This window comes from Pseudomonas sp. KH_040, assembly GCF_057839305.1.
Genome location: NZ_CM174487.1, coordinates 1600826 through 1656297, shown reverse-complemented (window position 1 = coordinate 1656297; position 55472 = coordinate 1600826). Strand labels below are relative to the sequence as shown.

The window sequence follows — 55472 nt, the reverse complement described above, 5'->3', positions numbered from 1 at the left end:
TGATGCTCGGGTCGCCGGCATGGAAACCGCAAGCCACGTTGGCACAATCGATGAAGGGCATGACCTCGGCATCCAGACCCATGGTCCAGCTGCCGAAGCTCTCGCCAATGTCGCAATTCAATAGCAGGCGGCTCACGGTGAACACTCCTGTAGGTGCTTGTCTTTTTATCTGTAGGACTGTGCTAAGCAGGTTATCAGTTACTGCGCATCGAGTTGCTTGCCACGGGTTTCCGGCAGGCTCAATGCCGCGATAATCACCACGCCGTAAGACACCGCCGCAAACGCGCCAATGCCGACACTCAACGGCACCTTCTGGCTAAGCAAGCCGATCAGCAGCGGAAACAAAGCCGCCAGTGCCCGACCGATGTTGTAGCAAAAGCCCTGCCCCGAACCGCGAATTCGCGTAGGAAACAATTCAGTCAGAAACGCGCCCATGCCGCTGAAAATCCCTGAAGCAAAGAAGCCCAACGGGAAGCCCAGCCACAGCATCACGCCATTGCTGACCGGCAGTTGCGTGTAGAGCAGAACGATGGTGAACGAGCCGACCGCGAACAGGATGAAGTTCTTTTTCCGCCCGAGCAGGTCTGTCAGATAAGCGCTGATCACGTAACCGACGTAGGAGCCGACAATCACCATCGCCAGATAACCGCCCGTACCGAGCACGCTCAAACCGCGTTCGTTTTTCAGAAAGGTCGGCAGCCAGGAAGTGATCGCGTAGTAACCACCGAGGGCGCCAGTGGTCAGCAGTGAAGCGCGGAACGTGGTGAAGAGCATGCCCGGCGCGAAGATCTCGTAGAACTTCGATTGATTCTCCGGCGTTTGTTGGGCTTTAGCCTCGCGATATATCTCCGGGTCCTTGACCAGACGACGGACGAAAATCACGAAAATCGCCGGCACAATGCCGAGGATGAACAGCGCGCGCCAGGCATCTTCCGGTGGCAACACGGAAAACAGCAACGCATACAGAATCGCCGTCAGTCCCCAGCCCAGCGCCCAACCGGATTGCACCATGCCCACCGCTTTGCCGCGATCCTTGGCGCGGATCACCTCGCCGATCAGTACCGCGCCAGCCGTCCATTCGCCGCCGAAACCGAAGCCCATCAAGGTCCGGGCGATCAGCAGTTGTTCGTAGTTCTGCGCGAAGCCGCAGAGGAAGGTGAAGAAGGCGAACCACAACACCGTGAGTTGCAGGGTGCGCACGCGACCGATGCGGTCTGAGAGAATCCCAGCGACCCAGCCGCCGATGGCCGAAGCGATCAACGTGCTGGTGTGGATCAGCCCCGCTTCGCCGGTGGTGATGCCCCACATCGCAATCAGCGTCGGCACGACGAAGCTGAGCATTTGCGTGTCCATGCCGTCCAGACCGTAGCCGATCTTGCAGCTCCAGAACGTACGGCGCTCCTGCTGATTGATGTTGCGATACCAGTCGAACGGCCCGGGGCGCGCCGTTGCCGTGGATGCTTCTAGGGTGTCGGGAGCACGCATGGCTTATCTCCGCAGGTTTTTTATTGGTCTTGTTCGTAGCCCCGACGACGCCTATCGTGGGGACCGGATGCGTCGATTTTTCGTCGCGCGGCCCTGCTGCGTCCAACGAATAAAACCCCGCCTTAGCCATAAGAAAAATTTGTCACCCGAGCCTTGCCCATGAACCTGAAGTTTCTCGAGACCTTTGTCTGGGTCGCCCGACTGAAGAGTTTTCGCCTGACCGCCGACAAGCTGTTCACCACCCAGGCGTCGATTTCCAGCCGCATTGCGGTACTGGAAGGCGAGCTGGGGGTGAAGCTGTTTTTGCGCGATTCACGCGGTGTCAGCCTGACGCCCGAAGGGTTGAAAGTGCTGGAGTACGCCGAGCAGATGCTCGACACCATGTCGGCGCTGAAACAGTCGATCGAGACCCGCTCAAGCAAAGTCGGCCGCGTGCGCATCGGCGTGATGGACACGGTGATTCACACCTGGCTCAGCCCGTTGGTGGCACAGATGACGGACCTGTATCCACGGGTGGAAATCGAGCTGGTGGCGGATACTTCGTTGAACCTCTGCGATCAGTTGCAAAAAGGCTTTCTCGATATCGTTCTGCAAACCGATCTGATCCGCCATGAAAGCGTGCGCAGTCTGGAGCTGGCCAGCCATCCGCTCGGCTGGATCGTCGCCAGCAATTCGATCTATAACCGCGACTATGCCGACCTTGCCGAACTGGCGCAGGAACGGATCATCACCTACTCGAAAAACTCCCGACCGCATCAGGATCTGTTGGCTTTGATGCAAGCCAGTGGCGTACTCGCGCCACGCTTGAATTGCGTGAACTCGGTGTCGGCGATTACCCGCTTGTTACGCGATGGATTTGGGATTGGTGTGCTGCCGCCGGTGCTGGTTGCGGAGGAGCTGGCGCGGGGCGAATTGACCTTGCTCAACATCGATCAACGGCCACCGAATCTGCAGGTGGTGGTGTCGGGCGGGTGGGGGTTGAGTGGGTCGAGGAGATTGTGACGTTGTGTCAGCAGGTGCTGGAGGGGTATGCGATCAAGATGGGCACTGACTATATCGCCCTGACACCGTGATCATTCCCACGCTCCGCGTGGGAATGCAGCCCGGGACGCTCCGCGTCCCTCGAAAGCCGAACGCGGAGCGTCCGTTGAGGCGTTCCCACGCAGAGCGTGGGAACGATCATCAGAGACCGCGCACGTCGCGGTCTTCGATCGGCCGGCTCTGGCGCAGACGCCGGCCACCGAGTACGACCCAGTCGATCAAGCGGAACAGGCATTCAATGCCGAACGACAGCAGCAACGCGCCGCTCATGCCCCAGATCATCGCTTCCGGCGTCAGCAGGATCTGATAGCTGTAACCGTTCCAGGTTTCCTTGCGGATATCCGGATCCGCGGCCAACACCACTTGCAGGAAGCGGATGTACCACGGCCCTTGCATCGCCTGGAACTGCTTGTCCAGCGCGATCTGGCGGCTGAGCAAGGTGCTCAGGCTGTCAGCATCGCTGCGAAATACCGGGTCTTCACTGGCGCGATAATGCGCGACCAGCGCCTGCATATCACCCTTGAAGAACTGCTCGGCGGTGCCCTGAAAACCGCGCAAGCCAGTCTGCGCTTCGATCAGATGCGCCTCGACACGTTTCGCGTAATCGTTGATGAAGCCTGGCACCTGGACACCGATCAACAGGCCCGCCGCAAACAACACCAGCCGTACATAACTGAGCAACATGGGGTGCAATCCTTATTCGGTCTTGCCCTGACTGACGCATTCGCCGCGTCGCCACAGGCTCCATTGGCCCGGTTCGTAGCGGGTCCAGGTTTCGTTTTCGGTCAAAGGTTCGGTGGCAATCACCGTGACCACGTCGTTGGGCGTGGTTTCCGCCTGGAAATCGACGATAACGTCGACATCCTTCAGGCGCGCCGGGCCGAACGGGGCGCGACGGGTGATCTGTGCGAGTTTGGTCGAGCAATAGCAGAACAGCCAGTCGCCGTCGCTGAGCAGGCAGTTGAACACGCCTTTGCTGCGATATTCAGCGCAGGCGGCGACCAGATCGGGCAGCAGCTCTTCTATATCGACCGGTTCCGGGAATGCTGCACGCACGCGGTTGAGCAAATCGCAGAACGCCGCTTCGCTGTCGGTATCGCCGACCGGGCGGTAGAAACTTTTGATCGGGGTGAAATCGGCGAGCTGGCCGTTATGCGCGAAACACCAGTTGCGCCCCCACAGTTCGCGGACGAACGGGTGGGTGTTGGACAGGCAGACCTTGCCGACGTTGGCCTGGCGGATGTGGCCGATGACCACTTCGCTTTTGATTGGATAGCGCTGCACCAGATTGGCGACTTCCGATTCGCAACTCGCCGCCGGGTCCTGAAACAGACGCAAACCCCGGCCCTCATAGAAGGCAATGCCCCAGCCGTCGCGGTGCGGGCCGGTGCGACCGCCACGCTGCATCAGGCCGGTGAAGCTGAACACGATATCGGTCGGCACGTTGGCACTCATGCCCAGTAATTCACACATGTGCGGACTCTCGGGTTACAGGCGCGGCTCGACCCGCATGCGCTGCGGGTTGTTCGGCAAGGGTGGACGACCGTAGCGGTCATCACCGGCGCCGCCAAACGGTTGATCGTCATCGCGGTCATCGGCGCGGGCGGCAGCTTTCGCGGCTTCGGCCTGCTCGCGGCGCGCACGCGAAGCACGCTCGATCGGCAAGCGGATCAGCACGAAAATCAGGTAGATGCCGAACGCGATCATGCTGTACATGAACAGATCGGAGATCGCCCGCCAGGCGTTGTTGCCGACCTTGAAGGCCAGGTCCAGCGCGGTGATGGCAATGGACGGCGCAACCTTGGCTTTCACCGGGTCGATGATGGTCGGGCTGAACAGCAACACCGCCATCAGCACACGCAGCGGTTCGCGCAACCAGCGCCACATCCAGGTGGTCAGGCGCATCCATACCAACAGGCAGCCCACAGCGGCAAAGGCGTAGAGGCCCCAGGCGATCAGATAGTCGTTCTCGGTCATGGTGTCCATGGCAAGGCAGGCAAAGAGGCGCTTATAGTAACGACTTTTCGCCCGTGCGGCTTGTCCCAATAGACATGCGACCTGTGGGAGCGAGCCTGCTCGCGATGACGGACAGCCTGACAACATTGATGTTGAATGTGCCGGCCTTATCGGGAGCAGGCTCACTCCTACAGGGCCTGCGACGGTTTCAAAAGCTGCGAAAACCCCATTCCGTAATTTGTCCGAGAGCCTTCCATGCCCCAATCCGCCAACGTCATCAGTGCTCCGATTGCCCACAAGGCGCCCGGTGCCGACCCGTATGCCTGGCTGCAGGAACGCGACACCGACGCGGTGCTCGATTACCTCAAGGCCGAAAACGCCTGGCAAGAGGCGCAAACCGCCGATCAGGCCGAACTGCGTGAAACCCTGTTCGAAGAGATCAAGAGCCGAATCCTCGAAACCGACCTGTCCCTGCCCTCACCTTGGGGCCCGTATCTGTATTACACGCGCACTACAGCGGGCGACGAATACGCCCGGCACTACCGTTGCCCGCGACCGGCGGACGATAGCCTGACCCTCGATGAAAACCGCGAACAACTGCTGCTCGACCCGAATGTGCTGGCCAACGGCGGGTTCTTCTCACTCGGTGCGTTCAGCATCAGCCCCGATCACCAGCGTCTGGCCTACAGTGTCGACGCCTCGGGCGATGAGATTTACACGCTGTTCGTCAAGGAACTGGCCAACGACAAAGTCAGCGAACTGGAATTCGAAGACTGCGACGGCAGCATGACTTGGGCCAACGACAGCCTGACCCTGTTTTTCGGCGTGCTCGACGACACCCATCGTCCACACAAGTTGTTCCGCTATCGCCTCGATGGCACTGCTGCCGAAGAAGTTTTCCACGAGGCAGACGGGCGTTTCTTCCTGCATTGCTACCGTTCCAGCTCTGAGCAGCAACTGCTGCTCTCGCTGGGCAGCAAGACCACCAGTGAAGTCTGGGCGCTGGATGCCAATCAACCGCACCTGCCGTTTACTTGCCTGGCCCCGCGTGTCGAAGACCATGAATACGATGTCGATCACGGCCTGCTCGATGGCGTGTGGACGTGGTTTATCCGCACCAACCGCGACGGCATCAACTATGCCTTGTATCAGGCCCCGGACACCGGCATCGCGCCGACCGAAGCCGAGTGGCAAAACCTGATCCCCCACAGCGATACGGTGATGCTCGATGGCGTCAGCCTCAACACCGAGGCCATGACCCTGAGCCTGCGCGAGGGTGGCCTGCCGATCATCGAAGTTCACCCACACGGTCTGACGCCTTATCGCGTGCAATTGCCGGACGCGGCCTACAGCCTCTATGTGCAAAATAGCCTGGAGTTCGAGAGCGACCGTATTCGTCTGCGCTACGAGGCGTTGAACCGCCCGGCACAAGTTCGCCAACTGATCCTAGCCAACGGCGAACAAACGGTGTTGAAAGAAACCCCGGTGCTCGGCCCGTTCGACGCCGATGCCTACGTTAGCCAACGCCTGTGGGCGACGGCGCCGGACGGTACGCAAGTGCCGATCAGCCTGGTGATGAAGCGCGAAATGGTCGGCAAAGCGGTGCCGCTTTATCTCTATGGCTATGGCGCTTACGGTTCGAGCCTTGATCCGTGGTTCTCCCATGCGCGCCTGAGCCTTCTGGATCGTGGCATGGCCTTCGCCATCGCCCACGTGCGTGGCGGCGGCGAGTTGGGCGAAGCCTGGTATCGCGCCGGCAAGCAGGAGCACAAGCACAACACCTTCAGCGACTTCATTGCCTGCGCCGAGTTTCTGATCCTCAACGGCATTACCACAGCGGACAAATTGGCAATCAGTGGCGGCAGCGCGGGTGGTTTGCTCATCGGTGCCGTGCTCAACCAGCGTCCGGATCTGTTCGGCGTGGCGATTGCTGAAGTGCCGTTCGTCGACGTGCTCAATACCATGCTCGACCCGGAACTGCCGCTGACCGTCACTGAGTACGACGAGTGGGGCAATCCCGAAGAGCCGGAAGTCTACGAGCGGATCAAGGCTTACGCGCCCTACGAAAACGTCAGCGCGCAGGATTATCCGGCGACGCTGGTAATCGCCGGCTACAACGACAGTCGCGTGCAGTACTGGGAAGCGGCCAAGTGGGTGGCGAAACTGCGCGCGACCAAGACCGACGACAACGTCCTGCTGCTGAAGACTGAACTGGGCGCCGGGCACGGCGGGATGAGCGGGCGCTATCAGGGATTACGTGACGTAGCACTCGAATACGCATTTGTTTTCAAGGTTTTGGGCCTGGCCTGAGGAACTCCGACGGTCACTTGGGTCTTAATTGCAGACCCAAGAGGCCGATACCCCACAGATCCCTGTAGGAGCTGCCGAAGGCTGCGATCTTTTGATTTTGATTTTTTCAAAGGCAAGATCAACAGATCGCAGCCTTCGGCAGCTCCTACCAGGGACGTGTGAAGCCTGAAACAGTGAAAACAAAAAGACCGTGACGACATGTCAGAACCGACCTTCCTGAACAACGAAATCCGCGACTGGCTGATGGACTGCGGCCTGTTCGATCAATTGCAGCTGGCCGACTTTGCGGCCGCTTCCGGCTACTTCAGCATCAGCACCGTGGCTGAGGGCGAGGCGATTTTCCGTGAGGGCGATGCCGGCAGTTTCATGTGCATCATTCACACCGGTCAGGTCGCCGTGCAGAAAACCGGGCCCGATGGCCAGGTCATCACCATGGCCACCCTGCGCAGCGGTAGGGCGTTCGGTGAAATGGCCGTGCTCGATGGAGAGCGACGTTCGGCCACCTGCATTGCCGCGAGCAACTGCCAGTTGCTGAACCTCGGCAAGGATTCGCTGGAAAAAATGCTCAACGACGCGCCGAAAATCGCCGCGAAGATCATCCGCGCCCTCGCCGTTTCCCTGTCGAAACGCCTGCGCATGGCCGACGGCCAACTGGCGGCGCAACAGGTTTAACCGCCGGGAGATTTTGCCTTGGTGCCGCTCGGTTCAATGCCCGGCACCGGTTGATCCTTGCTCGGCGGGCTGGGCATTTCGATCGGCACCAGCGGCGGGCTGCCACTGCCGGCGCCCGACTTGGGAATGGTGATCGGCGTGATCTGCGGATACGGCGTCGGTGTCGCGGTACCGGGCGAGCCGGGTTGCGGCGCCGGGCTGACCGGAATGGTCTGTTGCGCCTGCACTGCAGTAATCGAGAGCGCGGCCAGGGCAATGACCGTTAGAATGGTGCGCTTCATCAAGGGCTCCGTTTGGCCTCTAGTCTGCGCTCAGGCTACTCCCAACGGGCCTGCTTGCCTTCCCCCTTGTAGAGATTTCCATGAAACGTTTCGTTCTGCTCGACACCACCCCGATCCCTGAAAGCGGCGGTGCCCTGTGCCTGTTCGAGTATGGCGAGGATTTTGTCATCAAGATCCAGGGCGGCGACGGCGGGCAATTGATGAACACGCGCATGCACGGCTCTGAAGATGCCTTGGCCGAGATCCCTTGCCGCAAGGTCGCCGGGCGTCCGGATTCGCGGGTACTGATCGGCGGTCTGGGCATGGGTTTCACCCTCGCCTCCGCGCTCAAGCATCTGGGTAAAACAGCCGAAGTGGTGGTCGCGGAACTGGTCCCCGGCGTGGTCGAGTGGAACCGTGGCCCGCTCGGGGAAAAGTCCGGTCGTCCGCTGCTCGATCCGCGCACGGTGATCCGCCAGGAAGACGTGGCCAAGGTGCTGCAAAGCGAGCCGAACGGCTTCGACGCGATCATGCTCGACGTCGACAACGGCCCCGAAGGCCTGACGCAGAAGGCCAACAGTTGGCTGTACTCCGCCGCTGGTCTGAATGCCTGCGCCAAAGCCTTGCGCCCCAAAGGCGTGCTCGCCGTATGGTCGGCCAGCGCCGACCGGCTGTTTTCCGACAAATTGAAGAAGGCCGGTTTCAAGGCCGAAGAAGTCCAGGTCTTCGCCCACGGCAACAAGGGCACGCGCCACACGATCTGGATTGCCGAGAAGCTCAAGGGCTGAGCTAAACTCTGCCCATAACCGTCATTAGTCTTTTACAAAGGTGAACCCATGAGTTCGTCCACCCCAACCAATACGTCGAAGCTGGATCGCATCCTCGCCGACAACCAGCGCGACAAGGAAATGGGCTACCGCGACAAAGCCCTGAAGATGTACCCGCACGTCTGTGGCCGCTGCACCCGTGAATTTTCCGGCAAGCGCCTGAGCGAACTGACCGTGCACCACCGCGACCACAACCACGACAACAACCCGCAGGACGGCTCGAACTGGGAGCTGCTCTGCCTGTACTGCCACGACAACGAACACTCGCGCTATACCGACCAGCAGTATTTCAGCGAAGGCTCGCTGAGCACGCCGAAGATTGCCAAGGCAACGCACAACCCGTTTGCCGCGTTGGCCGGGTTGATGAAGAAAGAAGACTGATCTTCATTGCCTGAACTGGCCTCATCGCTGGCAAGCCAGCTCCCACAATGATTTTGATCGCTCACAAATTTTGTGAACACCCGAGATCCCTGTGGGAGCTGGCTTGCCAGCGATAGGGCCAGAGCAGAAACCGCAGATCTCGAATCTGCCCGCCCTCTCCCAATCCCCGTATAATTGCGCTCTTTTTCCCGAAGGCACCCCGCTCGTGGCAGACAAACGGTACAGCTGCATTGGTTTGTATAACCCCAAATCACCGGAGAACGTCGGTTCGGTGATGCGCGCCGCAGGCTGCTATGGCGTGGCGTCGGTGTTCTACACCGGCAAGCGTTATGAACGCGCCGCCGACTTCGTCACTGACACCAAACGCGTGCACTACGACATCCCGCTGATCGGCATCGACGATCTGAAAAAGATTCTCCCGCTCAACTGCGTGCCCGTCGCCGTGGAACTGGTCGAGGGCGCCCGCCCGCTGCCGGAATACACTCACCCGGATCGCGCCCTGTACATCTTCGGCCCCGAAGACGGCTCGCTGGATAAAGAGATTCGCGACTGGTGCGAAGACGTCGTGTACATCCCGACCACCGGCTGCATGAACCTCGCCGCGACGGTCAACGTCGTGCTCTATGACCGCATGGCCAAGGGCTTGAACACCCGCTCCGGGCCAAAATTCCGCTAAAACATCGCACATTCGATGGAACGAGCTGACCGCTCCGGCAGTCAGCTTGTTTATCCATTACTCATTGCCTGGAGAAAGATCATGACCGAGCTCAAACGCGTCGAACGTATCGAATCCACCCCGTTCCAGAGCCGTTCCGAGCAGAACGTCGAAGGCTGGGAGCGCATCGGCTCGCTGGCTGGCGGCGTGATCATGGTCGGCAAAGGCCTGCGCCGCGGCGGGGTGTTCGGCTTGATTCAGGTGGCGATTGGCGGCGTGGCGATGGCGCGTGGGATTACCGGGCACAGTTCGGTGAAGAGCCTGATCGAGAAGAGTCGTCAGGACATGAACAATGTGCGGGCGAAGATCGAGCGGGCTGGGGAAGAGTTGAGCAAGCTGAAGGCGAATGCCGAGGCGGCGACCAGCACCGCCACGGTGACCGGCAATGATTCGGTGAAGTCGCCGAAAGCCGGGGTTTGATCCGAGATTTGCGGTGGGGCTGACGGCCTCATCGCTGGCAAGCCAGCTCCCACAGGTTCTGTGGAGACCACAGAATTTTTGCCCAGCCCCAAATCGGCTTATTGGTTGTGCACTGATTTTGTGCCCATCCCAAAACACTGTGGGAGCTGGCTTGCCAGCGATAGCGGTGTCACTGAAGCAACGCGGTATCAAGGACTTTGGAGGACTCGCCAAGCACGCTCTCCGCCAGTTGCACAAACTCCTTGGTACTCACCGTCCCCAAATGCATCGCCCCACGCAACACATCATCCAGCGAACGCTTGTTGCGCGTCTTCAAGCGAATCTCGCGATCCAGCTCCTGCAATACCACCACCGCCTTCGAAACCTGTGCCGGGCTGATCTGCTCGCCGCGCAAGGTCGTGACTTTCTGGCTGTCCCTGGCCAGTTTCGCCTGCAAACTTTGATAACGCTCATCGCTCATGCCACCGGCGCGGCGCACCAGTTCAATGGCGTAATACTCGGCAAAACCCTCGCTGATCCAGTCGCTGCGCTGCTCGTCGTTGATCCGCCCGAACACCTGCGCCAGCTCACGCACCAGCGCGCTGCTGCCGCTTTCGCTGACCAGCGGCAACCGTGTGTTCACGTAGATGGATTCATGCGCACCGAGGCTGCCGCGCCACATCGGGTCGTTGGCGCCGACGATCAACAGTTTGGTCGGATGGCGCGGATAGACCGCCTGCACCTGCGGCCAGACGAACGTCAGCAACGTCATCACGTCCATCCTGCGCATGCCCTGCCCTTGCGGCGAGGCCACGGTGACTTCGGTTTCGCCCAAACGTGTGCGGCGGCTGCCGAGTTGGCCGGCGAGCATCCAGCCGGTCGGGCGGTCGAACAGGCGTGAGGGGTTGTCGATGCGGAATTTGTTTTTGCCGATGCGCGGCCAAGCGGTTTCGATGCTCTTCCAACCGTCGGGCAATTCGAATTGCAGACGCGCGACCAGTTCGGTGCCGTCCTGTTGATCGAGTTTGGCTGGCGGTACCAGTTCGTCGCCACGCATCAACGCCCAAGTCGGGGTCATGCGCGTGTCGAAACTACCGTTCTTGCGGCCGTGGCTGATGCGCACGCGGTAGCTCAGGCTGGACTTTTCGCTGGCGGGACGCCAGACCCCGCGCGCCTGTTTACCCGGGCTCAGCAGCCACTGGCCGTCAGCCTTGAAGTCGCTGTAATGGCTGCCGTCGCCAAGATCGAAATCGAGACTGCGCACCGCCTCACCTTTGGCCAGGGTCAGACGCACCTCGGCCTGATCACTTTGTGGCAACAGGCGCACGTGATAATCCAGATCGACTTTCTTCACCGCCCAGACCGGCGCACTCAGTGCCAGCAGCGCGATCATCAACGCCCGCTGCAATCCGACAGCCATACACACTCCCTGGTAAAGCTTGCGTGCGCAGGGATCAGCCTGCGCGGAAAATCAGGTGATCTTCCCAGTCATCCTCCGGCACGCTGCCTTCAGCGAGCATGCGCCCGGATTGGGAGATCCGTTCATGGTGCACCGCGTCGCGGTCACCGCACACCAAGTGGTGCCACAGCGGCAGATCCTTGCCTTCGCTGACCAGTCGATAACCACAGGTCGGCGGCAGCCATTTGAATTCTTCAGCCTGGCCCGGGGTGAGCTGGATGCAATCCGGGACAAATTTGATGCGATTCGGGTAATCGCTGCACTGGCAGGTTTTCAGGTCCAGCAGTTTGCAGGCGATGCGTGTGTAATAAACGCTGTTGTCCTCTTCATCCTCGAGTTTCTGCAGGCAGCACAGACCACAGCCGTCGCACAGCGATTCCCATTCCTGGTGATTCAGCTGATCGAGGGTTTTGCGTTTCCAGAACGGTTCGACTTCGGCGGCCATGGCTCAAGCATCAACATCAGGTGGTGAAAAGGCCGCCAGTCTAGTGCTCAAGGCCTTGCGGGCCAAGCGTTGGCGACTGCCGGTTATGCGGGACTTGTCAGTTTTTGTGGCGGCGCGTAGCTTTGCCAGTCGCAAGGAGCCTTGCCCGCAAGCCATTAACGCTCGACCGCGTTGCATTGTGGTGAACCCTCAGGCTCGGAAAACCCCATCGTTCAGCGCAACTGATCCCGCCGGGTTTTCATTCAAATCCCTGACTCAAACGTAGCAAGGAATCTCTCGATGAGTGCCAACCCTCGCGTTGCCGATTACGCCATTCACCCACAATTCACCGACCGCTGGTCGCCGCGCGCCTTTACCGGCGAAGCGATTCCAGAAGAAACCCTGCTGAGCTTCTTCGAAGCGGCACGCTGGGCGCCCTCGGCGTACAACTCGCAACCTTGGCGCTTTCTGTACGCGCGTCGCGATACGCCAAACTGGGAGCGTTATCTGGGCCTGTTGAATGAGTTCAACCGTAGCTGGGCGCAGCATGCGTCGGCGCTGGTGATCGTGATTTCGAAAACCACGTTCACTGCACCGGGCGCCAGCGAAGAAACTCCAGCGTTGTGGCACACCTTCGACACCGGTTCGGCGTGGGGTCATCTGGCGCTGCAAGCGAGCCTCAGCGGCTGGCACACCCACGGCATGGCCGGGTTCGATCAGGAGCTGACGCGCAAGGAGCTGAACATTCCTGAAGGTTATGCACTGCACGCAGCGGTGGCCGTTGGCAAACTCGGTGACAAGGCAACGCTGGCTGAATACCTGCAGGCCCGTGAAGAGCCGAGCCCGCGTCGCCCGCTGAGCGAACTGGCGGCGGAAGGCGACTTCACCCTCTAAGCCACAGCGCAAATGATCGTTCCCACGCTCCGCGTGGGAACGACTCAAGGGACGCTCCGCGTTCCAATGGGACGCAGAGCGTCCCCGGCTGCATTCCCACGCGGAGCGTGGGAACGATCTGAAGCAAGGAGATCAGTAGCCGCGGTTGAAATCCACTTCCCCGCGCAACGCCTCACCCGCCTGATACGCCTTCAGGTTCTCGACAAACAGCTGCACCATCAACGCCGGTGACGTCGGTGCCGAGCTGTGCCCGGTCAGCAGCAAGCCCCACGCCGTCCAGAACGGATGCCGTTGCGGCAGTGGCTCCTGACGGCAAACGTCGATCACCGCCCCCGCCAGATGCCCTTCCTTCAACGCTTCCACCAGATCGGCATCGACCACCGCAACCCCGCGCCCGGCATTGATAAACAACCCGGTCGGTTTGAATTGCTTGAACAGCGCCGCGTCGTAGATATCGTGGGTGTGCTCGGTATTCGGCAGCAGATTGACCACGTAATCCACCTCGCCCACCAGCCGTGGCAGATCGGCCATCGAGCCGACTTCGACAAACGGCGCCTGCTCGCGGGCAGTGCTGGCGATGCCGTATAACTCGATGCCGAACGGCAGCAGGAACTGCGCCACGCTCTGGCCGATGTCACCGGTGCCGACGATCAGCACTTTGCGTCCGACCAGGCTCTGGCCGCTGCGATTGTCCCACTTGCGTTCGACCTGGCTGACCAGGCGCGCCAGCACTTCGCGCTCATGGCCGAGGATATAGGTCAGCACGTACTCGGCCATCACCTGACCGAAAATCCCCACTGCACGGGTCAAGCGGTAATCACGGCGCAAACCGTCCGCGAGTAACGGCGTAATGCCGGCCCAGGTCGATTGCAGCCACTGTGGCTGGTGCCCTTGGCGCAGCAGGGTCGCCAATAGATCCGGTTGCCCAAGCCACACCGGGCAATCGGCCGCCTGCCGGGCCAGCTCGGCGGAGTCGCCGCTGGTCAGTACTTCAAGCTCGGGCGCTGCCTGACGCAGCAGCCGGGCGTATATCGCGTGGTCGTGTTCAGCAATCAGAACGCGCATCTTCAAACCTTTCGCAAACCGTGCAAACGGCCGCCGGATTCGGGCGGCCATCGCGGTAAAAACAGTTCCAGGGTAAACCGAGACTCAGAACAGAGCCTCGCAGATCAGACCGGGTCGTTGCGTCGCAACAACTCTTCGGGCAAGTGCTCGATGTACTCGTCCTCGGCCGGCGGCATCTGCAGGTGGTAGCCCTGCTTGTCGAGGTTCTCCAGGACCACGACGATGTCTTCGCTCGCCAGTTTGCGCTCGGGCGACAGCACCAGATCGAAGGAATGCTTCGGCTTGCCGAACGCCAGCATCAGCGCTTCCGGCACACGCTCAAGCGCATCGCTCTTGAGCACGTAAAGGTACATGCCGCTGCGCTTGGAGCTTTGGTAGATGGAACAAATACGTTTCAAGGCTGTTCTCCGGCGGTGGCCAGGCTGTCGAGCAGCTTCTGACCCATGAGTTCGCGGCGCCAGCCACGCAACGACTCAGGCAATTGGTAAGGACCCTCGGGATAACCGCTTTTGACCAGGGCTTCGAGGGTTTTCTTGCGCAGCATCAGTTCCGGGGCAATGCCCAGACGCTCGGCCTCCGCCTGACCCAATGCGCGCAGTTGTTTGATCAACGCAGCGGCTTCGATCGGCAACGGCTCCGGTACAGCCGGCGGCCATTGATCAGGCCCCACACTGCCAGAGCGCTTGATCAGATCAAGCAGAAATTGGCCGTCCTGACGCACGGTACGCGGGTGCATGTCTTCGATCTTGCCCAGGGCGGCGAGGTTGTCCGGTTGCGTGCGGGCCAGCGGCCACAGCGAATGCTCGCGGACAATGCGGTTGCGCGGCAGATCGCGGGCGCGGGCTTCTTTTTCACGCCAGGCGCACAGTTCACGCAGTACGGCCAGTTGCGCACGCGAGAGTTTCCACGCCAGTTTGGCCTCGCGATAAACCTCGTAAGGATCGGTTTCGCGGCGCAGGTTGGCGACCAGTTCGGCACCGTCCTCCAGCACCCAAGCGAATTTGTCGTCAGACAGTTTCGGCCGCAGCTGTACGAAAACCTCCGCCAAGTGCACGGCGTCTTCGGCGGCGTAGCTGATTTGCGTGTCGGACAACGGACGCTGCAACCAATCGGAGCGAGTCTCGCCCTTCGGCAGTTCGATGCCGAGCACTTCCTGCACCAGCCGCGAATAGCCCATCGAGAAACCGAGGTTCAGGTAAGCCGCGGCCAGTTGTGTGTCGAACATCGGCGCCGGCAGGCTGCCGGTCAGGCGCAACAGCACTTCGAGGTCTTCGCTGCACGCATGCAGGACTTTGAGCACTGCCGGGTTTTCCAGCAGAGCGGCCAGCGGTTGCCAGGCATTGATGGTCAGCGGATCAATCAGGTAGGCGCGTTTGCCGTCGCCGACCTGCAACAGACCGGCAATCGGGTAGAAGGTGTCGACCCGCATGAATTCGGTGTCGAGGGCAACGAACGGCAGCTGCTGCCACTCGGCGCAAAACTGCGCGAGGCTTTCGTTGTCGCGAATCCAGTGAATATCGATGGCCACACGGCTCTCCCTTGAAGAATGGCGCGCAGTATATATCGCCACCGGCGATTTACGCGCCTGTGAAGGGCAAGAGCTGTAACGAAATGTCCTGCCAGAGAGCAAGAATAGTCTGACAGTGGAAACAGACAGGCCCGACGCGTCAGCACGACGGAGCCGATTGGACTCATTCCTTGGCGAGCACGCCGTCGATCACCGCGCCACGGCAACCGGCAAACATGTCCAGATCCGGCTGATAGACCTTGCTCTTGACCTCCAGCAGACCCAGCATCGAGTGGAACAGGTTGTCCTGGCTCAGCGGTTTGTCGCGGCTCATCTGCAGGCAATGGGTGTCGACCGAATAAGCCTTCTGATAGTTATCGGAGAACCACGCCAGCATCGCGACATGCTTTTGTTGCTCCGGCGCCAGCATGTAAGGCGTGCCGTGCAGGAACAGGTTGTATTCACCAAGCGACTCACCGTGGTCCGACAGGTACAACATGGCGGTATCGACTTTGTCCTGATTGCTGCGCAATACATCGATCAGGCTCGACAGCACATGGTCGGTATACACCAGCGTGTTGTCGTAACCGTTGACGATACTTTCGCGGCTGCAGTTATTCAGCGCGTTACTTTCACATACCGGGGTGAAGTGCTCGTATTCCTTCGGATAACGCTTGAAGTATTCCGGGCCATGGCTGCCCATTTGATGCAGAACCAGAACGGTGTCCTTGTCGAGATGATCGATAAAACTCTGCAGGCCTTGCAGGAGGATTTCGTCGCGGCACTCGCTGTTGGCGCACAGCGCCGGGTCTTTCAGGTTGCTGACATCTTGCAGGGTGACGCGATCGCAAGTGCCTTTGCAGCCGGACTGGTTGTCACGCCAGATCACGTCGATACCGGCACGCTTGAGCACGTCGAGCAGACCTTCTTCATTCTTCGCCTTGCTGGCGTCGTAATCCTTGCGACCCATGTTGGAGAACATGCACGGCACCGAAACAGCCGTTTCCGTGCCGCAGGAATGTACATCGGTGAAGGCAATCAACCCGGCTTCCTTATCGAGTTGCGGCGTTGTATCGCGGTTGTAGCCAAGAATGCCGAAGTTCTCCGCACGGGCGCTCTCACCCACAACCAGCACGGTCAGGGATTTGCGCGGCTGGAGTTTCAGATCGGGATTACGCTGGGCGTCTTCGCCGATCTTGGCGAACGGTTGCTGCGCCGAAACCACTTGCTCACGCAGGTAACCAGCCGAAGCGCCAATGTAATTGCTGGGCACCAACATCAGGCGAATTTCGTGATGATTGCGAAACAATGAAGACAAGCCCTGATAGTTGGCCAGGGCTACGCCGCCAATTACCGCGACCGAGGCGACACTGACAATAACTTTACTGAGCAACTCACGGTGCCAGCGACGATAATTAATCGGTAACTTCCACAAAAAAAATGAAGGCAAGACACCGAGCAACAAAATATAAGCAAACAACTTTAACGAGAGCAGATCTCGCACTTCCGTTGCATTGGTTTCGGCAAAGTTACGAAACATGCCGGCATCGATCATGACGCCATATTGACTCATGAAATAAGCCACGCCGGCGCTGACCAGGAATATCAGCGTCAACAGCGGTTTGAGCAGCGGACGAAAGGCCAGAAACGTCAGCACAATGTTGAATGCCGCGAGGATCATTACCCCGAACGCCACGCGCATGGCGATGCCCTTGCCATCGGCGCCGGTAATCTCGAACAGGTGTTGCCAAAGGACAACATTGCAGCCGATTAAAAGAAAGGCACTGGCAATCAACGTCACCCATTCCGGGCGCACGGCTTTTAACTTCAACATAGAAAGGGCGATTCCTGAAAAGAAGAGCCTCGGTCCATGAAAGAAATTTCAATTGTGAAAATTTCATTAACTAAGGCACGAGAAACTTTAAGCAGGCAAGCATCAATTTTTTGTGAAAAAGACGCCAACGAATAGTTGGCTTTTGGCAATGCGCTTAAACTTGCGAAGTATTTGAGAATGGTTCAGCTTTTATTCAGCAGACAATGCGGCCCCTGTAGGAGCTGCCGCAGGCTGCGATCTTTTGATCTTGATCTTTAAAGCCAGATCAAAAGATCGCAGCCTCGTTGCACTCGACAGCTCCTACAGGGATCGGTATTTGATTTTTAAAAAGGGCTGTGGATTTTCTGGTTTGCTCGGCACAAGCGGTTCCGCGCCTAATCGTCGGCCCCGCTCAAAGGTCTGATGATGGAAAACGTCCGCGCCACTGCTCGCCCCGCTGTCTGGCTGATGCTCGCGATCATGCTCGTCGCCCTCAATCTACGTCCGTCGATGGCGGCGGTCGGCCCGTTACTGTCGGCCATTCGCGCTGACATCCCGCTGAGTTTCAGCGTCGCGTCACTGCTGACCATGCTGCCGGTGATGGCCATGGGGCTGGCGATGTTTTTCGGCATTGGCATCAGTCAGCGGCTGGGCGAGCAATGGACGGTTTTCCTGTCACTGCTGATCATTGGCCTGGCGACGCTGTCGCGGCTGTTTATCGAATCGGCAGCCGAACTGATCGTCAGCGCCGTGTTCGCCGGCCTCGGCATCGCGCTGATTCAGGCATTGATGCCGGCGCTGATCAAATCGCGCTTCGCCGACAACGTCGCTCTGTGCATGGGCTTGTATGTCACGTCGATCATGGGCGGCGCCGCCATTGCGGCCTCGTTCGCACCGCTGGTGATGGTGCAGACCGGGAGCTGGCGCAGCGGTTTGGCCATCTGGGCGATTCTGGCATTGCTCGCGTTGCTGTTCTGGTGGTCGCAACGCAGCCAACTGTCATCCACGGTGATGGCGGCAACCAGGAAAGATTCGTTGTTTGCCCATTCCCGCGCCTGGTTACTGGCCATCTTCTTTGGTTTGGGGACGGCGTCCTATACCTGCGTGCTGGCCTGGCTCGCGCCGTACTACGTGGAAAAAGGCTGGAGCGAACAAGACGCCGGGCTGTTGTTAGGTTTTCTGACGGCCATGGAGGTGATTTCCGGCCTGGTGGTGCCCGCGATCGCCAATCGCAGCCGGGATCGGCGGGTGATGCTGATGGCGTTACTGATGCTGATCATCGCCGGGTTTTGCGGCCTGATCCTCAGCCCGCAACAGCTCAGCCTGCTGTGGCCCTGCCTGTTAGGGCTGGGCATTGGCGGTTTGTTTCCGATGAGCCTGATCGTCTCGCTCGATCACCTCGACAACCCGCAACGTGCCGGTGGGCTGACCGCATTCGTGCAGGGCATCGGTTACTTGATCGCCGGCCTTTCGCCGCTGCTGGCCGGAATGATCCGCGATTGGCTCGGGAGTTTCGAGTGGGCCTGGTGGTCGCTGACCGTTGTGATGGGAGTGATGCTGTTGATGGTGTGGCGCTTCGATCCCAGGCATTACGCCCGACACTTTCCCTCGTCGAGCTAAAGGCTTCTGGCCATCTTTCAGCGGTTTGATTGGCGACGTCGTGTTACTAAAACTTTCTGTCCCACAACTGACTGTGAAACGTCCTACAGGGCTTTGTCCTGGCACCATCGTTCCGTTAGGATCGTTCGCACACGTTTGCGCGGATTCAGCGCAAGGAGCACAGCGAGACAGAACGGATGCTGAACAGTAACTTGCTTCGAAAGCTCGACATGCAGGATCTCATGGTGTTTATCGCTGTTTATGAGCAAAGCAGCGTTACCGATGTGTCAGAAACCCTGTTCGTCAGCCAGTCCACCGTCAGTTACTGTTTGAAAAAACTGCGCACCAGTTTCGAAGACGAACTGTTCATCAACACCCGCACCGGCATGCGTCCGACCTACAAGGCCAGCACCATGTATGGCCATGTGCAGAAGATCCTCGAAAGCATCAACCTGTGCCACGCCGGCGCCCCCACGTTCGACCCGACCCGGCAAGCCGTCACCTTCAACATCTGCGCGCCGGAATACTTCGAGCAACTGATTCTGCCGCGCCTGTTGAAACGTTTCGATTTCGATGACTTACCGGTGATGGTCAACATGCACAAGTTCGAGACCGACGTCCCGGCGGATGAACTGCGCGACGGCAGCCTTGATCTGGTGATCAGTTTCGGTCCCAATTTCCACCGCCATCACACTGACCTGAAATCACGGATGCTGCTGGAAGATGATCTGGTCTGCGTCTTCGACAAACGCGCCACGCCACTGGAACCGCGCCTGAGCCTGCAGGCCTTTACCGAACGTCGGCATGTGTTTCCGACGCCGTGGACATCGACCACCAACATGGTCGACGGCTGGCTCGCGCGGCAGGCGCAAAAACGCCAGATCGTCGCGCGCTCGAACAGCTACAGCGCGGCATTGAAAATGATCACCGGGACTGACTTCATCCTCACCCTGCCCCGCCGCATCCAGCGCTTGCTGACCAACGAAGCGGTGTTCAATCACTGTGAGGCACCGAACGGCTTGCCGGGCTTCACCCTCGACATGCAGTGGAGCCAGAGCGTTGATCAGGACAGCGCCAACCTGTGGTTGCGTGAGCAGGTGGTCAAGGTGTGCAGCGAACTCGAAGCGGCCTGAGTCCTACACGCCAATCGCGGTTTTGCTGTAGGACTCGCGATCCATGTCGACCAGCTCAACGCACAGCTGCACCTCGACACCGGCCGGCCATTCGCACAGGTCCTGCAAGACTGCCAACAGGCTTTCTGACAACTGCTTCTTGATCTGCGGCGAACGCCCGCTGAGCAGCGCCAGCTTCACATAGACGAAGGCGCGCTCGGCCATAGCGGTACCGACCTTGAAGGTCTCGACTTTTACCGCACGGCTCTTGATATCGAACTCCGCCGCGAACTGACCGGAGCCCACCAGGGTGTTGTTGAGCCGCATCAACGCGACGTCGGCGTTCAACTGCGGCAGGTTGGCGGTGTATTCCATGTGCAGGTGTGGCATTGCAGATCCCCGATGAGTTGGCAGAAAGGTCGTACATATAGCACATGTGGCTCATCACCAATCCCTGTAGTAGCTGTCGAGTGAAACGAGGCTGCGAACTTTTGATCTTGAGATTTGAAGATCAAAAGATCGCAGCGTGCCGCAGCTCCTACACGGTGTTGTGGCTCAGGATGGGGTCAGTGGTCGTTCGCTCATGAATTGCTCCAGCCGCGAACGCAACCAGCGTTCGGCCGGATCGCTGTCCACATGGCTGAGCCAGACCATCGACAGATCCAGCGTCGGCGTCTTGAACGGAAACGGTTCCTTGAACAGCAGCCCCGAAGTGGCCATGGCCGCGGCGGTGTAATCCGGCAGGCTGGCAATCAGGTCGGTGCCGGCCAGCAGCGCCGGCAAAGCACTGTATTGCGGCACCGACAGCACCACCTGACGCGTGCGCCCCAGCTCTGCCAGCCACTCATCGGCAAACCCACTGACGTTGGCCGTGTGCGAAACCAGCACGTGCGGCCGCGCGCAATATTCATCCAGCGTCAGCGGCGTATCGCTAGCGTCGGCGCGCAGGATGCTCGGCTGGATGTGCCGCAGCAATTTGCGTTTGGCATTGGCCGGCAGACCTCGGGTCTGGCTGATGCCGACCGTGATATCACCCGCCGCGAGCAGGTCGGGGATGCGCCAGTAATCAACGTGTTGCACCACAAACACCACGTTCGGCGCTTCCTGGCGCAGCGCACGCAACAGCGGCGGCAGCAGGCCGAACTCGACGTCATCGGAAAGGCCAATGCGGAAGGTCATGGTGCTGACGGCCGGGTCGAAATCGCGGGTCAGACTCAGCGCGACCGAAAGTGAATCCAGCGCCGGCTTGAGGTGGCGGAAAATATCTTCGGCACGGGCCGTCGGTTCCATGCGATGGCCGACGCGGATAAACAGCGGATCGTTGAGCATCGTGCGCAAACGATTGAGCGCCGAGCTGATGGTCGGCTGGCCAAGGAACAGCTTCTCGGCCGCCCGGGTCACGTTGCGTTCGAGCATCAAGGTCTCGAACACCACCATCAGGTTGATGTCGGCCTTGCGAAGTTCATTGCGGTTCATCCATTGCCCCCTGCCCCCCGGAATACCGGCAGTGTAGAAAGGCCGAAGCCCCGGCGTCCATCGCCACGGTGCGTCAGTTCACCGTCAAGCGCTTCAAGCCAAGCCCCATGACCCGGGAATCGTCGTTCAAGCCCAATTGTTGCGGACTGATGGCATCGGGCAAATGAAACTCGATTGTCAGGCGATCATCGTCCGCTAGATGCTGACGGATCGCAGGACTGATCGGGATCTCCAGATGATTACCCTGATGTTGCACCAGGCGCGTAGTCAGCACCTGCTCGCCATTCACACTGACGATCACTCGCTGCGCCGGGTGTTGCGGCAAAACGAATGCCATGACCTCCAACGCAATCGAGCGCGCCTCGGGTGTCACCCGCAAGTCGAGTTGCGCCTGCTGCCCCGCCGACCATGTTCCCCAGTTTTCCGCGGTCGACCAGCCGCTGACCAACTGCCGGGCGGAGTAGTTGAAGATCAGCGTCTGACCGGGACGCATCAATGCCAGTAGTGACATCCGCCGCCCTTCATCCGGCATGCTCAGACACTGCGAACAACGCTTCCAGCCCGGCGCCAGCACTACCAGGCCATCCACTCGGGTCAGCAGATCCGTTTCACTGTTGACGCTTTGGGCGGCATCAGCCAGCACGGTGTCGTCGAGGATGTACAACGAGTCGGCGTCGTACTGCCCAGACTCAAGCATGCGCTGCGCTTTTTGCCGCGCCTGCTCCAACGCTTTGGAACTCATCCGCCCCAGATAAACGGCGTCGGTTTTCAGGCCTTGAGTCGCGGCAAAATCGGCGATCACTTGCCAGCGCTCAGACTGATTCTGCGGCATCAGACTGCGGATATTCGGGTAATGCGCCGCCGCACTCGCCCAGAACGGATCACGCATCGGCGTTGCCCATTCTGCGGACGGCGTCATCATCTTGCCGTTGCGCAAGCCCATCCAGCCGTTGCGCGTGTCGACGACCTGCAACGTCAGCGCCAGCGCCAGCAGCGCGACGACGATGCGTGGCCGGTAACCGCGCACCAGCAGGAACATCACCATCAGGATGAGCGCGTACAACACCGGCCAGAACATCCGCCCCGAGGCGCGAAAAACGTTCGCCAGTTTGATGGCGATTTTCGGTAGCGGGTAGCTGAACGTGTGTGCGCCGACGCCGATCTGGTTCGATAGCGCAAACAACGATAAACCGATCAACGCCAGCATTAGCCAAGGGCGAACGCGAAGCTCATCCTTCAGCGGTTGGCGGTTTCTCAGCCAGGCAATCAGCGCCAACGGCACCAGCAACAACACGCCAAGGCCCGGATAATTGAAGCCTTCGTAATCGCCGCTGGCTTTTGGCAGGTCCGGCAAAATCAACGACCAACCTGCCGGATCCAATGGCGACAGCAGGTTCATCCGGTACAAACCGAAACCGCCGGATTGCGCGCCATCAGCAATAGCGAAGTATCCGACCTGCCAGCAACACACACTCACCACGGCAAACAGCGAAACGCCTTCGAGCAGACCCTGTCGCCGCGTCAATTGTTGGCTGAAGGTCTTGCCGAGCAGATCCGCCACCCAGATCAGCGCCACCATCGCCAGCAGATACGCATGCACCATGGCGGTGACCGCCAACAACGCGCCCCAGGCCAGACGACGTCGATACAGGTTCGGTAATAACGCCAGGTACAGCGCCGCCAGAATCAGGAAATGCCCGGACAGGGAAAGGTGCCCGCCCATGCGCAGGAACATCGGCGGCGAAAACACCAATAAACCTGTGCCCAGCAAGCGAATCAGCGGATTCCCCGTCATCAGCCCCAGCAGTTTCCAGCCAAACCACGCTTGCAAGACGAAACACGCCAGCAGCCACAGGCCGAAGTACTGGAAGGTCGCCGGTAACCACGCGTTGAACGGTTTGAACAGCAACGCCAGCAGCGGATTGGAGTCGGAGAAAATAATCGAATTGCCCAACTCCAGACCATAGAACGGGTTAAGCCCGAGCGGAAAGGTCCAGGGGGAGTGCCGGAAATATGCCCAGCCCAGATAATGCGTCGCCGGATCGCCCTGCTCCAGCCAGGCAATGTTTTGCGGATCCAGCGCTTGCGGCCCGATTACGCAGAAAAACGCCAATACGCCGAGCAACAACGGCAAAAGACCGAGCACCGGATGGTTTGGTGAAGCCTTCATCGATACGTCCAGAAATTGTGCAAGACAAAGGTGAACGCTGGAATCGTCAGTGCCACCGCAACAATACCCAGCAGATAGTGCAACCCGGCAATCTGCGCAGCCCAGGCAACGAACATCGCCAGGAAAAAGCCCCCCACGGATACCAGCAGGAAGCGCAGCAGCGTTCGGCCGTGCAAACGGGCAGAAAAAATCCAGGTGGTGTTGATCACGTAGGACACCACCGTCGCCACGGCAAATGCCACGCCGTTGGCCAGCGGCGGTTGCGCGGCGATGAAGTTGATGAACAGCACCGCCACCAGCGCATGCAGCGCGGTGACGAACAGCCCGGTCACGGCAAAGCGCACACCACGCTGGATCAATGCTGATTTTTGCGCCGAGGTCACGGTTTTTGAGCCAGCACGAACACGCTCAACCCGGCCAGACGGTTCGCGCCCATCAGCGGCAGTTCAAGGTTGCACAAGGTTTTGAGGACACCGTTCACCAGCGGATGATGACGCTTGAGTTGCGAACGCGGCGGCTGGGCTTGCGCGCCTTGCGGCAGCAAGCGCAACGCCGCCGCAATGGGAAACACCGCGCCGAAATAATAGGCACCGCGCTGCACCGTCAAACCAGCATCACGCGCCAGCGTTTCGAACTGAGCCAGCGTGTAGCGGCGCTTGTGCTCGAGAAAGTCGTCGTGACCGCTCCACAAGAACTGGAACGCCGGCACTGTCATCAGGAATCGACTGCCCGAGGGCACTTTATCGACGTACATCTTGAGCAAACCGAGATCGTCATCGACATGCTCCAGTACGTCCATCAACAACACCAGATCGGCATCGATGGTTTCGATCCCGCGACGGTAGTGCACCGGTTTGCCGGCGGTGGTCGCGCTGGAGTCGGCGGGATAACTTATATCCACGCACCACGCTTCGCGTGCATCGGTGTGCGTCAGCAAATGGTGGGAGAAAAATCCCGAACCGGCGCCGACATCGAGGATTCGCTTGATCGGTGCTTCACCGAGCATCCGTGTGGTGGCTGCGGCTTTCGAGCAGTAATACCAGTGCTCGTTGATGGCGTCGCCGAGGATGTCGGTTTCCTTGAGATCCATGTATCAGTCCTTGGGGTCGTAGACGCGACGCACCAGAAAAACCGGCCGGCGTTTGGATTCGATATACGTGCGGCCCAGGTACTCGCCGAGCACTCCGATGCCAATCAATTGCAGCCCACCGAGAAAGGTCACGGCCACCATCAGCGAGGCATAACCGGGCATGTCGACACCGTGGATCAATGTGCGCAAGACAATGAAAATGGCGAAGGCAAACGACACCAGCGACACTAGCGCACCGACATACGTCCAGACCCGCAATGGCTCGGTGCTGAAACTGGTGATGCCCTCCAGCGCGAAATTCCACAACCGCCAACCATTGAACTTGCTCTGCCCCGCCACCCGCTCCGGACGCTCGTAATCGACGTGGGTGGTGCGAAAGCCGACCCACGCGAACAGGCCTTTCATGAAGCGTCGGGATTCGGGCAAGGTCAGCAAGGCATCGACCACGCAGCGATCCATCAAGCGAAAATCACCGACGTTCTCGGGTAAAGGCTGTTCGGCAATTTTGTTGTGCAGGCGATAGAACCAGTGGGCGGAAGTCTGCTTCGCCCAGGTGTCGCTGCGGCGGCTGATGCGGTGACCGAGCACCACTTCAAAGCCTTCTCGCCAGCGCTCGATCATCAGCAGAATGACTTCCGGCGGGTCCTGCAAATCGGCATCGATGGGTACCACGATCTGTCCAGTCGCGATCTGCAAACCGGCGGACAGCGCCGCTTCTTTGCCGAAGTTGCGGCTCAGGTCGACGATACGCAGGCGCACATCCTGACGCTGATGCTCGAGCAGGCGTTCGAGCGTGGTATCGGTGCTGCCGTCATTGACGAACACCAGTTCAAGATCGATTGACGTCTGCGTCTGAAAGACTTCATTGATGCGCCGCAAAAACGTGTCGAGGCTGTCCTCCTCATTAAAAACGGGGACCACCAGCGATAACGTCACCTGCCCGGCCTGCTGCGTTCCGTGCTCAGTCAAAGGAGTGCTCTTTTTATAGTGATTGTCGGTCGCCGAACGATATTCGACGCCATGAGCCGTTCCGTATTAAGCAGCAGCGTCGACAACGTTGCAAGGATCAGACGGCGTCATTTTGGCCAATCCACAGGCCTATTGCTGCGCTCTAGCCCGCGCTCTTCAGAAACATCCGCCAACGATTGGAAACAAATGTCCGATAGCCAAAAAAACCGTCTGCGCTAGGCTTGCGACCATGCGCCACACAGGCTGTCGCACAATGAATCGCATGGAGCGAACTGAATGTATTTCGAGATTTACAGGCAATCCAAAGGCACCCCGAGCACCGGCAAAGGACAATGGCGCTGGAGACTGAGGGCGGGCAACCACGAGACCATTGCCAGTGGCGAGTCTTATGTGAACAAGGCGGATTGTTTGCATGTGATCGGACTGATCAAGGCTGTGCAGGGGGAGACGCCGGTTAAGGAGATTTAACCGCGCGGGTCGATGCAGTCTTAGTCCCCATGCCAGGGAAGAAGTGAAAAAACTTATTAAGATCGGTATGCAAGGACAAGGCGATGCATAACTCGACGCATAGCGATGTGTATGACTTGATCAAACGGAAGCTGGTGCATTCGCAGTCGTGAATGCCTGATGTGGAGGCGATGTTGCTTCTGCTGAAATGAGAAAGCCCCATAGATTTTCATCTACGGGGCTTTTTCCGTGTAATGGCGAAGAGGTAGGGATTCGCCGCCCTTATTAACCCCATGACGAAATCTCCCTTTCGCAGCAGATTTCGCTAAACGCCTAAGCTGTTTTCCTTTTGCTGCTCGTCGCGGCAATTCGACCGGAGTTTCCTTGGCAACGAAATAGTGGCACTATCGCGACCTCCCGCCCTCACCCTGCAACTAGCAAGAAAATGAGCCAACGTCAATGACAAACCCCAATTTAAAATACAGAAGAGACATAGACGGCCTCCGCGCGCTGGCTGTTATTTCTGTTGTGATTTTTCACGCATTCCCGACTCTGGTGCCTGGGGGATTCGTAGGCGTTGATATATTCTTTGTCATATCCGGCTTTTTAATCGGCACCATACTACTTAAAAGCATTGACCGAGGCACTTTCAGTTTTTCAGATTTTTACGCCAGAAGGATACGTCGAATCTTTCCAGCCCTGACCCTGGTGCTAATAACCTGCTGGGTTGTTGGAAAGCTTGTCTTGTTACCGAATGAGATGACCGAACTCTCCAAGCACATCGCAGCAGGCGCAGGATTTGTAGCAAATTTTGCATTCTGGTACGAGAGTGGATATTTCGACACCGCAGCAGAACTAAAACCATTACTGCATCTATGGTCACTCGCAATTGAAGAGCAATTCTACCTGCTTTTCCCCATGATACTTTGGGCGGCCTGGAAGGTAAGACTTAGCGCTATCAAGCTAATTCTGGCTATTGGATTAGTATCACTGATTTTGAATCTCTACTTCATAGGTGTAGATCCAAACGCCACATTCTACCTACTGCCGACCCGCGCATGGGAACTGCTGGCAGGCACCTTGCTGGCTTGGGCCTGTTTACAGCCGTGGTGGGCGTCGAAGTTCGAAGGACAGCAATCCAGACTCAATGACGCGCTCAGCGCTGCCGGGCTCGCACTCATATTCTTCGCACTATTTAGCTTCAAGCCGAGCGATCAATTCCCCGGCTGGCGCGCAATACTTCCTGTGCTGGGGTCGGTACTCCTAATAGCAGCAGGACCTTCATCTGTAATTAACCGAAGAATTTTCTCAACACGGGTGGCTGTCGCCATAGGTTTGATCAGCTTTCCGCTGTACCTCTGGCACTGGCCTCTGCTTGCGTTCGCCCGCATAGTCCAAAGTGAAGAAACCAGTATCGAGATAAGATCGGCGGCGGTCGCAGCATCAATATTACTAGCATGGATTACTTATTCATTAATCGAGAAGCCGCTTCGCGCCGGAATAGTAAAGCAGCCGCGCCAAACCCCGGCTTTTGTCGGGTTGATGATAGTTATCGCGATTGGCGGATTTGCAACCTATAAACACCCAGCCGCTACCCCGCTGGAGACCAAAAACGAAGTAGCCCGAGCCATCGAGATAAATACCGCAATTTCGCTGACGAACTGCGCAACCAGATTTCCCGACTGGAACACCATGACTGATAACCCGTGCCTGATTCAGGATGGCTTGATTACCAGCGCAGTCATAGGCGACTCACATGCGGCACACCTGTTTGCAGGTCTAAGCACCTACTCTAAGGCCGACAAGGGTTTAGCTGTTTTTCCGGCCAGTTGCGCTGCGCCATTTTACGATACATCTACCGCACAAAAGGACAAAGCCGCCGCGAAGGTTCGCGCGAATGCCTATCGCCTCATCAATGAGGCATATGATTACGCCTCAAAAAACAGCAGCGTAGTAAACGTACTTCTTGCGCATAACCCAAAATGTTCTTGGGAGGACGCTGTAGACATTCGAAACCCTGGCGAGAAGGATTTCAGAAAAGTTCTGGAATCAGGCATGAGGAGATCCTTCGAAATGCTATCTGAAGCCAAGAAGAATATTGTGGTGGTGCTAGACAACCCAACCCTGCCGTTTGACCCATCGGCATGTGTCACACGCCCTTTCCGAATTACTGAAAAGAATGATGGCTGCTCATTCCCAAGGAAAGTTTACGATCAGGACAGCGTAAATTCCGCCTATAACGAAATTGTTCAACGCGTGGCAAAAGACTTTACCAACGTAAAAATAATCGACTTAGCGTCGTTGTTCTGCGATTCCGACAGTTGCTACGCTGCGAAGGGCGGAAAAGTTCTATACAACGACAGAAACCACCTATCTATGTACGGCTCGCAATACGTTGCTCCGTACATTCTAGAGTCCCTGCGCCACGAAAAAAATGAGCGCACCACGCAGCTTTAGTCGTTATCGATAGCTATTTGACCCGGGCAGAGCTGAACTGGCTGAAATCAAGGATGACAATATGAAATTTCGTGCACTCGGGAAAGATTGCTGAATGCACGCTGTCTTTGGCCAGGTCAGCACTGACATGATCAATGCGAGCGCAAACGGATTACATTAATAAAAGCTTGGCACAGACGGGGTGCAATCAGCCCCCGTTCGCCGATGTCTCTGATGCCCCATAACTCCAGTCAATCTGCCAGCCCATTGGGGCCACCACTGTCTTACGAGCGATAACCTCGCCCCCTCCCGATCTGCCAGCGAGTGCAGCTCGAACGCCACCCAATATACGCGACCGACTCAGAGCCCCCTTGCAGCCCCTCAAGCAGCTCAGGGATGCGCAGCAGTCGCTCATTGCCGAACAGAGCCAGACTGCAGTGTAGGGAACCGCGCAACACCCCAAAGCGCCCTTACGGTTCCTTTTGCCCTGGAAACGCCCTGAACGAAAGCCCGAAAACGAAAAAGCCCCCGTAATCAGCAATGATTACGGGGGCTTCGTCTTGTTCAATAATGGCGGAGAGATAGGGATTCGAACCCTAGGTACCGGTGAAGGTACAACGGATTTCGAATCCGTCCCATTCGGCCACTCTGGCATCTCTCCAACGGCGCGCATCATAACAACACTTTTACCGAAAGCAAACCCTCTTTCGAAAATTTCTTCGTGCTATCAGATGCTTGCGTCGATTAAAGCGGTACACCCAGACGATTGGCGACTTCTTCGTAGGCTTCGATGACATCACCGAGGCCCTGGCGGAAGCGGTCTTTGTCCATCTTCTTCTTGGTGTCCTTGTCCCACAGACGGCAGCCGTCCGGGCTGAACTCGTCGCCGAGGACGATGGAGCCGTCGCTGAACACGCCGAATTCAAGCTTGAAGTCGACCAGCAGCAGGCCGGCGTCGTCGAACAGCTTGGTCAGGACTTCGTTGACCTTGAGCGACAGTTCTTTCATGCGAACCAGTTGCTCGGCGGTGCCCCAACCGAATGCCACAACGTGGGATTCGTTGATGAACGGGTCGCCCTTGGCGTCGTCCTTCAGGAACAGTTCGAAGGTGTAAGGGTTGAGCTTCAGGCCTTCTTCGACACCCAGACGCTTGACCAGGCTGCCGGCGGCGTAGTTACGCACGACGCACTCGACCGGGATCATGTCGAGCTTCTTCACCAGGACTTCGTTGTCGGCCAGCAGTTTGTCGAATTGGGTCGGTACGCCGGCCGCTTCGAGTTTCTGCATGATGAAGGCGTTGAACTTGTTGTTGACCATGCCTTTGCGGTCGAGCTGCTCGATGCGCTTGCCGTCGAACGCCGAGGTGTCGTTGCGAAACAGCAGGATCAAGCGGTCAGCGTCGTCGGTCTTGTAAACCGATTTGGCTTTGCCGCGGTAGAGTTCTTCACGTTTTTCCATGATGGGCTCCGCTTGCTAAGTAGGTGGGCTAGGCGATGTGGCGCCAGTCGAGCCCTGAATCTTGATCGGCCAGTTGCAGCCAGTCCGGGTCGCACCCGAGGGTGTCGACAAAACATTGCCGGGCCAGCTGCGGCAGGTTGTTCTTGCTGCTCAGGTGGGCCAGGACCAGATGTTGCAAGCCCTGCCAGCCCAACTCGGACACCAGGAATGCCGCCTGATGGTTGTTCAAATGTCCCAGCTCGCCGCCCACCCGTTGCTTGAGAAAGTACGGGTAATGACCACGGGCCAGCATGTCACGACAATGGTTGGACTCGATCATCAACGCATCGAGGTCCCGATAACCGTCCAGCACCCGCTCGCAGTAGGACCCCAGGTCCGTCAGCAGGCCGAAACGCCGCTGCTCGTGATCACTGAAGACATACTGGGTCGGTTCCTGCGCATCATGGGCCACGGCAATGACCCCGATGTTCAGTGCGCCGATCTGCAGTTGCTCGCCGCCGGCCAGAAAGCCCGCGGGTTCAATCGGTTTGCGCATCCCGCGCAGTGTGCCGCGACTGAGGTAGACCGGTAGATTGTAGCGCCGAGACAGCAAACCCACGCCATGCACGTGGTCGGCATGTTCGTGGGTTACGAGTATCGCGCTCAGTTGCGCCGGGTTTACACCCAGGCGCAACAGGCGTTTTTCGGTTTCCCGCAGGGAAAAACCACAATCCACCAGCACGTACGTATCAGCACTGGCGATCAGCGTGCCGTTCCCTTGGCTACCGCTGCCGAGAACGGCAAAACGCATGGTTGATCAGCCCAGGTTGTCCTGAATCACGCTCAACACTTTGCGTGCCACTTCAGCCGGCGCGACGGTGTTGATGTTTTTCTCGACGGTGACCTGAATGTTCTCGCCAACCTTGCTCAGGCGAACCTGATAACGCTCGGCACGGGCTTCAACTTCTTCCTTGCTCGGCGCGCTGCCGAACAGGCTGCTGAAGAAACCAGGCTTGTCGTCTTTCTTCTCGGCTTTTTCGGCCAGGTTGATGTAGTACAGGCCGAGGCTGCGGTTGATGTCTTCAACGCGCCATTCGCCTTGTTCCAGTGCACGGCCAACGCTCGACCAGGCACGGTCCAGATCGGTACCGACGTTCAACACCGGGTTACCGCTGCCGTCTTCGCTGAGGCTGACACGGCTCGGCGTATCGAAATCACGCGAGGCCAGCATCGACACCGAACCGCCCTTCTCGGAGATCCGGCTCATGCTTGCGAGCATGTCATCGACCAGCGCCGCGTCCAGACCCGTGTTGACCGAACGGTTGGTGAAGGCCACATCGGCAGTGCTACCGGCAGGACGCTCGGCGCTGACCACGTAGATTTCACTGGTGTTGCGCTGCACGCCCGGCTCGATACGCACACGCACGCGGGTTTCGCTGTCGCTGGCGATACCGGCTGCGCTCAGGCGCTTGGCCATGGACGCGGACAGTTCGTCGGAATGCTGCCAGGTGGTGGTGAATTCGCCGGTTTGCGGGCGCTGTTCATCCAGACGGAAACCGTTGTCCTGGAAGAACTGCACCGCCACTGGCCAGACTTCGGCCGGTGGGTGCTGGGCTACGACCCAACGCGAATCACCGCTCTTCTGCAGCGAGTAATCGCTGGCATCGGCAACGGCCGACAGCGGCTGAGGACGCGGCACAATGTATTCGCCCTTGGCGGTGTCATCAGCAACGTTGCGCGGGATCGGCAACAGCGGATCCAGACGCTTGGAAGTGCTGACATCCGGTGGCAGTTGCATCGGTGCAGTCTGTTGCGCTTCCAGGTAATCGCTACCACGGTCACGGAAATAACCTTCCGGGCCCCAGACCCATCCGCAGCCACTGGTGCTGGAGATAATCAAGGCAAGTGCGGAAAGTCCGGCCATTCGCTTCATGCGTTGTACTTCCTCAATTAAACCAGGACGCTGCACTGGCGCAGGGCCGAGCGCAGCGTTTCATGACAAGGTGTGCTCAGCCAGGTCAGTGGCAGGCGGATGCCTTCGTGCATCAGGCCCATTTCAACCAAAGCCCACTTCACCGGAATCGGGTTGGCTTCGATGAACAGGTCTTTGTGCAGCGGCATCAGTTTTTCGTTGATCGCCCGTGCGGTGTCGGCGTCGCCTTTCAGCGCGGCCTCGCACAGATCAGCCATTTCGCGCGGAGCGACGTTGGCGGTCACCGAGATGTTGCCTTTGCCGCCCAGCAGGATCAGTTCAACGGCGGTCGGATCATCGCCGGACAGCACGATGAAGTCCTTGCTCACGCCATCAATGATCGCTTTGGCACGTTTCAGGTCGCCGGTGGCTTCCTTGATACCGATGATGTTCGGCACGGTGGACAGGCGGATCACGGTCTCGGCCTGCATGTCGCAAGAGGTGCGGCCAGGAACGTTATAGAGAATCTGTGGAATGTCGACAGACTCGGCGATGTGTTTGAAGTGCTGGTACAGGCCTTCCTGAGTCGGCTTGTTGTAGTACGGAACGACCAGCAGGCAGGCATCGGCGCCGGCTTCTTTGGCGTTGCGGGTCAGCTCGACGGCTTCGCGGGTCGAGTTGGCGCCGGTGCCGGCGATGACCGGGATGCGCCCGGCAACCTGTTTGACCACGGCTTTGATGACGGCGATGTGTTCTTCTACATCAAGGGTTGCCGACTCGCCGGTAGTACCGACCGCGACAATGGCATGGGTGCCGTTCTTGAGATGGAAGTCCACGAGTTTGCTGAGGCTGTCCCAGTCAAGACGCCCTTGTGCATCCATGGGAGTGACCAGTGCCACCATACTGCCCGCAATCATGAAACCGCTCCTGCCGGAAAAAGAGAGCGGTAATGGTACTGGCGCCAAGATGCTTGCACAAGCGAAGTACTGCGCTGCCGCCATTCCCCTTGGCGCCGCTTTTCGCTACCCTTCAGACTTTGATCGGTACTGATCAGCTTGTACGCCGGGTTCCAGCCTCCCTTTTCGGCCTCCCAGACCCCGTTCCTGCGTCGCATCGGCGCGCTCCCGCTATAGTGGAGCGAGCCGCGAGCTTGCCGGGCCTCTTTGTACGGACCGCCAGAACAGGCACTCCACGGCAGCCAACGCCCGTAAACCTACCGACCGCTCATCGCTTTAGGAATGCTGCATGTCCACCCCCACAGTTCGCGAACAATTCCTTGTCATCAGTGCCCTCGGCGCCAACCCCATGGAGCTGACTAACGTCCTGTGCCGCGCCAGCCATGAAAATCGCTGCGCCGTGGTTACTTCGCGCCTGACTCGCCATGGCGAGTGCAGTGCGCTGATCCTTGAGGTCTCCGGCAGCTGGGACGCCCTTGCTCGCCTGGAAGGCAGTCTGTCGGGCCTGTCCAAGAAACATGCTTTCACCGTCAACGTGGTGCGCAGCGCGCCGCTGGAAAATCGTCCGCAGGCGCTGCCGTACGTGGCGTATGTGAGTTCGGCGTATCGCCCGGACATCATCAATGAGCTGTGCCAGTTCTTCATGGATCACAACGTCGAACTGGAAAACCTGACCTGCGACACCTATCAGGCGCCGCAGACCGGCGGCACCATGCTCAACGCCACGTTCACCGTGACCCTGCCGGCCGGCACCCAGATCAGCTGGCTGCGCGACCAGTTCCTCGATTTCTCCGATGCGATGAACCTGGATGCACTGATCGAGCCTTGGCGCCCACAAAACCCAATGTAAGGAAGCTTTCATGGCCGTTGTCATCGACCAACCGGTTGCCGATTTCGAAGCGCCTGCCACTAGCGGGCAGACCGTCAGCCTGTCTGCCCTGAAGGGCAAGCAAGTGGTGATCTACTTTTACCCGAAGGACAGCACGCCGGGCTGCACCACTGAAGGTCAGGGCTTTCGTGATCAGTACGCCGCGTTTCAGGCAGCCAATACCGAGATATTCGGTATCTCCCGCGACAGCCTGAAGTCCCACGAGAACTTCAAGTGCAAGCAGGAATTTCCGTTTGAGCTGATCAGTGACAAGGACGAGGCTGTCTGCCAATTGTTCGACGTGATCAAGTTGAAAAAGCTGTACGGCAAGGAATACCTGGGCGTTGATCGCAGCACGTTCCTGATTGATAAGGACGGTGTGCTGCGTCAGGAATGGCGCGGTGTGAAAGTGCCGGGGCATGTGGATGCCGTATTGGCTGCTGCTCAGGATCTGAATAAAGCCTGATGGTTTTGCGTCATTTTTACTGACGCCTTCGCGAGCAGGCTCGCTCCCAGATTGGATCTGTGGCGCTCACAAGTCCAATGTGGGAGCGAGCTTGCTCGCGAATGGGCCCTAAGTGTCACCAAACAATTTGCATCAACCGCTACAGCAGTGGCGCCACCGCCGGCTCTTGGCGCGGCCACGCATCCAGCACCGCCTTGAACAGCGTCGCCAGCGGGATCGCAAAGAACACGCCCCAGAATCCCCACAACCCGCCAAACAACAGCACCGCGCAGATAATTGCCACCGGGTGCAGGTTGACCGCCTCCGAGAACAGCAATGGCACCAGCACGTTGCCATCCAGTGTCTGAATGATGCCGTACACCGCCATCAGATAGATGAACTGATCACTCCAGCCCCACTGGAACAATGCGATCAACAGCACCGGCACGGTCACGACCACAGCGCCGACATACGGCACCACCACCGACACACCGACCAGCAACGCCAGCAGTGCGGCATAGTTGAGCCCAAGGGCGACAAAGGCGATGTAGGTCACACCGCCACAAATCACGATTTCAATGACCTTGCCACGAATGTAGTTGGCGATCTGCCGGTTCATTTCCTGCGCAACCCGAGTGATCAGCGCGCGCTCACGTGGCAGATAACCACGCACCCACTCGCCGATCATCGCCCGGTCCTTCAGGAAGAAGAACACCAGAATCGGCACCAGCACCAGGTAGATCATGATGTTCACCAGCAGCGGCAGACTCGACAGCGAGAATGTCAGCGCCCACTGGCCGAACTTGCCGATCTCGCCGCGCGCGGCCTTGATCGCCTGCAAAACCTGCTCGTCGGGCACCAGATGCGGATAGCGCTCGGGCAACAGCAACAGCAGCGATTGCCATTTGGCGAGCATCCCGGGCAGCTCGTTGAACAGCGTGATCAACTGATGCCAGAGCAACGGCAGCACCACGACGATAAACAGCATCAGCACGCCCATGAACAGCGCAAACACCAACCCTACCGCCACGCCACCCGGCACGCGCAGACGTTCCAGCGTGACCACCAGGCCCTGCATCAGATACGCCAGCACCATCCCCGCCAACACTGGCGCGAGCATGCCGCCAAGTGTGAGCACGGCCGTGAAGGCGAGAAACAGCAGCACCGCCAGCACCACGGCTTCTTCATCGGAGAAGTAGCGCTGAATCCAGTCGCGTAACACTTTGAACATCAATAATCCTTAGATTTAACGCTGTCGGTTTCAGGCCTTTTTCAACCAGTAACGGTAGACGCCTGCTTCGTCTTCTTCGCGCAGCAGCGTATGACCGGCCAACTTGGCAAAGGTGCGAAAGTCGCGCTGTGACCCCGCATCAGTCGCGATGACTTTGAGAACAGCGCCACTCTGGAGCTTGTTGAGTTCCATTTTTGCCTTGAGCAACGGCAACGGACAATTCAGGCCACTGGCGTCCAGTTCCACGTCATGGGCTACAGCGTCAGTCATTGCGTCACTCCGGTTCGGGTCGTCGAGCTGCCTAGAATATCTGGTCGCAGCTCCGGTGTCCGGCTACAGTAAGGTCTTTGTCTTCTAAGGCTTTGTGCATGACTTTTCTGCGCCCTACCCTGCTGACGCTCGCTTGCCTGCTCGCCTCACCAGGCTTTGCCGACGATCTGCCGTCACTCGGCGACGCCAGTTCTGCCATTGTCTCGCCGCAACAGGAATACCAGCTCGGCCGCGCCTGGCTGGCGATGTTGCGCAGCCAGGTTTCACAGCTCAACGATCCGCAGCTCAAAGACTACGTCGAATCCAGCGTGTACAAGTTGGTGGAGACCAGCCAGGTCACTGACCGGCGCCTTGAATTCATTCTGATCAACAGCCCGCAGCTCAACGCTTTTGCCGCGCCGGGTGGTGTGGTCGGGGTCAACGGCGGCTTGTTCCTCAACGCACAGACCGAGGGGGAATACGCCTCGGTACTCGCGCACGAATTGGCGCACTTGTCGCAACGCCACTTTGCTCGTGGTGTAGAGGCTTCGCAACGGATGCAGGTGCCGATGATGGCCGCGCTGCTGGCCGGGATCGTCATTGCGGCAGCCGGCGGCGGTGACGCCGGTATCGCGACCATCGCCGGCACTCAGGCGGCGGCGATTCAATCGCAGCGGACCTTCTCCCGTCAGAACGAACAGGAAGCCGACCGTATCGGCATTCTCAATCTGGAAAAGGCCGGGTATGACCCGCGCTCGATGCCGACCATGTTCGAACGCTTGATGCGTCAATATCGTTTCGACGCCAAGCCACCGGAATTCCTGCTGACTCACCCGGTGACCGAATCGCGTATCGCCGACACCCGTAACCGCGCCGAACAGGCCAAACCGGGCGGCATTGAAGACTCCAAGCGCTATCAGTTGATCCGCGCGCGCGTGCAGTTGATCTACGAAGAAACCCCGGGCCTGGGCGCCAAGCGTTTCCGTGCGCAGCTGGATGAGAATCCGAAAAACGATGTGGCGCGCTACGGTCTGGCGATTGCACAGATCAAGGGCGGCCAATTGAATGAGGCGCGTGAGAACCTCAAGCAATTGCTGGCAACATCGCCTAACGAAATCATCTACAACCTTGCTCAGGTCGATCTGGACATTACCAATAATCGTTTGCCGGATGCGCAATCGCGGGTTGACCGCATGCTCACGCAATATCCGGGCAACTATCCCCTGAATCAGGTTCGGGTGGATCTGCTGCTGAAACAGAATCGTGCGCCGGATGCCGAAAAAGCACTGGAAGCATTACTCAAGTCACGTCCGGATGATCCGGACGTCTGGTATCAGGTCGCAGAGACTCGTGGCTTGTCGGGCAATATCATCGGCCTGCACCAGGCGCGCGCAGAATATTTCGCACTGGTCGGCGACTACCGCCAGGCCATCCAGCAACTGGACTTCGCCAAGCGCAAGGCTGGCAGCAACTTCCCGCTGTCCTCGCGGATTGACGCCCGTCAGCGTGAGCTGATGGAGCAGGAGCGGATGATCAAGGACATGATGGGCTGATCGTTACCCACCAAGACAAAAGCTTCAGGCATAAAAAAACCGCCTCTTTCGAGGCGGTTTCTTTTTTACCTTACCGCTGGGTTATTCAGCCAGCTTGAAGGTGATGAAGCTGGCACGGCCTTGGCGCAGCACGCGCATCGACACCGAGCGGTTCTTCGGCAGCGCTTTGGCGATCTCACCGAACTCCTTGCTGGAGCCGATGGCCTGGTTGTTCAGGTGAGTAATCACGTCACCTGGTTGCAGACCGATCAACGCTGCAGGACCGTCCTGCACTTCCTTGATCACCACACCACCTTTAAGGTCGTAGGTTTTCTTCTGCTCGGCAGTCAGTTCGCCCACGGCAACACCGAGACGGTTGCTGGTGGTTTCAGCGCCAGACTTTGGCAGTGCATCCAGTTCTTTGTCTTCGTCCGGGATCGCGCCAACCGTCAGCTCGACGTTCTTGCGCTTGCCTTCACGAATCACTTCCAGATTGGCTTTGGCGCCAGCCTTCAGCGCGCCGACCAGATGTGGCAGGTCAGCAGACATGACGATCGGCTGGCCGTTCATGCTCAGGATCACGTCACCGACTTGCAGACCGCCCTTGGCTGCCGGGCCGTCATCCTGAATCTGGGCAACCAGCGCGCCGGCCGGTTTATCCAGACCGAACGACTCGGCGAGATCCTTGTTCACTTCCTGGATGACCACGCCCAGCCAGCCACGGCTGACCTTGCCACCGCTCTTCAGTTGGTTGGACACATCCATTGCCACGTCGATAGGAATCGCGAACGATACGCCCATGAAGCCGCCCGAACGGGTGTAGATCTGCGAGTTGATGCCGACCACTTCACCGCTCAGGTTGAACAGCGGACCACCGGAGTTGCCCGGGTTGATCGGCACGTCAGTCTGAATGAACGGCACATAGTTTTCGTTCGGCAGACTACGACCGACGGCACTGACGATGCCTTGGGTCACGGTGTGGTCGAAGCCGAACGGCGAACCGATAGCGACGACCCACTGGCCGGCTTTCAGGTCCTGGGATTTGCCAAGCTTCAATACCGGCAGATCCTTACCTTCGATTTTCAGCAGCGCCACGTCGGAACGTGGGTCGGTGCCGATCAGCTTGGCTTTCATTTCGCTGCGGTCGGCGAGGCGGACGAGAATTTCGTCGGCATCGGCAATCACGTGGTTGTTGGTCAGGATGTAGCCATCCGGAGAGATGATGAAGCCCGAGCCCAGCGACTGCGCTTCACGCTGACGACCACCACCGCCCGGCGAACGCTGTTGAGGCGGCATGCCACGTTCGAAGAACTCGCGCAGCATCGGCGGCAGGCCTTCCAGATCAGGCATCTGCTGGTTCACTTTGCGATCCGGCAGTTTCTGCGTGGTACTGATGTTCACCACGGCTGGCGACGCTTGTTCGACCAATTGGGTGAAGTCAGGCAGATCGGCTGCTTGCGCAGCAGGTACAGCCTGACCGAGCAACAGCACGGTGGCGAAAATGGAGAGATAAGATTTCAAACTTGGTATCGACATACAGCTCCCGTTACGACGAGCAGGGTTAAGCGATATGGAGCAAGGAACACCGGAAACCACCGACCGGCATTTTTGTTCCGGCAACAACAAACAAGGCCAGAGCCGTGAGGCTCTGACCTATAAAAAATTTTCAGGGTATTTGCAAATGAAAATGCTCAGCAAACATTTCATCTACGTCTCGACAAAGAAGTGGTAACGACTGAAATCAGCTCACTGCTTGCTGGTTGCAGTGCCATCGGTATTACGCATCGACAGAGCAATTCGTTCGGCAGTACCAATCGGGATCTCGCCGACCACGGTGACCATCATTTCGCCCTCAGGCGTGGTCAGGCGGCGGGAAACGGCAACGGTCGGGCCCAGCTGTGTCCGCGTGTCAGTGACGGTTTCGCCGTTCAATGGCTCAAGGAAAACCGAAAAACGCGCCAGACCGTCGTCATACAGCAAGCTGTTGACCTGAGTCTTGGTTTCCGGATCTTTGTGCGAAGTACTGCTGGTCAGTTCGAAGCCCGGCGGCAACCATTCAGAGTGCCATACCTGAGCGGCCTTGACCGCCGAAGCCTTGTCGCTGTCCAAAGTAACTGCCTTGCAGTCAGCGTCAGCCTGCAAATCTTTGTCAGACGGGACTTCATCAGTATCAAGACTGGTGAACTGGAAGCGCTCGAGCAACTGCCCCTTGTCGTTTAGCAGTAACGACTTCAGCGGCAAGCCCGTTTTCTTGTCCAGATGCAACTCAAAACCGTAACGATGCTGATCGCGAGGCGTCAGCGAAACAATCACTGCGTCCCGCCCAGCCACACGCGACTTGCCAATGACGGCGAGGTCATACCAGTTTTTCAGCTTTTGCGGATCGAGAGGACGAGCGGCCGAGTTGGGAGAATCCCCCAGACCGGCAATCAGGGTGCCGCTGACGCATTGAGTGTGTCCATCAATGCGCACGACTTCCTGCGCCGAACCATCGAGCTGAAGTAAACGCTCGCGGACCTGGCCATTCTGGACGCGATGCCAGATGTTATGGGTAGAAAAGCTACCGTTACGCTCGTAAACGAATGTGCCGTGAAAGCTTTGCTGCTGCTCGGCCTGGCCCAGACGGGTCAACCAGTCCTGGGCCTCATCAGCGTGGGCTGGAACAATGAACCAGCCACTGAGCAGAAGCGAAAGTAGAGGTATGGCGCGCATGATCCTCCTTAACGGTTTTCCAGGCTTGCAGCACGTGCGTATGGCAACGCGCTTTCAGTACCTTTCAGTGCAGCCTGCTGAGCGTGCTGACGCAGGTAGCCTGGCAGACGCTGATCGTGCCAGCCTGGCTGACCTTGCAGTACGCCGTTGGCCATCGGGCCAGTGGCTTCCGAACTCTCACTATAGCCTGCCAGAACAGCCGGGCCTTTGACCTGTGGGGTCGCCAGAGTTGGCTGATTGGATTGCTGAGCCAGTTCGACACCAGCGATTTCGTCTTGGTTGTACAGGCGAACACCGGCCAGAACGGCAACAGTCACCGAGGCTGCAACAGCCAGACGGCCAAGGTTACGCCATGGGCTGCGCGATACTTTGGCCGGAGCCGTTTCGTCTTCCAGTGCAGCAGACACTGCCGCAGCGATGTCCAGACGTGGCAGCAGCAGATCCTTGTGCATGGCTGCCCGAGCGATCTGGTAACGAGCCCAGGTCTCACGGGTTTCTACGTCGTCCAGTGCATTGAGCACCCGACGCAATTCCAGTTCGTCCGCTTCGTTATCCATCACTGCGGACAGCGATTCCTGCAGGGCTTCACGACTCATGGCGTTCCTCTCTTGGCTGTCGCCGCTGTCTCAGTTTTCCTGCAACAACGGCTGCAGGGCTTTATCGATGGCCTCCCGGGCGCGGAAAATCCGGGAGCGCACGGTACCCACCGGACATTGCATGACGCTCGCAATGTCCTCGTAACTCAGACCATCGAATTCACGTAAAGTTAAAGCTGTACGCAAATCCTCTGGCAGTTGCTGGATGGTTCGATGGACGGTGCCTTCGATCTCATCCCGCAGCAGTGCACGTTCTGGTGATTCGAGATCCTTGAGGCCGTGATCGCCATCGTAGAACTCTGCATCCTCGGAACTTACATCGCTGTCCGGCGGCCGACGGCCGCGTGAAACCAGGTAATTCTTCGCCGTGTTAATGGCAATACGGTACAGCCACGTATAAAACGCACTGTCGCCGCGAAAGTTTCCAAGTGCTCGATATGCCTTGATAAAGGCTTCCTGAGCCACGTCCTGGGCTTCATGGGTGTCGTGCACGAAACGCACGATCAACCCGAGAATCTTGTGCTGATATTTCAGCACCAACAGATCGAAAGCTCGCTTGTCGCCGCGTTGAACGCGCTCGACCAGCTGCTGATCCTCTTCCTGGGTTAGCATGAACACTCCTCGATAAGCCCGAAGGAGACTTGCATAACTAAACGACCAGACTTGCAAACATAGACTCGGGCTTTTCGCAAAAGTTCTCCCCCTCCAGGCAAGTTTCCTGCGGGCTCTGATTTGGCACGCACGAAAAACGCAGCTCGGGATAAACCGGCTGCGCGAATAATCTTGTCATCGGTTTCGCCGGCAGGAATCCAACCGCGGATTCCGCACTGAAGCCGACACTGTCCCTTATCTCTGGCACCGACTATTGATCTTGGGCCTTTGGCAAAAGTTCCAATTATTTATAGCCGTCGCCACCCGACATTGGGCGACTCTGTGCAGAAAACGTCTGTTTCAGCGCCGATACAGTCGCCTTTCCCCCAAACAGGGAAAAAAAACTTCCGACGAAGCACACCTTTTTCCCGTCACAGTAGTTTCACAATGCCATATCGGCCCGGCTATTGTGCCGTCCCCCCCCTCTATATACTAGTGGGCTGTGTGGCTGTCTTGACTTGCCGATCCAGCGGTCTTGCGCCACCCCCGACCCGGGTCGCTTTGAGCGGAATCCTGTAATGAGCCAACAATTCCAACACGATGTTCTGGTCATAGGCAGCGGTGCTGCCGGTTTGAGTCTCGCGCTGACCCTGCCAGGTCATTTGCGCATTGCCGTATTGAGCAAAGGCGATCTCGCCAACGGTTCAACTTTCTGGGCCCAGGGTGGCGTCGCCGCCGTGCTCGATGACACTGATACTGTCGAATCCCATGTAGACGACACCCTGAACGCCGGCGGCGGGCTGTGCCATGAAGACGCCGTGCGCTTCACTGTGGAGCACAGCCGCGAAGCCATCCAGTGGCTGATTGATCAAGGCGTCCCCTTCACCCGCGACGATCAGTCAGGTACTGAAGACGGCGGGTTCGAGTTCCATTTGACCCGAGAGGGCGGCCACAGCCATCGGCGCATCATCCACGCCGCTGATGCTACCGGCGCGGCCATTTTCAAAACCTTGCTGGCCCAGGCCAAAGAGCGTTCGAACATCGAGCTCCTGGAGCAGCGGGTTGCTGTCGATCTGATCACCGAACGACGTTTGGGCATGGACGGCGAGCGCTGCCTCGGCGCCTACGTACTCAATCGAAAAACCGGCGAAGTCGACACCTACGGTGCACGCTTCGTGATTCTGGCCTCCGGCGGTGCCGCCAAGGTCTACCTCTATACCAGCAACCCCGACGGCGCTTGCGGTGATGGCATCGCCATGGCCTGGCGTTCGGGTTGCCGGGTGGCGAACCTGGAATTCAACCAGTTCCACCCGACCTGCCTGTATCACCCGCAGGCCAAGAGTTTTCTGATCACCGAAGCCCTGCGTGGCGAAGGCGCGCATTTGAAGCTGCCCAACGGCGAACGCTTCATGTATCGCTTCGACAAACGCGCCGAACTGGCACCGCGCGACATCGTCGCCCGGGCCATCGACCACGAAATGAAGCGCCTGGGTGTCGACTGCGTCTATCTCGATATCAGCCACAAGCCCGAAGACTTCATCAAGACGCACTTCCCCACTGTTTATGAGCGCTGCCTCGGATTTGGCATCGACATCACCAAACAACCAATTCCCGTCGTACCGGCGGCGCACTACACCTGCGGTGGCGTGATGGTCGATCAACATGGCCGCACCGACGTGCCGGGCCTGTACGCGATTGGCGAAACGAGTTTCACCGGCCTGCACGGCGCCAACCGCATGGCCAGTAATTCGCTGCTGGAATGTTTCGTCTATGCCCGTTCGGCAGCAGCCGACATTCTCGCGCAACTGGACGATATCACCGCGCCAAACGCCCTGCCCGTCTGGGACGCCAGCCAGGTCACCGACTCGGACGAGGATGTGATCATCGCGCACAACTGGGATGAACTGCGGCGGTTCATGTGGGACTACGTCGGTATCGTGCGCACCAACAAGCGCCTGCAACGGGCGCAACACCGTGTGCGCCTGCTGCTGGACGAGATCGACGAGTTCTACAGCAACTATAAAGTCAGCCGCGATCTGATCGAGTTGCGCAATCTGGCGCAAGTCGCCGAACTGATGATCTGCTCAGCCATGGAACGCAAGGAGAGTCGCGGCCTGCATTACACCCTCGACTATCCTGATCTGCTGCCCGAGGCACTCGACACTATTCTGGTGCCGCCCACCTACGCCGGCTGAACTTGAGCCGTACTCGCAGGCGTCGGTGCAGATCCGCCGCCTGCGAGTCCCGGGGCACACAGATCGATCTGACCCGCCACTCGCCGCGCAGGCGAAAACGCAGAACCACGATCAATGGCAGCGCGAGGCTGTCCTGGCGCAACTGCACCGACTGCCAACCATCAGCCTGATTCCACAACTGCCAGCCATCGACGTCCCGGCGCAATCCGCGAAAAGCCCGACGGTGATTCAGCAGAATCTGCCGAGGCAACACCCAGACGCCATGAAGCAGGCAGGCGAAAGCCCCGAGCAGACTGGCCCAGAGTGGAATCGATAGCAGAAACAATGCACCCAGTGCGAACGCCTGGGCCAGCAGATACGCCGCCAGCAACTGCCGTGAGGCATGCCAGCGGCATTCGAACGTGTTACTTGGGCTGGACACGGTCCAGGATCATGCGAACCATGCGCTGCAGTTCCGGATCTTCAGACTCGCTGCGCTCCATGAACCAACCGAACATGTCCTGATCCTCGCACGTCAGCAGACGGACATACAGATCGCGATCCACCTGGTTCAACGTCGCGTAAACCTCCTGCACGAACGGCACCAGCAACACGTCAAGCTCAAGCATGCCGCGACGGCTGTGCCAAAAGAGGCGATTCAGTTCAACTTGTTCGACCATGGAGCCCTCCTCAAATTTGGCGGCAAGTATACAGCCCCGAGACAGGTCGCACAGTCGGCTTTGGTCGGGGACCACCGATCCTTTATCAACTACCCATTTCAACAACGCGCCCTTATGATGTGCCCCAGTCTATTTACCCTGCGATGACCCATGGCCGATTCTGCTTTTTTCTGCACCCTGTCTCATGAAGGCGTTCTCGCGGTTCGCGGCGCGGATGCCGGAAAATTCCTGCAAGGCCAGTTGACCTGCAACCTCAATTACCTCAGCGACACTCGCGCCAGCCTCGGCGCCCGCTGCACGCAGAAAGGCCGGATGCAGTCGAGCTTCCGCATTCTGCTCGAAGGTGACGGCGTGGTTCTGGCGATGGCCAGCGAGCTGCTGGAGCCGCAACTGGCGGACCTGAAAAAATACGCGGTGTTCTCCAAATCGAAACTGACCGACGAAAGTGCCGCTTGGGTACGTTTTGGCCTGGAGCATGGCGATAACGCCTTGACCAGCCTCGGTCTGGACCTGCCGGAGGAAACCGACAGCGTTGTGCGTAATGAGGGTCTGATCGCGATTCGCGTCTCGCCGGATTGCGCCGAACTCTGGACACCGGCCGATCAGACTGACGCGATCAAAGCCAAATTGTCCGCAGCCCTGCCTGAAGCCGAGCTGAATCAATGGCTGCTGGGCCAGATCCGTGCCGGTATCGGTCAGGTCATGCCAAGTACCCGCGAGCTGTTCATCCCGCAAATGCTCAACCTGCAAGCCGTTGGCGGCGTGAGTTTCAAGAAAGGCTGCTACACCGGCCAGGAAATCGTCGCGCGCATGCAGTACCTGGGCAAACTCAAGCGTCGTCTGTACCGCTTGAGCCTGGACGCTGCTGACCTGCCAGAACCTGGCACACAACTGTTTGCACCAAGCCACAACAGCTCCATCGGCGAAGTGGTGCTGGCCGCCAAGGCCGGGCAAAACATTGAACTCCTGGCGGTGCTGCAGGCCGAAGCTGCCGAAGCCGGTGATTTGCATCTGGGCACCCTCGAAGGTCCCGCGCTGCATCTGCTCGACCTGCCTTACGAACTGGATCGCGACCGCGAAATCCAGCGCTGATCGCAGCATTTGTTGCAACACCCTAGAGAGTTTAAATGAGCGAACTGGCGGAAAAAGTCCAACAGGATTTGGTTGAGGCCATCGATAACGATGACCTGGTTCTGCCCACGTTGCCGGAAGTGGCCCTGCAGATTCGCAAGGCCGCTGAAGACCCGGAAATCAGCGTCAGCGACCTGAGCAAAGTCATCGGCCGGGACACGGCGCTGTCAGCGCGCCTGATCAAAGTGGTCAACAGCCCGCTGCTGCGCGCCGCACAGGAAGTCACCGACCTGCACACCGCCATCACCCGGCTGGGCATCAACTACAGCAGCAACCTGGCGATCGGTCTGGTAATGGAGCAGATCTTCCACGCCCGCTCCGAAGTGGTCGAACAGAAGATGCGCGAAGTCTGGCGCAAGAGCCTGGAAATTGCCGGGGTCAGTTACGCGTTGTGCCGCCGCTACACACAACTCAAACCCGATCAGGCAGCGCTCGGCGGGCTGGTGCATCAGATCGGCGTGTTGCCGATTCTGACCTACGCCGAAGATCACTATGAGCTGCTGTCGGATCCGGTCAGCCTCAACCATGTGATCGATCACATTCATCCATTGCTGGGCGACAAGCTCCTGCGGGTCTGGGAGTTTCCGGAACGTCTGGTGGAGTTGCCGGGGCGCTATCAGGACTTCAAGCGCGATTCGACGGCCATCGATTACGTCGATCTGGTGCAAGTGGCGAGCCTGTATTGCCACAAGGACACTGATCATCCGTTTGCGCGGATTGATCCAATGACAGTTCCGGCGTTCAGGAAGCTTGGGATCGACCAGGAGAACAAGGAACTGTGCGCGGATCTGGAAGAGTCGCGGACGATGTTTTACTGATCCGAGACCGAGGCGCGCCCTTCGTGAGCAGGCTCGCTCCCACAGGAAAATGCATTCCAGAGTGGGAGCGAGCCTGCTCGCGAAGGGGCCAGCAAAACCACCACAATCACCCGGCTATAAAACTGACCCGCACCTTCAACCCCGCCTGCTCGCCATCATGCAAGCTGATCTGGGCCAGATGCGCTCGACAGATCTCACCGACGATTGCCAGCCCCAGCCCTGAGCCCGCCACCTGCTGATTACGTCGGTAGAACCGCTCGAACACGCGATCGCGATCCTCCAGCGGAATACCCGGCCCGTCATCTTCAACCTCAAGTACCGCCGGCGCGGTCACCCGTAGAATCACGTTGCCGCCCGGTGGCGTATGCGCCAAGGCGTTGTCCACCAGATTGCTCAGCAGCTCATTCAGCAGGGTCGGCTCACCGCGCAGCCACACCGGTTCGTCCGCCTCCAGCGCTAGCGCCACCCCGCGTTTGTGCGCCAGTGGTGCCATGGCCATGCCCAGTTCCCGGGCCAACTGACTCAGATCGAGCAACTGCGCGCCGCCCTCGGCAATCGCCCGGGCGCCGTTTTCAACGCGTGCCAGCGACAGCAACTGATTGGCCAGATGAGTCAGGCGATCAGTGCTTTGTGCCGAAGACTCCAGCGTCGAACGCCAGACTTCCGCATCGTTGGAGCGCAGGCCCAACTCAAGCCGCGCCTTCAGCGCTGCCAAAGGCGTACGCAACTCATGGGCCGCATCGGCGATGAACTGCGCCTGCCGTTCAAACTGCCCACGCAGGCGCTCGGTGAAATGGTTAAGTCCACGCACCAGCGGCCATAGTTCATGCTGCACTTCGACCAATGGCAACGGACGCAAGTCGTCGGGCTGACGCTCTTCCACCGCCGTGCGCAGGCGCTCCAATGGGCGCAGTGCCGCACTGACCGCGAACCAGACCAACAACAACGCACCGATCGCCAACATACCCAGGCGCAGCAAAGTATCAGCCGCCAGACTGCGCGCCATGCTCACCCGTGCCTCATCGGTTTCGGCGACGCGGATTTCCGCCATGCCGTTCATGTTCGGCTCGGTCACTGCTTTAAGCAGGCTGACCACACGCACGTTTTGCCCTTTGTAGGTGGCGTTGTAGAAACGCGCCAACGCGGGATAACTGTCGGTGCGTGGTGTCCCCGGTGGCGGCCCGGGCAGGTTTTCGTAGCCGGAAATCAGCTTCTGATGGATGTCATTGACCTGATAGTAAATCCGCCCGGCGCTGTCATAAGCGAAAGTGTCGAGTGCCACGTAAGGCACATCGGCGCTCAATGTGCCGTCACGTTGCGACAGGCCTGCGGCGATGGTTCGCGCCGAGGCCAGCAGCGTGCGGTCGTAGGCGGTGTCGGCGGCTTCGCGACCATTCCAGTAGGCACTCAAGCCGCTGGCGAGCATCAGCACCACCAGCAGCAATGCAAGGTTCCACAGCAAGCGCCAGCGCAGGCTGCTGGGCTTATGCATCGCGGCTTTCCAGTAGATACCCCAGACCACGGAACGTCACGATCGCCACCGGTTGGCCGTCGAGTTTCTTGCGCAAGCGGTGCACGTAGATTTCGATGGCATCGGGGCTGGCCTCTTCGTCGAGACCGAACACCTGGGAGGCCAGTTGCTCCTTGCTCATCACCCGCCCCGGCCGGGCAATCAGCGCTTCCAGCACCGCTTGCTCGCGGGACGTCAACGTCAGCAATTCTTCGCCAAGGGTGAAACGTCGGGTGTCGAGGTCGTAGGCCAGCACGCCACAGCGCTGCTGGCGTTCGCCACCGAGCACACTGCGACGCAGCAAGGCTTTGACCCGCGCTTCCAGTTCGGTCAGTTCGAACGGTTTGGCGAGGTAATCGTCGGCGCCCAGATTGAGGCCGTGGACGCGATCCTTCACATCGCTACGCGCCGTCAGCATCAACACCGGCAGATTTTTTCCACGTGCCCGCAACCGCGCGAGGACCTCGAAACCGTCCATGCGTGGCAGGCCGACATCGAGGATCGCCACGGCGTATTCCTCACTGCCCAGCGCCAGATCGGCGGCCACGCCATCGTGCAACACATCCACGGTCAGACCGGTGCTCTTGAGCGCCTGCGCAACGCTTTCGGCCAATTGCAGATGGTCTTCGACGAGCAGAACACGCATGGATCTTTACCTCATTGAGTGATGGCCAACGCCACGCTTTGCCGCGGAGTTTACAGCCGCAACCGCCGCTGTGAAGCCCGAAAACCTTGAAAGTCTGCTGAAAGGTTAGCGAAAGGTTAGCTGGTTAGAGTCGGCCCACGGACAGTTCCGACTGCCGTCGCTGATGCCACACAGCGCAACGAAAAACGCCTCGAAGCGTTTTCGACCAATAAGAACAATAAACGGAGTACACCCGCATGCCGTCCATGCAGCCTCAGGCGTCCACGCCTGTTCGCCCTTCCCGTTTCAGCCACACCGCCCTCGTCAGTGCCGCCGCTCTTGCCGGTTTTTCGCCGTTGAGTTTTGCCGACTTCATTGAAGACAGCAGCGCCACCTTCGAAACCCGCAACATGTATTTCAACCGCGACTTTCGCGATGGCACCAGTGCCCAGCAGTCCAAGCGTGACGAATGGGCTCAAGGCTTCATGCTCAATCTGCAATCGGGATACACCGATGGCACCGTCGGGTTCGGTGTCGATGCGTTAGGCATGCTTGGCGTCAAACTTGATTCGAGTCCGGACCGCACCGGCACCGGCCTGCTGCCGACCCACGATGATGGGCGCGCGGCTGACGAATACTCGAAAGTCGGCCTGACCGGCAAAGTGAAAATCTCTGCCACCGAACTTAAAATCGGCAGCCTGATTCCTGAATTGCCGATCCTCAAACCGAACGATGGGCGCATTCTGCCGCAGACCTTTGAAGGCGGTTTACTGACCTCCAAAGAGATCAAGAACCTGACGTTCACCGGTGGCCGTCTGGAGAAAGCCAAGGATCGCGACAGCACCGATTTCGAGGACATCGCCCTCAATAACAAGAACAGCCGTTTTGCTGGCACCGCTGCCGGCAAGCATTTCGATTTTGGCGGCGTGGATTACAAGTTCACCGACAAGATCACCGGCAGTTACCACTTCGCTCAACTCGACGAAGTCTATAACCAGCACTTCTTCGGCCTGGTCGCCTCACGGCCGATGGGCCCGGGCACGTTTGCCACTGACCTGCGTTTCGCCGTCAGCGATGACCAAGGCGCAGCCCGTGGCGGCGAGATCGACAACCGCTCGCTCAACGGCCTGGTCAGCTATGCGCTGAGCGGGCACAAGTTCAGCGCCGGTTATCAGCACATGTCCGGCGACAGCGCCTTCCCGTATGTCGATGGCAGCGACCCGTATCTGGTCAACTTCGTGCAGATCAACGATTTCGCCGGCGCAGAAGAACGCTCCTGGCAGGCTCGCTACGACTTTGACTTCGCCAAGCTCGGCATTCCAGGCCTGAGCTTCATGAGCCGCTACTTGAGCGGTGACAACATCAAGCTCAAGAACGGCGAAGAAGGCAAAGAGTGGGAACGCAACACCGAGATCAAATATGTAGTACAAAGCGGCGCCTTGAAGGATGTCGCCGTGCGTTTGCGTAATGCCACTTACCGCTCCAACTACTCGGCTCGCGATGCAGACGAAGTGCGTTTGCTGGTGAGCTACAGCGTTGCGTTGTGGTAATGGCCGGCTGAAGAAAAACACGTCGAATAACAACAATGCCCGTGGAGAATCGAATGAACCTGTCACTGCGTAAAGTTGCACTGGCCGCCAGTTGCATCCTGTTTGCCGGCCAACTGATGGCTGAACCGAAACGTCCGGAATGTATCGCCCCGGCCTCCCCCGGCGGTGGTTTCGACCTGACCTGCAAACTGGTGCAGAGCGCACTGGTCAACGAAAAACTGCTGACCAAACCGATGCGCGTCACCTACATGCCCGGCGGTGTCGGCGCGGTGGCGTACAACGCCGTGGTCGCTCAGCGCCCTGCCGATGCCGGCACGCTGGTGGCGTGGTCGAGCGGTTCGTTGCTGAACCTGGCCCAAGGCAAGTTCGGGCGTTTCGATGAAACCAACGTGCGCTGGCTGGCAGCGGTTGGCACCAGCTACGGCGCCATCGCGGTGAAAAGCGATTCGCCCTACAAGACCCTCGACGATCTCGTTCAGGCTCTGAAGAAAGATCCAAGCTCGGTGGTGATCGGTTCCGGCGGCACCGTCGGCAGCCAGGACTGGATGCAAACCGCCCTGATCGCCAAGGCTGCCGGGATCAACCCGCGTGACCTGCGTTACGTCGCCCTCGAAGGTGGCGGCGAAATCGCCACCGCCCTGCTCGGTGGCCACATCCAGGTCGGCAGTACCGACATCTCCGACTCCATGCCGCACATCCAGAGCGGTGACATGCGTCTGCTCGCAGTGTTCGCCGACAAGCGTCTCGACGAGCCGGAAATGAAAGACATCCCGACCGCGCGCGAGCAAGGCTACGACATCGTCTGGCCGGTAGTGCGCGGCTTCTACCTGGGGCCAAAAGTCAGCGACGAAGATTACGCCTGGTGGAAAGACTCGTTCGACAAACTGCTGGCCTCGCCGGAGTTCGCCAAGCTGCGCGATCAGCGTGAACTGTTCCCGTTCGCCATGACTGGCCCGGAACTGGACACCTACGTGAAGAAGCAGGTCGCGGACTACAAAGTGCTGGCCAAAGAGTTCGGCCTGATCCAGTGATCGTCCCTGTCTAGCGGCTGCGTTCCCGCTGACGGGGACGCAGCACAGGAGCTCCCATGCTTATTCAACGCATTTTCGCCTCCGTGTTGTTGCTGGTTTGCGCCGGCCTGGCACTGATGGCGTGGCCGTACCAAGCGGCTTTTTCCTACGAACCGGTGGGCCCGCGCGCCTTCCCTCTGCTGATGCTCGGCCTGATGGGCGCGGCGCTGCTGTACATGGTGTTCCGCCCGGCGCCGATCAAACACAGTGAAGACGAGCCGCCACTGGATCGCGAAACCCTGACCAAGATCGCCATTTGCGTCGCACTGCTGCTGGTGTTCGCCGGCCTCTTCGAACCGCTGGGTTTCATCCTCAGCAGCATCCTCATCGGCATTCCGATGGCGCGCCTGTATGGCGGTCGCTGGATGCCGAGCATCGTGGTGACGACGCTGATGGCCATCGGTCTGTACCTGCTGTTCGACCGTGTGATGGACGTTCCGCTGCCCCTTGGCCTGCTCGACGTGCTGGAGAACTGATATGGATACCCTCGGTTATTTGGGTCAAGGCTTCGGCGTTGCGCTGAGCCCGTACAACCTGGTCACGGCCCTGACTGGCACACTGATCGGCACTGTCGTCGGCCTGCTGCCGGGCCTCGGTCCGATCAACGGCGTGGCACTGCTGATTCCGATTGCCTTCGCCCTCGGACTACCGCCGGAGTCGGCGTTGATCCTGCTCGCGGCGGTATATCTGGGCTGCGAATACGGCGGGCGGATCAGCTCGATTCTGCTGAACATTCCGGGCGAAGCGTCGACCGTGATGACCACCCTCGACGGCTACCCGATGGCCCGCAAAGGTCTGGCCGGTGTGGCGCTGTCGCTGTCGGCGTGGAGTTCGTTTATCGGCGCGTTTATCGCCACCTGCGGCATGGTGTTGTTCGCGCCGCTGCTGGCGAAATGGGCGATTGCCTTTGGTCCGGCGGAATACTTCGTGCTGATGGTGTTTGCGATTGTCTGTCTCGGCGGCATGGCTGGTGATCGACCGTTGAAAACCTTTATCGCGGCGTTGATCGGCCTGTTCCTGTCGAGCGTCGGCATCGACGCCAACAGCGGCGTTTACCGCTTTACCGGTGACAACATTCACCTGACTGACGGCATTCAATTCGTCGTGCTGGTGTTGGGCCTGTTCTCGGTCAGTGAAATTCTGTTGCTGCTGGAGAAAACCCATCGCGGCCAGGAAGCAGTGAAAGCTACCGGCCGGATGATGTTCAACTTCAAGGAAGCGTCTTCGGTGTTCGTAGTGAACATCCGTTGCGGCCTGCTCGGTTTCATCATGGGCGTATTGCCGGGTGCCGGCGCGACGCTGGCCAGTGCCGTGGCCTACATGACCGAAAAACGCATCGCCGGCGCCAGCGGCAAATTCGGTCAGGGTGATGCCCGTGGCCTCGCCGCGCCGGAAACCGCCATTGGCGCGTCGGCCTGCGGTGCGCTGGTGCCAATGCTGACGCTGGGCGTGCCAGGTTCGGGCACCACGGCGGTGATGATCGGCGCGCTGTCGCTGTACAACATCACCCCGGGCCCGCTGCTGTTCCAGCAACAACCGGACATCGTCTGGGGCCTGATCGCCTCGTTGTTCATCGCCAACATCATGCTGGTGATCCTCAACATTCCGATGATCCGCATCTTCACCCGCATCCTCGCGGTGCCGAACTGGGCACTGGTGCCGGTGATCGCGATCATCACCGGGATCGGCGTCTACGCGGTGCACGCCACCACGTTCGACCTGTTCCTGATGGTCGGCATCGGTATCTTCGGCTACATCCTGCGCAAACTCGACTTCCCGTTGTCGCCGGTACTGCTGGGCTTCATCCTCGGTGGTCTGATGGAGCAGAACCTGCGTCGTGCACTGTCGATTTCCAACGGTGCGCTGGAGATCCTCTGGTCGAGCCCGATCACCTTCGGTGTCTGGGTGCTGACCGCGATCATGCTGCTGATGCCGCTGCTGCGCATCTGGCGCAAACGTTCGGTCGCGCGTCGCGCCATCGCCGATGTTTGATCGCGCCTCACTGAAATCCTGGTGGGGAACCCCGCTGGTCGGTCTGCTCGGCGGTTATCTCGCCAGTCAGATCGGCTGGCCACTGCCGTGGATGGTCGGCTCGTTGCTGGCGATCATCCTCGTGCGCTGCCTGACCCCGTGGCAACTCACGGAAATCCCTGGCGGCCGCAAGTGCGGCCAGTGGATTGTCGGCATTGGCATCGGCCTGCACTTCACCCCGGTGGTGATGGAACAGGTGCTCAGTCATTTCGGATTGATCTTCTTCGGCGCGCTGGTCACCAGCCTGTCGGCGGTGGTCGGTGTGTGGTTGATGCGCCGTACTGGCGAGGATCGCGCCACGGCGTTTTTTTCCAGCATGCCGGGGGGTTCCGGGGAGATGGTCAACCTCGGCGCGCGCAATGGCGCGCTGCTCAGTCATGTTGCGGCGGGGCAGAGTTTGCGCGTGCTGGTGGTGGTGCTGTGCGTGCCGGCGGCGTTCAAGTATTTGCTTGGCGATGGCACACCGATTTCTCATGCCGGCAGCGTCGATTGGCGCTGGCTGGCGTTTCTATTTCCGGCGGGTGGTTTGCTTGCGTGGCTCTGGCAGCGTTTGCGCCAACCCAATCCGTGGTTGTTCGGGCCGTTGCTGGTGAGTGCGGCGGTGAGCATTGGCTGGGATCTGCACATTGGCTTGCCCAATGGCGGCAGTCAGATTGGCCAGTGGTTGATTGGCAGCGGTTTGGGTTGCCACTTCAATCGGCAGTTTTTCCGTCGCGCGCCATCCTTTATGGGGCGGACGTTGATTGGCACGGCGTTGACCATGTTGATCGCCTCACTGGCGGCGTTGGGCTTGAGCGCGCTCACTCATCTGGATCTGCGTTCACTGACGCTGGGCATGATGCCTGGCGGCATCGCCGAAATGAGCCTGACGGCGGAGACGCTGCAACTGTCTGTGCCGCTGGTGACAGCGATGCAGGTGATGCGGTTGCTGTTTGTGCTGTTTCTGGCGGAGCCATTGTTCAAATACTGGAATCGTAATCCCGAGTAAGACCGAGTTGCCCCCATCGCGAGCAGGCTCACTCCTACAGGGGAGCGCATTTCAACTGTAGGAGTGAGCCTGCTCGCGATGCTTTTTAGATCGGCGGCAAACGCCACTCGATCGGCGTCTCGCCATTCTGCTCAAGAAACTTGTTGGTGCGGCTAAAGTGCCCACAACCCAAAAACCCGCGATATGCCGACAATGGTGACGGATGCACCGACGTCAGCACCAGATGCTTGGTCGCGTCGATCAGCTTCTGCTTGCTCTGCGCATGGGCGCCCCAGAGCATGAACACCAGATGCGGCTGGCGCTCGCTGACCAGTTCAATGATCCGATCAGTAAAAAACTGCCAGCCCTTGTCCTTGTGCGCATTGGCGTTGGCGCGCTCGACGGTCATGGTCGTGTTGATCATCAGCACGCCCTGATCGGCCCAGCTCTGCAGGTAGCCGTGATTGGGAATGTCGATGTTGAGGTCGCGCTTCAACTCTTTATAGATGTTGACCAGCGACGGCGGTGCCGGCACGCCCGGTTGCACCGAGAAGCACAAACCGTGGGCCTGCCCCGGGCCGTGATACGGGTCCTGGCCGAGGATTACCACCTTCACTTTATCCAGCGGCGTCGAGTTCAAGGCATTGAAAATCATCGGCCCCGGCGGATAGATTTCCTTGCCGGCCGCCCGCTCCTGCTGCAGAAACTGGCGCAACTCTGCCATGTAAGGCTGGTCGAATTCAGCACGCAGTGCCTCCTTCCAGCTCGGTTCGAGTTTGATACGGTCGTCAGCAGTCATGGTCATACCCGGCAAAAACAATGGGGCGAACCCTAGGAAAGCCGACCACGCTTGTCAATTGATCTGACGCAGATCCGGCACTTTCCCACACAACGATCATACTGATCGTTCAAATTCCCGATCGAGGTCACGATGAATCTGCACTTCGAAGAACTCACCGGCACCGACGGCGCCCGCATCGGTATCGCCAGCCTGGATGCTGAACAATCGCTGAACGCGCTATCGCTGCCGATGATCAACGCCCTCAGCGACAAACTGAACGCCTGGGCCAAGGATCCGCAAATCGTCTGCGTGCTGCTGCGCGGCAACGGCGCCAAGGCCTTCTGCGCCGGCGGCGAGGTGCGCAGCCTGGTCGAGGCCTGTCGTGCCCACCCCGGCGAGGTACCACCGTTGGCCGCGCAGTTTTTCAGCGCAGAATATCGTCTGGATTACAGCCTGCACACCTATCCGAAACCGCTGATCTGCTGGGGCCATGGTTACGTGCTCGGCGGCGGCATGGGCTTGCTGCAAGGCGCGAGTACGCGGATCGTCACGCCGAGCAGTCGTTTGGCCATGCCGGAAATCACCATTGGTCTGTATCCGGACGTCGGCGCCAGTTGGTTTCTCGCCCGGCTGCCGGGCAAGCTCGGCTTGTTTCTGGGCCTGACCGGTGCGCACATGAACGGCCGTGATGCGATCGATCTGGATCTGGCCGATCGCTTCCTGCTCGACGAACAACAGCCGCAACTGATCGAAGGCCTGTTGCAACTGAATTGGCAGGAACAGACCGACATGCAACTCAACAGCCTGCTCAAGGCCCTGCAGCAGGAAGCCGTGGCGCAGTTGCCCGAGGCGCAGTGGCTGCCACGGCGGCAGCAGATCGACGAACTGCTCGACGTCAGCGATGTGGCCTGCGCCTGGAAAGCCATCAGCCTGCAGCGCGACAGCAGCGATCCGTTGCTTGCCCGGGCAGCGAAAACCATGAGCGAAGGCTCGCCGCTGACCGCGCATCTGGTCTGGGAACAGATCATCCGCGCCCGGCACATGTCGTTGGCCGAAGTCTTTCAGATGGAGTACACCCTGAGCCTCAATTGCTGCCGGC

General features: G+C 59.0%; 56 protein-coding genes, 1 tRNA gene and 1 pseudogene (2 of these 58 running past the window's edge). 24 read left to right on the top strand and 34 right to left on the bottom strand.

Translation table 11 applies throughout. The features are described from left to right. Both AC3IUF_RS07455 and AC3IUF_RS07450 read right to left on the bottom strand, forming a co-directional pair. Positions 1-136 carry the 5' portion of a 5-oxoprolinase subunit PxpA gene (locus AC3IUF_RS07455; RefSeq protein ID WP_007911313.1) on the bottom strand. Its footprint begins 617 nt before the window's first position, so only the first 136 of its 753 coding nucleotides appear in the window; it begins with the start codon at positions 134-136; the stop codon falls past the left edge of the window. A gap of 62 nt (positions 137-198) precedes the next feature. After that, entirely contained in the window at positions 199-1485 is a 1287-nt protein-coding gene (locus AC3IUF_RS07450) for an MFS transporter (protein WP_007911315.1), read from the bottom strand. Positions 1486-1644: 159 nt separating this feature from the next. Between AC3IUF_RS07450 and AC3IUF_RS07445 the strand changes: the two are divergent. Then, positions 1645-2558 (top strand): annotated as a pseudogene (locus AC3IUF_RS07445) (LysR family transcriptional regulator). A 109-nt stretch (positions 2559-2667) separates the two neighbouring features. Here AC3IUF_RS07445 and AC3IUF_RS07440 read toward each other — a convergent pair. The 3 genes from AC3IUF_RS07440 to AC3IUF_RS07430 are packed head-to-tail and all read right to left on the bottom strand — an operon-like array spanning position 2668 to position 4512. After that, on the bottom strand, positions 2668-3210 hold the full coding sequence (locus tag AC3IUF_RS07440) for a DUF2937 family protein (RefSeq protein ID WP_007911321.1): 543 nt from the start codon (positions 3208-3210) through the stop codon (positions 2668-2670). A gap of 12 nt (positions 3211-3222) precedes the next feature. After that, the gene (locus AC3IUF_RS07435) at positions 3223-3999 is read right to left on the bottom strand and encodes a class II glutamine amidotransferase (RefSeq protein WP_007911322.1); all 777 of its coding nucleotides are present in this window, start codon (positions 3997-3999) and stop codon (positions 3223-3225) included. A gap of 15 nt (positions 4000-4014) precedes the next feature. Then, on the bottom strand, positions 4015-4512 hold the full coding sequence (locus tag AC3IUF_RS07430) for a hypothetical protein (RefSeq protein WP_007911323.1): 498 nt from the start codon (positions 4510-4512) through the stop codon (positions 4015-4017). A gap of 225 nt (positions 4513-4737) precedes the next feature. Here AC3IUF_RS07430 and AC3IUF_RS07425 point away from each other — a divergent pair, with 225 nt between their 5' ends. Beyond that, complete coding sequence (locus tag AC3IUF_RS07425) at positions 4738-6792, top strand: S9 family peptidase (protein WP_095113761.1); 2055 nt, start codon at positions 4738-4740, stop codon at positions 6790-6792. A 198-nt stretch (positions 6793-6990) separates the two neighbouring features. Further along, complete coding sequence (locus AC3IUF_RS07420) at positions 6991-7464, top strand: cyclic nucleotide-binding domain-containing protein (protein WP_007911332.1); 474 nt, start codon at positions 6991-6993, stop codon at positions 7462-7464. On the opposite strand, the gene AC3IUF_RS07415 is transcribed toward AC3IUF_RS07420, so the two are convergent. Further along, the gene (locus tag AC3IUF_RS07415) at positions 7461-7745 is read right to left on the bottom strand and encodes a hypothetical protein (RefSeq protein ID WP_007911334.1); all 285 of its coding nucleotides are present in this window, start codon (positions 7743-7745) and stop codon (positions 7461-7463) included. The two genes, AC3IUF_RS07420 and AC3IUF_RS07415, sit on opposite strands and share 4 nt — an antisense overlap. Positions 7746-7825: 80 nt before the next feature. Between AC3IUF_RS07415 and AC3IUF_RS07410 the strand changes: the two genes are divergently transcribed. From AC3IUF_RS07410 to AC3IUF_RS07395, 4 genes are all read left to right on the top strand, one after another. Next, complete coding sequence (locus AC3IUF_RS07410) at positions 7826-8512, top strand: spermidine synthase (protein WP_007911335.1); 687 nt, start codon at positions 7826-7828, stop codon at positions 8510-8512. A gap of 48 nt (positions 8513-8560) precedes the next feature. Continuing rightward, on the top strand, positions 8561-8932 hold the full coding sequence (locus AC3IUF_RS07405) for a YajD family HNH nuclease (protein ID WP_007911336.1): 372 nt from the start codon (positions 8561-8563) through the stop codon (positions 8930-8932). 205 nt (positions 8933-9137) lie between these two features. Beyond that, positions 9138-9608: an RNA methyltransferase gene (locus tag AC3IUF_RS07400; protein ID WP_007911337.1), complete on the top strand. Its 471-nt coding sequence runs from the start codon at positions 9138-9140 to the stop codon at positions 9606-9608. Positions 9609-9689: 81 nt separating this feature from the next. Then, a complete protein-coding gene (locus tag AC3IUF_RS07395) occupies positions 9690-10067 on the top strand; it encodes a YgaP family membrane protein (RefSeq protein ID WP_007911338.1) in 378 nt (125 codons plus the stop codon). A 169-nt stretch (positions 10068-10236) separates the two neighbouring features. On the opposite strand, the gene AC3IUF_RS07390 is transcribed toward AC3IUF_RS07395, so the two are convergent. Both AC3IUF_RS07390 and AC3IUF_RS07385 read right to left on the bottom strand, forming a co-directional pair. Then, positions 10237-11466, bottom strand: coding sequence for a hypothetical protein (locus AC3IUF_RS07390; RefSeq protein ID WP_489280814.1), 1230 nt, complete (start codon positions 11464-11466; stop codon positions 10237-10239). A gap of 34 nt (positions 11467-11500) precedes the next feature. Continuing rightward, positions 11501-11950 carry a YcgN family cysteine cluster protein gene (locus AC3IUF_RS07385; RefSeq protein ID WP_038358388.1) on the bottom strand — a complete coding sequence of 150 codons (450 nt, stop codon included), beginning with the start codon at positions 11948-11950 and terminating at the stop codon, positions 11501-11503. Between the two features lie 279 nt (positions 11951-12229). Between AC3IUF_RS07385 and AC3IUF_RS07380 the strand changes: the two genes are divergently transcribed. Next, positions 12230-12823: a nitroreductase family protein gene (locus tag AC3IUF_RS07380; RefSeq protein ID WP_007911345.1), complete on the top strand. Its 594-nt coding sequence runs from the start codon at positions 12230-12232 to the stop codon at positions 12821-12823. 132 nt (positions 12824-12955) lie between these two features. On the opposite strand, the gene AC3IUF_RS07375 is transcribed toward AC3IUF_RS07380, so the two are convergent. From AC3IUF_RS07375 to AC3IUF_RS07360, 4 genes are all read right to left on the bottom strand, one after another. Next, on the bottom strand, positions 12956-13888 hold the full coding sequence (locus AC3IUF_RS07375) for a D-2-hydroxyacid dehydrogenase (RefSeq protein ID WP_007911347.1): 933 nt from the start codon (positions 13886-13888) through the stop codon (positions 12956-12958). Between the two features lie 104 nt (positions 13889-13992). Next, positions 13993-14286 (bottom strand): YcgL domain-containing protein, encoded by a 294-nt coding sequence (locus AC3IUF_RS07370; RefSeq protein WP_007911350.1) that lies wholly within the window; start codon positions 14284-14286, stop codon positions 13993-13995. Further along, on the bottom strand, positions 14283-15416 hold the full coding sequence (gene rnd, locus AC3IUF_RS07365) for a ribonuclease D (protein ID WP_123376311.1): 1134 nt from the start codon (positions 15414-15416) through the stop codon (positions 14283-14285). Before rnd ends, AC3IUF_RS07370 begins: the two co-directional genes overlap by 4 nt. A gap of 163 nt (positions 15417-15579) precedes the next feature. After that, a complete protein-coding gene (locus AC3IUF_RS07360; protein WP_489280813.1) occupies positions 15580-17229 on the bottom strand; it encodes a phosphoethanolamine transferase in 1650 nt (549 codons plus the stop codon). Positions 17230-17634: 405 nt separating this feature from the next. Between AC3IUF_RS07360 and AC3IUF_RS07355 the strand changes: the two genes are divergently transcribed. Both AC3IUF_RS07355 and AC3IUF_RS07350 read left to right on the top strand, forming a co-directional pair. Continuing rightward, the gene (locus tag AC3IUF_RS07355) at positions 17635-18828 is read left to right on the top strand and encodes a cyanate transporter (protein ID WP_489280811.1); all 1194 of its coding nucleotides are present in this window, start codon (positions 17635-17637) and stop codon (positions 18826-18828) included. Between the two features lie 176 nt (positions 18829-19004). Continuing rightward, entirely contained in the window at positions 19005-19940 is a 936-nt protein-coding gene (locus AC3IUF_RS07350) for a LysR family transcriptional regulator (RefSeq protein WP_007911368.1), read from the top strand. Between the two features lie 3 nt (positions 19941-19943). On the opposite strand, the gene AC3IUF_RS07345 is transcribed toward AC3IUF_RS07350, so the two are convergent. From AC3IUF_RS07345 to AC3IUF_RS07320, 6 genes are all read right to left on the bottom strand, one after another. Next, a complete protein-coding gene (locus tag AC3IUF_RS07345; protein ID WP_093438263.1) occupies positions 19944-20309 on the bottom strand; it encodes a 5-carboxymethyl-2-hydroxymuconate Delta-isomerase in 366 nt (121 codons plus the stop codon). Positions 20310-20474: 165 nt separating this feature from the next. Further along, positions 20475-21395, bottom strand: a complete 921-nt coding sequence (locus tag AC3IUF_RS07340) for a LysR substrate-binding domain-containing protein (protein WP_007911372.1) — start codon at positions 21393-21395, stop codon at positions 20475-20477. Between the two features lie 73 nt (positions 21396-21468). Continuing rightward, a complete protein-coding gene (locus AC3IUF_RS07335; protein WP_489280809.1) occupies positions 21469-23565 on the bottom strand; it encodes a DUF6311 domain-containing protein in 2097 nt (698 codons plus the stop codon). Then, positions 23562-23948 (bottom strand): GtrA family protein, encoded by a 387-nt coding sequence (locus AC3IUF_RS07330; protein WP_489280808.1) that lies wholly within the window; start codon positions 23946-23948, stop codon positions 23562-23564. The genes AC3IUF_RS07335 and AC3IUF_RS07330 overlap by 4 nt, the downstream gene beginning before the upstream one ends. Further along, the gene (locus AC3IUF_RS07325; protein WP_489280806.1) at positions 23945-24655 is read right to left on the bottom strand and encodes a class I SAM-dependent methyltransferase; all 711 of its coding nucleotides are present in this window, start codon (positions 24653-24655) and stop codon (positions 23945-23947) included. Before AC3IUF_RS07325 ends, AC3IUF_RS07330 begins: the two co-directional genes overlap by 4 nt. Before the next feature lie 3 nt (positions 24656-24658). Beyond that, a complete protein-coding gene (locus AC3IUF_RS07320) occupies positions 24659-25624 on the bottom strand; it encodes a glycosyltransferase family 2 protein (protein WP_007911386.1) in 966 nt (321 codons plus the stop codon). A 276-nt stretch (positions 25625-25900) separates the two neighbouring features. Here AC3IUF_RS07320 and AC3IUF_RS07315 point away from each other — a divergent pair, with 276 nt between their 5' ends. Both AC3IUF_RS07315 and AC3IUF_RS07310 read left to right on the top strand, forming a co-directional pair. After that, on the top strand, positions 25901-26092 hold the full coding sequence (locus tag AC3IUF_RS07315; RefSeq protein ID WP_007911387.1) for a YegP family protein: 192 nt from the start codon (positions 25901-25903) through the stop codon (positions 26090-26092). A 438-nt stretch (positions 26093-26530) separates the two neighbouring features. Then, complete coding sequence (locus AC3IUF_RS07310; RefSeq protein WP_123376316.1) at positions 26531-28528, top strand: acyltransferase family protein; 1998 nt, start codon at positions 26531-26533, stop codon at positions 28526-28528. Positions 28529-29078: 550 nt separating this feature from the next. On the opposite strand, the gene AC3IUF_RS07305 is transcribed toward AC3IUF_RS07310, so the two are convergent. From AC3IUF_RS07305 to dapA, 5 genes are all read right to left on the bottom strand, one after another. After that, positions 29079-29168 (bottom strand) — tRNA-Ser (locus AC3IUF_RS07305). Positions 29169-29251: 83 nt separating this feature from the next. Further along, entirely contained in the window at positions 29252-29965 is a 714-nt protein-coding gene (gene purC / locus AC3IUF_RS07300; protein ID WP_007911389.1) for a phosphoribosylaminoimidazolesuccinocarboxamide synthase, read from the bottom strand. Positions 29966-29993: 28 nt separating this feature from the next. Then, complete coding sequence (locus AC3IUF_RS07295) at positions 29994-30755, bottom strand: MBL fold metallo-hydrolase (RefSeq protein WP_007911390.1); 762 nt, start codon at positions 30753-30755, stop codon at positions 29994-29996. 6 nt (positions 30756-30761) lie between these two features. Next, positions 30762-31877 carry an NlpB/DapX family lipoprotein gene (bamC, locus tag AC3IUF_RS07290; RefSeq protein WP_007911391.1) on the bottom strand — a complete coding sequence of 372 codons (1116 nt, stop codon included), beginning with the start codon at positions 31875-31877 and terminating at the stop codon, positions 30762-30764. Positions 31878-31894: 17 nt separating this feature from the next. After that, positions 31895-32773: a 4-hydroxy-tetrahydrodipicolinate synthase gene (dapA, locus tag AC3IUF_RS07285; protein ID WP_007911392.1), complete on the bottom strand. Its 879-nt coding sequence runs from the start codon at positions 32771-32773 to the stop codon at positions 31895-31897. 328 nt (positions 32774-33101) lie between these two features. On the opposite strand from dapA, the gene AC3IUF_RS07280 reads away from it, so the two are divergent. Together AC3IUF_RS07280 and AC3IUF_RS07275 are read left to right on the top strand one after the other, a co-directional pair. Then, positions 33102-33662: a glycine cleavage system transcriptional repressor gene (locus tag AC3IUF_RS07280; protein ID WP_007911394.1), complete on the top strand. Its 561-nt coding sequence runs from the start codon at positions 33102-33104 to the stop codon at positions 33660-33662. 10 nt (positions 33663-33672) lie between these two features. Beyond that, positions 33673-34146: a peroxiredoxin gene (locus AC3IUF_RS07275; protein ID WP_007911395.1), complete on the top strand. Its 474-nt coding sequence runs from the start codon at positions 33673-33675 to the stop codon at positions 34144-34146. Positions 34147-34285: 139 nt separating this feature from the next. On the opposite strand, the gene AC3IUF_RS07270 is transcribed toward AC3IUF_RS07275, so the two are convergent. Beyond that, a complete protein-coding gene (locus AC3IUF_RS07270) occupies positions 34286-35356 on the bottom strand; it encodes an AI-2E family transporter (RefSeq protein ID WP_489280803.1) in 1071 nt (356 codons plus the stop codon). A gap of 30 nt (positions 35357-35386) precedes the next feature. After that, positions 35387-35626 carry a sulfurtransferase TusA family protein gene (locus AC3IUF_RS07265; RefSeq protein ID WP_007911399.1) on the bottom strand — a complete coding sequence of 80 codons (240 nt, stop codon included), beginning with the start codon at positions 35624-35626 and terminating at the stop codon, positions 35387-35389. 98 nt (positions 35627-35724) lie between these two features. Here AC3IUF_RS07265 and AC3IUF_RS07260 point away from each other — a divergent pair, with 98 nt between their 5' ends. Continuing rightward, positions 35725-37158, top strand: a complete 1434-nt coding sequence (locus AC3IUF_RS07260) for a M48 family metalloprotease (RefSeq protein WP_016984698.1) — start codon at positions 35725-35727, stop codon at positions 37156-37158. A gap of 81 nt (positions 37159-37239) precedes the next feature. Here the strand turns inward: AC3IUF_RS07260 and AC3IUF_RS07255 are convergent, their stop codons facing one another. From AC3IUF_RS07255 to rpoE, 4 genes are all read right to left on the bottom strand, one after another. Continuing rightward, complete coding sequence (locus AC3IUF_RS07255) at positions 37240-38673, bottom strand: DegQ family serine endoprotease (RefSeq protein WP_007911403.1); 1434 nt, start codon at positions 38671-38673, stop codon at positions 37240-37242. A gap of 210 nt (positions 38674-38883) precedes the next feature. Continuing rightward, entirely contained in the window at positions 38884-39849 is a 966-nt protein-coding gene (locus tag AC3IUF_RS07250) for a MucB/RseB C-terminal domain-containing protein (protein WP_007911407.1), read from the bottom strand. An 8-nt stretch (positions 39850-39857) separates the two neighbouring features. Continuing rightward, positions 39858-40445, bottom strand: a complete 588-nt coding sequence (locus AC3IUF_RS07245; protein WP_007911408.1) for a sigma-E factor negative regulatory protein — start codon at positions 40443-40445, stop codon at positions 39858-39860. Between the two features lie 30 nt (positions 40446-40475). Then, positions 40476-41057: an RNA polymerase sigma factor RpoE/AlgU gene (gene rpoE / locus AC3IUF_RS07240; protein ID WP_003172477.1), complete on the bottom strand. Its 582-nt coding sequence runs from the start codon at positions 41055-41057 to the stop codon at positions 40476-40478. A 557-nt stretch (positions 41058-41614) separates the two neighbouring features. On the opposite strand from rpoE, the gene nadB reads away from it, so the two are divergent. Beyond that, a complete protein-coding gene (nadB, locus tag AC3IUF_RS07235) occupies positions 41615-43231 on the top strand; it encodes an L-aspartate oxidase (protein WP_095113788.1) in 1617 nt (538 codons plus the stop codon). On the opposite strand, the gene AC3IUF_RS07230 is transcribed toward nadB, so the two are convergent. Next, positions 43200-43652 carry a protein YgfX gene (locus AC3IUF_RS07230; protein WP_095113789.1) on the bottom strand — a complete coding sequence of 151 codons (453 nt, stop codon included), beginning with the start codon at positions 43650-43652 and terminating at the stop codon, positions 43200-43202. The genes nadB and AC3IUF_RS07230 overlap by 32 nt on opposite strands. Then, complete coding sequence (locus tag AC3IUF_RS07225; RefSeq protein ID WP_007911418.1) at positions 43636-43890, bottom strand: FAD assembly factor SdhE; 255 nt, start codon at positions 43888-43890, stop codon at positions 43636-43638. Before AC3IUF_RS07225 ends, AC3IUF_RS07230 begins: the two co-directional genes overlap by 17 nt. A 150-nt stretch (positions 43891-44040) precedes the next feature. Here AC3IUF_RS07225 and ygfZ point away from each other — a divergent pair, with 150 nt between their 5' ends. Next, complete coding sequence (gene ygfZ / locus AC3IUF_RS07220) at positions 44041-44982, top strand: CAF17-like 4Fe-4S cluster assembly/insertion protein YgfZ (protein WP_489280800.1); 942 nt, start codon at positions 44041-44043, stop codon at positions 44980-44982. 35 nt (positions 44983-45017) lie between these two features. Then, the gene (locus tag AC3IUF_RS07215; RefSeq protein WP_007911420.1) at positions 45018-45839 is read left to right on the top strand and encodes an HDOD domain-containing protein; all 822 of its coding nucleotides are present in this window, start codon (positions 45018-45020) and stop codon (positions 45837-45839) included. Between the two features lie 106 nt (positions 45840-45945). Here AC3IUF_RS07215 and AC3IUF_RS07210 read toward each other — a convergent pair whose 3' ends face one another. Both AC3IUF_RS07210 and AC3IUF_RS07205 read right to left on the bottom strand, forming a co-directional pair. Next, entirely contained in the window at positions 45946-47331 is a 1386-nt protein-coding gene (locus AC3IUF_RS07210; protein WP_007911421.1) for a sensor histidine kinase, read from the bottom strand. Next, positions 47324-47995 carry a response regulator gene (locus AC3IUF_RS07205; RefSeq protein WP_007911422.1) on the bottom strand — a complete coding sequence of 224 codons (672 nt, stop codon included), beginning with the start codon at positions 47993-47995 and terminating at the stop codon, positions 47324-47326. The genes AC3IUF_RS07210 and AC3IUF_RS07205 overlap by 8 nt, the downstream gene beginning before the upstream one ends. 236 nt (positions 47996-48231) lie before the next feature. Here AC3IUF_RS07205 and AC3IUF_RS07200 point away from each other — a divergent pair, with 236 nt between their 5' ends. From AC3IUF_RS07200 to AC3IUF_RS07180, 5 genes are read left to right on the top strand one after another with little or no spacing between them, the layout of a single operon-like run. Next, positions 48232-49524, top strand: coding sequence for an OprD family porin (locus tag AC3IUF_RS07200; protein ID WP_007911430.1), 1293 nt, complete (start codon positions 48232-48234; stop codon positions 49522-49524). A gap of 53 nt (positions 49525-49577) precedes the next feature. Next, positions 49578-50555 carry a Bug family tripartite tricarboxylate transporter substrate binding protein gene (locus AC3IUF_RS07195; RefSeq protein WP_007911432.1) on the top strand — a complete coding sequence of 326 codons (978 nt, stop codon included), beginning with the start codon at positions 49578-49580 and terminating at the stop codon, positions 50553-50555. A 56-nt stretch (positions 50556-50611) separates the two neighbouring features. Further along, positions 50612-51070 (top strand): tripartite tricarboxylate transporter TctB family protein, encoded by a 459-nt coding sequence (locus AC3IUF_RS07190; protein ID WP_007911434.1) that lies wholly within the window; start codon positions 50612-50614, stop codon positions 51068-51070. 1 nt (position 51071) lies between these two features. After that, a complete protein-coding gene (locus tag AC3IUF_RS07185; protein WP_007911435.1) occupies positions 51072-52586 on the top strand; it encodes a tripartite tricarboxylate transporter permease in 1515 nt (504 codons plus the stop codon). Next, a complete protein-coding gene (locus AC3IUF_RS07180) occupies positions 52579-53613 on the top strand; it encodes an AbrB family transcriptional regulator (RefSeq protein WP_007911438.1) in 1035 nt (344 codons plus the stop codon). Before AC3IUF_RS07185 ends, AC3IUF_RS07180 begins: the two co-directional genes overlap by 8 nt. Positions 53614-53698: 85 nt before the next feature. Here the strand turns inward: AC3IUF_RS07180 and ung are convergent, their stop codons facing one another. Further along, entirely contained in the window at positions 53699-54391 is a 693-nt protein-coding gene (ung, locus tag AC3IUF_RS07175) for a uracil-DNA glycosylase (RefSeq protein ID WP_007911441.1), read from the bottom strand. A 132-nt stretch (positions 54392-54523) separates the two neighbouring features. Between ung and AC3IUF_RS07170 the strand changes: the two genes are divergently transcribed. Continuing rightward, positions 54524-55472: the 5' portion of an enoyl-CoA hydratase/isomerase family protein gene (locus AC3IUF_RS07170; protein ID WP_123376322.1), read on the top strand. The gene runs 164 nt beyond the window's last position; the window shows 949 of its 1113 coding nt (coding positions 1-949); the start codon lies at positions 54524-54526; the stop codon falls past the right edge of the window.

What these genes read in the sequence shown, in the direction of transcription:
- AC3IUF_RS07435 (WP_007911322.1), bottom strand. Translation starts at nt 3,999, where the DNA reads ATGTGTGAATTACTGGGCATGAGTGCCAACGTGCCGACCGATATCGTG.
- AC3IUF_RS07395 (WP_007911338.1), top strand. Translation starts at nt 9,690, where the DNA reads ATGACCGAGCTCAAACGCGTCGAACGTATCGAATCCACCCCGTTCCAG.
- ung (WP_007911441.1), bottom strand. Translation starts at nt 54,391, where the DNA reads ATGACTGCTGACGACCGTATCAAACTCGAACCGAGCTGGAAGGAGGCA.
- AC3IUF_RS07245 (WP_007911408.1), bottom strand. Translation starts at nt 40,445, where the DNA reads ATGAGTCGTGAAGCCCTGCAGGAATCGCTGTCCGCAGTGATGGATAAC.
- rpoE (WP_003172477.1), bottom strand. Translation starts at nt 41,057, where the DNA reads ATGCTAACCCAGGAAGAGGATCAGCAGCTGGTCGAGCGCGTTCAACGC.
- AC3IUF_RS07255 (WP_007911403.1), bottom strand. Translation starts at nt 38,673, where the DNA reads ATGTCGATACCAAGTTTGAAATCTTATCTCTCCATTTTCGCCACCGTG.
- AC3IUF_RS07355 (WP_489280811.1), top strand. Translation starts at nt 17,635, where the DNA reads ATGGAAAACGTCCGCGCCACTGCTCGCCCCGCTGTCTGGCTGATGCTC.
- AC3IUF_RS07375 (WP_007911347.1), bottom strand. Translation starts at nt 13,888, where the DNA reads ATGCGCGTTCTGATTGCTGAACACGACCACGCGATATACGCCCGGCTG.
- AC3IUF_RS07180 (WP_007911438.1), top strand. Translation starts at nt 52,579, where the DNA reads ATGTTTGATCGCGCCTCACTGAAATCCTGGTGGGGAACCCCGCTGGTC.
- AC3IUF_RS07195 (WP_007911432.1), top strand. Translation starts at nt 49,578, where the DNA reads ATGAACCTGTCACTGCGTAAAGTTGCACTGGCCGCCAGTTGCATCCTG.
- AC3IUF_RS07260 (WP_016984698.1), top strand. Translation starts at nt 35,725, where the DNA reads ATGACTTTTCTGCGCCCTACCCTGCTGACGCTCGCTTGCCTGCTCGCC.
- AC3IUF_RS07405 (WP_007911336.1), top strand. Translation starts at nt 8,561, where the DNA reads ATGAGTTCGTCCACCCCAACCAATACGTCGAAGCTGGATCGCATCCTC.
- nadB (WP_095113788.1), top strand. Translation starts at nt 41,615, where the DNA reads ATGAGCCAACAATTCCAACACGATGTTCTGGTCATAGGCAGCGGTGCT.
- AC3IUF_RS07440 (WP_007911321.1), bottom strand. Translation starts at nt 3,210, where the DNA reads ATGTTGCTCAGTTATGTACGGCTGGTGTTGTTTGCGGCGGGCCTGTTG.
- AC3IUF_RS07415 (WP_007911334.1), bottom strand. Translation starts at nt 7,745, where the DNA reads ATGAAGCGCACCATTCTAACGGTCATTGCCCTGGCCGCGCTCTCGATT.
- AC3IUF_RS07275 (WP_007911395.1), top strand. Translation starts at nt 33,673, where the DNA reads ATGGCCGTTGTCATCGACCAACCGGTTGCCGATTTCGAAGCGCCTGCC.
- AC3IUF_RS07425 (WP_095113761.1), top strand. Translation starts at nt 4,738, where the DNA reads ATGCCCCAATCCGCCAACGTCATCAGTGCTCCGATTGCCCACAAGGCG.
- AC3IUF_RS07295 (WP_007911390.1), bottom strand. Translation starts at nt 30,755, where the DNA reads ATGCGTTTTGCCGTTCTCGGCAGCGGTAGCCAAGGGAACGGCACGCTG.
- AC3IUF_RS07190 (WP_007911434.1), top strand. Translation starts at nt 50,612, where the DNA reads ATGCTTATTCAACGCATTTTCGCCTCCGTGTTGTTGCTGGTTTGCGCC.
- AC3IUF_RS07215 (WP_007911420.1), top strand. Translation starts at nt 45,018, where the DNA reads ATGAGCGAACTGGCGGAAAAAGTCCAACAGGATTTGGTTGAGGCCATC.
- AC3IUF_RS07325 (WP_489280806.1), bottom strand. Translation starts at nt 24,655, where the DNA reads ATGGATCTCAAGGAAACCGACATCCTCGGCGACGCCATCAACGAGCAC.
- AC3IUF_RS07185 (WP_007911435.1), top strand. Translation starts at nt 51,072, where the DNA reads ATGGATACCCTCGGTTATTTGGGTCAAGGCTTCGGCGTTGCGCTGAGC.
- AC3IUF_RS07225 (WP_007911418.1), bottom strand. Translation starts at nt 43,890, where the DNA reads ATGGTCGAACAAGTTGAACTGAATCGCCTCTTTTGGCACAGCCGTCGC.
- AC3IUF_RS07450 (WP_007911315.1), bottom strand. Translation starts at nt 1,485, where the DNA reads ATGCGTGCTCCCGACACCCTAGAAGCATCCACGGCAACGGCGCGCCCC.
- AC3IUF_RS07205 (WP_007911422.1), bottom strand. Translation starts at nt 47,995, where the DNA reads ATGCGTGTTCTGCTCGTCGAAGACCATCTGCAATTGGCCGAAAGCGTT.
- AC3IUF_RS07340 (WP_007911372.1), bottom strand. Translation starts at nt 21,395, where the DNA reads ATGAACCGCAATGAACTTCGCAAGGCCGACATCAACCTGATGGTGGTG.
- AC3IUF_RS07420 (WP_007911332.1), top strand. Translation starts at nt 6,991, where the DNA reads ATGTCAGAACCGACCTTCCTGAACAACGAAATCCGCGACTGGCTGATG.
- AC3IUF_RS07280 (WP_007911394.1), top strand. Translation starts at nt 33,102, where the DNA reads ATGTCCACCCCCACAGTTCGCGAACAATTCCTTGTCATCAGTGCCCTC.
- AC3IUF_RS07410 (WP_007911335.1), top strand. Translation starts at nt 7,826, where the DNA reads ATGAAACGTTTCGTTCTGCTCGACACCACCCCGATCCCTGAAAGCGGC.
- dapA (WP_007911392.1), bottom strand. Translation starts at nt 32,773, where the DNA reads ATGATTGCGGGCAGTATGGTGGCACTGGTCACTCCCATGGATGCACAA.
- bamC (WP_007911391.1), bottom strand. Translation starts at nt 31,877, where the DNA reads ATGAAGCGAATGGCCGGACTTTCCGCACTTGCCTTGATTATCTCCAGC.
- AC3IUF_RS07315 (WP_007911387.1), top strand. Translation starts at nt 25,901, where the DNA reads ATGTATTTCGAGATTTACAGGCAATCCAAAGGCACCCCGAGCACCGGC.
- AC3IUF_RS07250 (WP_007911407.1), bottom strand. Translation starts at nt 39,849, where the DNA reads ATGCGCGCCATACCTCTACTTTCGCTTCTGCTCAGTGGCTGGTTCATT.
- AC3IUF_RS07200 (WP_007911430.1), top strand. Translation starts at nt 48,232, where the DNA reads ATGCCGTCCATGCAGCCTCAGGCGTCCACGCCTGTTCGCCCTTCCCGT.
- AC3IUF_RS07350 (WP_007911368.1), top strand. Translation starts at nt 19,005, where the DNA reads ATGCTGAACAGTAACTTGCTTCGAAAGCTCGACATGCAGGATCTCATG.
- AC3IUF_RS07390 (WP_489280814.1), bottom strand. Translation starts at nt 11,466, where the DNA reads ATGGCTGTCGGATTGCAGCGGGCGTTGATGATCGCGCTGCTGGCACTG.
- purC (WP_007911389.1), bottom strand. Translation starts at nt 29,965, where the DNA reads ATGGAAAAACGTGAAGAACTCTACCGCGGCAAAGCCAAATCGGTTTAC.
- AC3IUF_RS07310 (WP_123376316.1), top strand. Translation starts at nt 26,531, where the DNA reads ATGACAAACCCCAATTTAAAATACAGAAGAGACATAGACGGCCTCCGC.
- AC3IUF_RS07430 (WP_007911323.1), bottom strand. Translation starts at nt 4,512, where the DNA reads ATGGACACCATGACCGAGAACGACTATCTGATCGCCTGGGGCCTCTAC.
- ygfZ (WP_489280800.1), top strand. Translation starts at nt 44,041, where the DNA reads ATGGCCGATTCTGCTTTTTTCTGCACCCTGTCTCATGAAGGCGTTCTC.
- AC3IUF_RS07385 (WP_038358388.1), bottom strand. Translation starts at nt 11,950, where the DNA reads ATGGCCGCCGAAGTCGAACCGTTCTGGAAACGCAAAACCCTCGATCAG.
- AC3IUF_RS07210 (WP_007911421.1), bottom strand. Translation starts at nt 47,331, where the DNA reads ATGCATAAGCCCAGCAGCCTGCGCTGGCGCTTGCTGTGGAACCTTGCA.
- AC3IUF_RS07380 (WP_007911345.1), top strand. Translation starts at nt 12,230, where the DNA reads ATGAGTGCCAACCCTCGCGTTGCCGATTACGCCATTCACCCACAATTC.
- AC3IUF_RS07270 (WP_489280803.1), bottom strand. Translation starts at nt 35,356, where the DNA reads ATGTTCAAAGTGTTACGCGACTGGATTCAGCGCTACTTCTCCGATGAA.
- AC3IUF_RS07335 (WP_489280809.1), bottom strand. Translation starts at nt 23,565, where the DNA reads ATGAAGGCTTCACCAAACCATCCGGTGCTCGGTCTTTTGCCGTTGTTG.
- AC3IUF_RS07345 (WP_093438263.1), bottom strand. Translation starts at nt 20,309, where the DNA reads ATGCCACACCTGCACATGGAATACACCGCCAACCTGCCGCAGTTGAAC.
- AC3IUF_RS07265 (WP_007911399.1), bottom strand. Translation starts at nt 35,626, where the DNA reads ATGACTGACGCTGTAGCCCATGACGTGGAACTGGACGCCAGTGGCCTG.
- AC3IUF_RS07360 (WP_489280813.1), bottom strand. Translation starts at nt 17,229, where the DNA reads ATGTTGAAGTTAAAAGCCGTGCGCCCGGAATGGGTGACGTTGATTGCC.